50 protein-coding genes and 1 pseudogene (2 of these 51 cut by a window edge) are annotated in these 57671 nt (G+C 68.7%); 24 read left to right on the top strand and 27 right to left on the bottom strand.

The window, feature by feature from the left end; all coding sequences use genetic code 11:
* From IFT71_RS16600 to IFT71_RS16580, 5 genes are all read left to right on the top strand, one after another.
* Positions 1-695 carry the final stretch of a TonB-dependent receptor gene (locus IFT71_RS16600; protein ID WP_192142261.1) on the top strand. 1870 nt of this gene lie to the left of the window's left edge, so only the last 695 of its 2565 coding nucleotides appear in the window; its start codon lies off the left edge, out of view; its stop codon occupies positions 693-695.
* Complete coding sequence (locus IFT71_RS16595; RefSeq protein ID WP_192142259.1) at positions 692-1921, top strand: ElyC/SanA/YdcF family protein; 1230 nt, start codon at positions 692-694, stop codon at positions 1919-1921. The genes IFT71_RS16600 and IFT71_RS16595 overlap by 4 nt, the downstream gene beginning before the upstream one ends.
* Positions 1918-4194, top strand: a complete 2277-nt coding sequence (locus tag IFT71_RS16590) for a glycoside hydrolase domain-containing protein (protein WP_192142257.1) — start codon at positions 1918-1920, stop codon at positions 4192-4194. The genes IFT71_RS16595 and IFT71_RS16590 overlap by 4 nt, the downstream gene beginning before the upstream one ends.
* Positions 4172-5542, top strand: coding sequence for an MFS transporter (locus IFT71_RS16585; protein ID WP_192142255.1), 1371 nt, complete (start codon positions 4172-4174; stop codon positions 5540-5542). Before IFT71_RS16590 ends, IFT71_RS16585 begins: the two co-directional genes overlap by 23 nt.
* 226 nt (positions 5543-5768) lie before the next feature.
* Complete coding sequence (locus tag IFT71_RS16580; RefSeq protein ID WP_192142253.1) at positions 5769-6329, top strand: c-type cytochrome; 561 nt, start codon at positions 5769-5771, stop codon at positions 6327-6329.
* Positions 6330-6487: 158 nt separating this feature from the next.
* Here IFT71_RS16580 and IFT71_RS16575 read toward each other — a convergent pair whose 3' ends face one another.
* From IFT71_RS16575 to IFT71_RS16545, 7 genes are all read right to left on the bottom strand, one after another.
* On the bottom strand, positions 6488-6643 hold the full coding sequence (locus IFT71_RS16575; protein WP_192142251.1) for a hypothetical protein: 156 nt from the start codon (positions 6641-6643) through the stop codon (positions 6488-6490).
* Between the two features lie 89 nt (positions 6644-6732).
* Complete coding sequence (locus IFT71_RS16570; RefSeq protein WP_192142249.1) at positions 6733-7215, bottom strand: TspO/MBR family protein; 483 nt, start codon at positions 7213-7215, stop codon at positions 6733-6735.
* Positions 7216-7221: 6 nt separating this feature from the next.
* Positions 7222-8343, bottom strand: a complete 1122-nt coding sequence (locus tag IFT71_RS16565) for a geranylgeranyl diphosphate reductase (RefSeq protein ID WP_197976210.1) — start codon at positions 8341-8343, stop codon at positions 7222-7224.
* A gap of 11 nt (positions 8344-8354) precedes the next feature.
* Positions 8355-9727: BCD family MFS transporter (locus IFT71_RS16560; RefSeq protein WP_446740770.1), on the bottom strand; the 1373-nt coding region annotated here is incomplete at its 3' end.
* On the bottom strand, positions 9724-10632 hold the full coding sequence (gene chlG / locus IFT71_RS16555) for a chlorophyll synthase ChlG (protein WP_192142247.1): 909 nt from the start codon (positions 10630-10632) through the stop codon (positions 9724-9726). The genes chlG and IFT71_RS16560, both read right to left, overlap by 4 nt.
* Before the next feature lie 72 nt (positions 10633-10704).
* Entirely contained in the window at positions 10705-12135 is a 1431-nt protein-coding gene (gene ppsR, locus IFT71_RS16550; protein ID WP_192142245.1) for a transcriptional regulator PpsR, read from the bottom strand.
* Between the two features lie 30 nt (positions 12136-12165).
* Complete coding sequence (locus tag IFT71_RS16545; protein ID WP_206757455.1) at positions 12166-12939, bottom strand: cobalamin B12-binding domain-containing protein; 774 nt, start codon at positions 12937-12939, stop codon at positions 12166-12168.
* A gap of 355 nt (positions 12940-13294) precedes the next feature.
* Between IFT71_RS16545 and bchF the strand changes: the two genes are divergently transcribed.
* The 15 genes and pseudogenes from bchF (at position 13295) to hemA (ending at position 28629) form a co-directional block, all read left to right on the top strand.
* On the top strand, positions 13295-13834 hold the full coding sequence (gene bchF, locus IFT71_RS16540) for a 2-vinyl bacteriochlorophyllide hydratase (RefSeq protein WP_192142242.1): 540 nt from the start codon (positions 13295-13297) through the stop codon (positions 13832-13834).
* Complete coding sequence (locus IFT71_RS16535) at positions 13831-15132, top strand: ferredoxin:protochlorophyllide reductase (ATP-dependent) subunit N (protein ID WP_192142240.1); 1302 nt, start codon at positions 13831-13833, stop codon at positions 15130-15132. The genes bchF and IFT71_RS16535 overlap by 4 nt, the downstream gene beginning before the upstream one ends.
* Positions 15132-16685, top strand: a complete 1554-nt coding sequence (bchB, locus tag IFT71_RS16530) for a ferredoxin:protochlorophyllide reductase (ATP-dependent) subunit B (protein ID WP_192142238.1) — start codon at positions 15132-15134, stop codon at positions 16683-16685. Before IFT71_RS16535 ends, bchB begins: the two co-directional genes overlap by 1 nt.
* Positions 16675-20223: a magnesium chelatase subunit H gene (locus IFT71_RS16525; RefSeq protein WP_192142236.1), complete on the top strand. Its 3549-nt coding sequence runs from the start codon at positions 16675-16677 to the stop codon at positions 20221-20223. The genes bchB and IFT71_RS16525 overlap by 11 nt, the downstream gene beginning before the upstream one ends.
* 10 nt (positions 20224-20233) lie before the next feature.
* A complete protein-coding gene (gene bchL, locus IFT71_RS16520; RefSeq protein WP_031439826.1) occupies positions 20234-21136 on the top strand; it encodes a ferredoxin:protochlorophyllide reductase (ATP-dependent) iron-sulfur ATP-binding protein in 903 nt (300 codons plus the stop codon).
* 255 nt (positions 21137-21391) lie between these two features.
* Positions 21392-21535 (top strand): annotated as a pseudogene (locus IFT71_RS21895) (magnesium protoporphyrin IX methyltransferase); the annotation flags it as partial.
* Positions 21509-21829: a hypothetical protein gene (locus IFT71_RS21890; RefSeq protein ID WP_342212685.1), complete on the top strand. Its 321-nt coding sequence runs from the start codon at positions 21509-21511 to the stop codon at positions 21827-21829. The pseudogene IFT71_RS21895 and the gene IFT71_RS21890, both read left to right, overlap by 27 nt.
* Positions 21826-23286 carry a BCD family MFS transporter gene (locus IFT71_RS16510; protein WP_192142235.1) on the top strand — a complete coding sequence of 487 codons (1461 nt, stop codon included), beginning with the start codon at positions 21826-21828 and terminating at the stop codon, positions 23284-23286. Before IFT71_RS21890 ends, IFT71_RS16510 begins: the two co-directional genes overlap by 4 nt.
* Before the next feature lie 10 nt (positions 23287-23296).
* Entirely contained in the window at positions 23297-24064 is a 768-nt protein-coding gene (puhA, locus tag IFT71_RS16505) for a photosynthetic reaction center subunit H (protein ID WP_192142234.1), read from the top strand.
* Positions 24061-24717 (top strand): photosynthetic complex putative assembly protein PuhB, encoded by a 657-nt coding sequence (gene puhB / locus IFT71_RS21755; protein ID WP_192142232.1) that lies wholly within the window; start codon positions 24061-24063, stop codon positions 24715-24717. Before puhA ends, puhB begins: the two co-directional genes overlap by 4 nt.
* Positions 24714-25196 (top strand): photosynthetic complex assembly protein PuhC, encoded by a 483-nt coding sequence (puhC, locus tag IFT71_RS16495; RefSeq protein ID WP_192142229.1) that lies wholly within the window; start codon positions 24714-24716, stop codon positions 25194-25196. The genes puhB and puhC overlap by 4 nt, the downstream gene beginning before the upstream one ends.
* Positions 25193-25489: a hypothetical protein gene (locus IFT71_RS16490; protein WP_031439820.1), complete on the top strand. Its 297-nt coding sequence runs from the start codon at positions 25193-25195 to the stop codon at positions 25487-25489. Before puhC ends, IFT71_RS16490 begins: the two co-directional genes overlap by 4 nt.
* The gene (gene acsF, locus IFT71_RS16485) at positions 25486-26619 is read left to right on the top strand and encodes a magnesium-protoporphyrin IX monomethyl ester (oxidative) cyclase (RefSeq protein ID WP_192142227.1); all 1134 of its coding nucleotides are present in this window, start codon (positions 25486-25488) and stop codon (positions 26617-26619) included. The genes IFT71_RS16490 and acsF overlap by 4 nt, the downstream gene beginning before the upstream one ends.
* On the top strand, positions 26613-27419 hold the full coding sequence (gene puhE, locus IFT71_RS16480) for a putative photosynthetic complex assembly protein PuhE (protein ID WP_342212681.1): 807 nt from the start codon (positions 26613-26615) through the stop codon (positions 27417-27419). Before acsF ends, puhE begins: the two co-directional genes overlap by 7 nt.
* On the top strand, positions 27409-28629 hold the full coding sequence (gene hemA, locus IFT71_RS16475) for a 5-aminolevulinate synthase (RefSeq protein WP_192142225.1): 1221 nt from the start codon (positions 27409-27411) through the stop codon (positions 28627-28629). The genes puhE and hemA overlap by 11 nt, the downstream gene beginning before the upstream one ends.
* A 57-nt stretch (positions 28630-28686) precedes the next feature.
* Here hemA and IFT71_RS16470 read toward each other — a convergent pair whose 3' ends face one another.
* From IFT71_RS16470 to IFT71_RS16420, 11 genes are all read right to left on the bottom strand, one after another.
* Entirely contained in the window at positions 28687-29997 is a 1311-nt protein-coding gene (locus IFT71_RS16470) for a DUF3422 domain-containing protein (RefSeq protein WP_192142223.1), read from the bottom strand.
* Between the two features lie 58 nt (positions 29998-30055).
* The gene (gene pufC / locus IFT71_RS16465) at positions 30056-31174 is read right to left on the bottom strand and encodes a photosynthetic reaction center cytochrome PufC (protein WP_244655004.1); all 1119 of its coding nucleotides are present in this window, start codon (positions 31172-31174) and stop codon (positions 30056-30058) included.
* Entirely contained in the window at positions 31171-32145 is a 975-nt protein-coding gene (gene pufM / locus IFT71_RS16460; protein WP_031439814.1) for a photosynthetic reaction center subunit M, read from the bottom strand. Before pufM ends, pufC begins: the two co-directional genes overlap by 4 nt.
* Before the next feature lie 13 nt (positions 32146-32158).
* Positions 32159-32983 carry a photosynthetic reaction center subunit L gene (pufL, locus tag IFT71_RS16455; RefSeq protein WP_031439813.1) on the bottom strand — a complete coding sequence of 275 codons (825 nt, stop codon included), beginning with the start codon at positions 32981-32983 and terminating at the stop codon, positions 32159-32161.
* A 153-nt stretch (positions 32984-33136) separates the two neighbouring features.
* A complete protein-coding gene (gene pufA, locus IFT71_RS16450; RefSeq protein WP_081874173.1) occupies positions 33137-33307 on the bottom strand; it encodes a light-harvesting antenna LH1, alpha subunit in 171 nt (56 codons plus the stop codon).
* Positions 33308-33348: 41 nt separating this feature from the next.
* Positions 33349-33513 (bottom strand): light-harvesting antenna LH1, beta subunit, encoded by a 165-nt coding sequence (gene pufB, locus IFT71_RS16445; RefSeq protein ID WP_081874172.1) that lies wholly within the window; start codon positions 33511-33513, stop codon positions 33349-33351.
* Positions 33514-33649: 136 nt separating this feature from the next.
* Positions 33650-35095, bottom strand: a complete 1446-nt coding sequence (bchZ, locus tag IFT71_RS16440; RefSeq protein ID WP_192142221.1) for a chlorophyllide a reductase subunit Z — start codon at positions 35093-35095, stop codon at positions 33650-33652.
* On the bottom strand, positions 35092-36492 hold the full coding sequence (gene bchY / locus IFT71_RS16435; RefSeq protein WP_192142419.1) for a chlorophyllide a reductase subunit Y: 1401 nt from the start codon (positions 36490-36492) through the stop codon (positions 35092-35094). Before bchY ends, bchZ begins: the two co-directional genes overlap by 4 nt.
* A gap of 283 nt (positions 36493-36775) precedes the next feature.
* Complete coding sequence (locus IFT71_RS16430) at positions 36776-37759, bottom strand: chlorophyllide a reductase iron protein subunit X (RefSeq protein WP_192142220.1); 984 nt, start codon at positions 37757-37759, stop codon at positions 36776-36778.
* Entirely contained in the window at positions 37756-38682 is a 927-nt protein-coding gene (bchC, locus tag IFT71_RS16425) for a chlorophyll synthesis pathway protein BchC (RefSeq protein WP_192142417.1), read from the bottom strand. Before bchC ends, IFT71_RS16430 begins: the two co-directional genes overlap by 4 nt.
* An 87-nt stretch (positions 38683-38769) precedes the next feature.
* On the bottom strand, positions 38770-39894 hold the full coding sequence (locus IFT71_RS16420) for a methyltransferase (protein ID WP_192142219.1): 1125 nt from the start codon (positions 39892-39894) through the stop codon (positions 38770-38772).
* Between the two features lie 51 nt (positions 39895-39945).
* On the opposite strand from IFT71_RS16420, the gene crtD reads away from it, so the two are divergent.
* On the top strand, positions 39946-41520 hold the full coding sequence (gene crtD / locus IFT71_RS16415) for a 1-hydroxycarotenoid 3,4-desaturase CrtD (RefSeq protein ID WP_342212680.1): 1575 nt from the start codon (positions 39946-39948) through the stop codon (positions 41518-41520).
* Positions 41421-42353 carry a hydratase gene (locus IFT71_RS16410; protein ID WP_342212684.1) on the top strand — a complete coding sequence of 311 codons (933 nt, stop codon included), beginning with the start codon at positions 41421-41423 and terminating at the stop codon, positions 42351-42353. Before crtD ends, IFT71_RS16410 begins: the two co-directional genes overlap by 100 nt.
* Here IFT71_RS16410 and IFT71_RS16405 read toward each other — a convergent pair.
* Genes IFT71_RS16405 through IFT71_RS16390 form a run of 4 tightly spaced genes read right to left on the bottom strand, consistent with a single transcriptional unit; the run spans position 42300 to position 46049 of the window.
* Positions 42300-42497: a hypothetical protein gene (locus IFT71_RS16405; protein WP_192099006.1), complete on the bottom strand. Its 198-nt coding sequence runs from the start codon at positions 42495-42497 to the stop codon at positions 42300-42302. The two genes, IFT71_RS16410 and IFT71_RS16405, sit on opposite strands and share 54 nt — an antisense overlap.
* Complete coding sequence (bchO, locus tag IFT71_RS16400; RefSeq protein WP_192142216.1) at positions 42494-43393, bottom strand: alpha/beta fold hydrolase BchO; 900 nt, start codon at positions 43391-43393, stop codon at positions 42494-42496. The genes IFT71_RS16405 and bchO overlap by 4 nt, the downstream gene beginning before the upstream one ends.
* Entirely contained in the window at positions 43390-45087 is a 1698-nt protein-coding gene (locus IFT71_RS16395; RefSeq protein ID WP_342212679.1) for a magnesium chelatase subunit D, read from the bottom strand. The genes bchO and IFT71_RS16395 overlap by 4 nt, the downstream gene beginning before the upstream one ends.
* Positions 45084-46049 carry an ATP-binding protein gene (locus tag IFT71_RS16390; protein ID WP_192142215.1) on the bottom strand — a complete coding sequence of 322 codons (966 nt, stop codon included), beginning with the start codon at positions 46047-46049 and terminating at the stop codon, positions 45084-45086. The genes IFT71_RS16395 and IFT71_RS16390 overlap by 4 nt, the downstream gene beginning before the upstream one ends.
* A gap of 47 nt (positions 46050-46096) precedes the next feature.
* Between IFT71_RS16390 and IFT71_RS16385 the strand changes: the two genes are divergently transcribed.
* Positions 46097-46591, top strand: a complete 495-nt coding sequence (locus tag IFT71_RS16385; protein ID WP_192142214.1) for a TspO/MBR family protein — start codon at positions 46097-46099, stop codon at positions 46589-46591.
* Between the two features lie 37 nt (positions 46592-46628).
* The gene (locus IFT71_RS16380) at positions 46629-47420 is read left to right on the top strand and encodes a DUF2189 domain-containing protein (RefSeq protein WP_107934391.1); all 792 of its coding nucleotides are present in this window, start codon (positions 46629-46631) and stop codon (positions 47418-47420) included.
* Between the two features lie 53 nt (positions 47421-47473).
* Here the strand turns inward: IFT71_RS16380 and IFT71_RS16375 are convergent, their stop codons facing one another.
* The 5 genes from IFT71_RS16375 to IFT71_RS16355 all read right to left on the bottom strand — a co-directional run.
* Positions 47474-49816, bottom strand: a complete 2343-nt coding sequence (locus tag IFT71_RS16375; RefSeq protein WP_192142213.1) for a GH92 family glycosyl hydrolase — start codon at positions 49814-49816, stop codon at positions 47474-47476.
* A 22-nt stretch (positions 49817-49838) separates the two neighbouring features.
* A complete protein-coding gene (locus IFT71_RS16370) occupies positions 49839-51284 on the bottom strand; it encodes a glycoside hydrolase family 125 protein (RefSeq protein ID WP_244655002.1) in 1446 nt (481 codons plus the stop codon).
* A complete protein-coding gene (locus tag IFT71_RS16365; protein ID WP_192142413.1) occupies positions 51281-53566 on the bottom strand; it encodes a GH92 family glycosyl hydrolase in 2286 nt (761 codons plus the stop codon). The genes IFT71_RS16370 and IFT71_RS16365 overlap by 4 nt, the downstream gene beginning before the upstream one ends.
* A 68-nt stretch (positions 53567-53634) precedes the next feature.
* A complete protein-coding gene (locus IFT71_RS16360; protein ID WP_342212677.1) occupies positions 53635-54777 on the bottom strand; it encodes a glycoside hydrolase family 43 protein in 1143 nt (380 codons plus the stop codon).
* A 29-nt stretch (positions 54778-54806) separates the two neighbouring features.
* Positions 54807-57671, bottom strand: partial view of a TonB-dependent receptor gene (locus IFT71_RS16355; RefSeq protein WP_192142207.1) — the 3' portion only. The gene runs 219 nt beyond the window's last position; 2865 of the gene's 3084 nt are visible here — the last part of the coding sequence; its start codon lies off the right edge, out of view; the stop codon is at positions 54807-54809.

Genomic DNA, 57671 nt, shown 5'->3' with positions numbered 1-57671 from the left:
CCCAGGTCACCTATCAGATCAACCCGACGATCCTGACGCCCAAGGCCAACCAGTATGAGGTCGGGCTGAAGGCCGCGTTCGGCCGGTCCTATCTCTATGTCATCGGCTTCTACACGCGCTACGACCCGCTCAACGCCTCGTTCGTTGCGCTCGACCCGGTCACCGGCCGCAACGACCAGTCGGTGCCGTTCGTCGGCAAGGCGGACATCAAGGGGATCGAGATCGACGGCAATCTCGCGCTGCCCTACGGCTTTGCGATCACCGGCGCGGTCACGGTCAGCGATCCCAAGTACAAGAGCCTCGTCAACGCCAACGGCGCCAGCGCAGGCGATGTGGAGGGCAACCAGCTCGTCCGTGAGCCCAAGGTCTACGGCAATATCCGCCCCTCGGTCGATTTCGACATCGCCGGCAATGCGGTCCAGCTCTATGGTCGCTACGAATATGTCGGGAAACGCTATGTCGATTTCTTCAACAACACCGCGCTGCCCGCCTATGGGACGGTCGGCGCGGGCATCACGCTGACGCGCGACACGTGGCAGATGCAGGTCGTCGGCGACAACATCTTCAACGCCAAGGGCCTGACCGAGGGCAATACGCGCACCGACCAGTTCAGCGGCCAGGGCACCGCGGACGCAATCTACGGACGTCCGATCTTCGGCCGCAACGTCCGCCTCGTGGTCAGCAAGTCCTGGTGACCGGCCTGCGAATGATCCTCGCGGTGGCGCTGGCGGGCAGCGCCACGGTGCCGCTCGGCGCGCAGGGACCGGCGCCGGCGGCAACCGGGCAGGTCGGGGCGGTCGGGCGATCCCCCGACGCCCCGATCGACGTGCTGTCGCAGCGCCTGTTTCCCCGCTTCGTCGCGTTGCGCACGACGCCGGGCTGGGCACAGGCGCTCGACCGCGACCCGGCGATGCGCACGCTGCAGGCTGCGCGCACCGCGCGGCGCGCGGCATGCGGTACCACCGCCGCCTGCACGATCGAGGCGACGATCTGGACGACCGAGGACCGCGCCGCATTCGTCGCGATCCTCGACCGGCTCGCGGGCAAGCGCGGGCTGCCGCCGCTCGCACCGAACGCGGATCTCGCACCGGTCGCGGCGATCGATGCCGAGCTTGACGGGCTGAACGCGGTGCTGCGCGTCTATGGGCTCGGCCATCCGTCACGCTATCCCGCGATCGACGGCCCCGTCTTCACCCCCGCGGTGCCGTATTTCGCCGACGGCGTCGCGGTCGGGATCGAGTTCGCCCGCGCCGCCTCAGGTGCTGCGCCCGACACGCTCGACGGCAGCGTCGCGCTCGCGCTCGCGCTGCTCGATGGCAACGACGCGACCGCGGCGACATTGTTCGAACCGCTCGACGACCGCGAGAATGCCGGCGCCCGCGCCGCGGCCGCACGCACCGACTGGGCCGCCTTCCGCTATACCGCGCTGATCGTCCCCGGCGTCGGGCCGGAGGACAGCGCCACACGGCTCAGCCCGCGCAGCAAGCTCCACGCACTGCTCGCCGCGCAACGCTATCGCCAGGGGCTCGCCCCGTTCATCCTCGTCTCGGGCAGCGCGGTCCACCCGCGCGGCACCCGCTTCGTCGAAGCCGTCGAGATCCGCCGCGCGCTGATCGAGCGCTACGCAATTCCCGCCGATCGCATCATCCTCGAACCCTATGCGCGGCACACGACGACCAATCTGCGCAACGCCACGCGGCGGATGGCCGCGCTCGGCATCCCGCTCGACCGGCCGACGCTGATCGTCACCGACGCGCAGCAGAGCGCCTATATCGAAAGCCCGACCTTCACCACGCGCAACACCGCCGAACTCGGCTACATGCCCGGCGCGATCGGCCGGCGGCTGTCCGTCTACGACCTCGAATTCCGCCCGTCGCGCCAGTCGCTCCGCCAGGATCCCCGCGATCCGCTCGACCCATGACCGGCCCCTCCCGGCGGCACGCCCCCGCAAACACAAATCCCCCAACCCCCACCCTAACCGCCACCCCGGCGAAGGCCGGGGCCCAGTCGGGGAACGACACTGATCGGGGACAACGCACGTGCCTCCCCGCCATCCCGACCCCGTTCCGGCCGTCACCGTCGAGACGCATCCTCACCCATCCGCTCCTCCTCACCCTGCTCCTAACCCCCGCCACCGCCGCATCCGCCCAGGACACCCCCGCCGATCTCGTCGACCCCTTCGTCGGAACACTTGCCGATTTCGGCCAGCTCACCCCCGCCGCGGTCGCACCGTTCGGCATGGTCCAGCTCGGCCCCGACACCAGCCCCGCCAACCACGCCGGCTATGATCACGCGGCCACCACGTTGCTCGGCTTCTCGCATACCCGCGGCGTCGGCGTCGGCTGCGGCGGTGCGGGCGGCGACCTGATGATCGCGCTACGCTATGCCGGCAGCGATGCTGCTCCCGCACAGATCGACAAGACCAGCGAACGCGCCCGCGCCGGCACCTACAGCGTCCGCTACGACGGCGGCATCCTTGCCAAGACGACCGCGACGCGCGGCGGCGGCGTGCTGCGTTTCACCGTACCGCGTGCAGGCACACTCGACCTGCGGATCGACCCCCGACGCAGCTATGCCAAACGGCTCTCGGCCGACTGGTCGCGCCTCGACAGCGACGACCTGCGTGCCGATCTCGTCGCGGGCACCGTCTGCGACCAGGGCGCCTATCGGCTCCACACCGCCAGCCGGATCCGGGTCAACGGCCACCTCGTGCATCGCCGGCTAAGTGTCGGCGCCGGCGATCTGGCGACGCTCCGCCTCGTCGCCCGGGCGGGGGACCGGATCGAGATTCGCACCGGGCTGTCGAGCGTCGACGGCGGCGGCGCGGCGCTGACCCGCGACACCGAACTCGGCGACCGGTCGTTCGCGACCATCGCCGCGGCGACCCGGTCCGACTGGAACCGCGTGCTCGGACGGGTCATGCCGACCGGTCCGCGCGACCGCCGCGCGCTGTTCTACACCTCGCTCTACCGCGTCATGCAGACCCCGGTCGCGATCGACGATCCGGACGGCCGGCACCGCGACAAGACCGGCCGCATCACCGTCTCCCCCAAGGGCACGACGCGCTATGCGAGCTGGTCGCTCTGGGACAATTACCGCACGCAGATGCCGCTGCTGGCGCTTCTCCAGCCCGACCGCAGCGCCGACATCGCCGCCTCGCTGGTCGCGCTATACGCCGGCGGCAAGCCGCAATGGTCGACCCGCAACGAACCGTTCCTGACGGTGCGCACCGAACATGCCGGGATCGCGCTGCTCGATATGCACCGCAAGGGGATCGCGTTCGACACGGACGCGGCGCTCGCCGGCATGGTCGCGGACAGCGCCACGCTCAAGCGCGGCACCCCCGACGAACAGATCGAGGCCGCCTATGACGACTGGGCGACCGCCGAACTCGCACGCGATCTCGGCCGCACCGATCTCGCGGCGCGCTTCACCGCAAAGGCGCTGTCCTACCGCCCAATGTGGCGATCGGTGTTCCAGTCGCCCGGCGCGGACGGCGACGTCGTCAAGGCGCGCGGTCTCTACCAAGGCACGCTGTGGCAATATCGCTGGGCGCCGGTCTTCGATCTTGGCTGGATCACCAAGACGGTCGGGCGCGCGCGGCTGCTGGGCGAACTCCAGACCTTCTTCGGGCAGGGCCTGTTCAACATGACGAACGAGCCCGACATCCACGTCCCTTGGATGTTCGCCGCGCTGGGCGAGCCCCGGCCGACCGCGGATCTCGTCCGGACGATCCTGACCCGGCCGATCGCGCATCCCTATACCAACAGCGGCAAGCTCGCGGTGCCGTTTATCGGTCGCAGCTTCGCGCTGGCGCCGCAGGGATTCGCCGACGGGATGGACGATGACGCGGGCGGCCTGACCGCCTGGTACGTCTTCGCGGCGCTCGGGCTCTATCCGCTCGTGCCGGGAGAGCCCTGGTACGTCCCGACGACGCCCGCGTTCGAACGGGTCCGTCTCGATCTCGGCAAGGGGCGCGTGCTGCTGATCCGCCGCGACGGCCCAGCGGATGGCGTGGTGCAACGGGTGACCCTGGACGGACGCGCGCTGTCCACGACGCGGATCGACCATGCCGATCTGATGCGCGGCGGTACGCTGGTCGTCACCACACAGACGCCGCCCACGCAAAATGTCCCGCAACTGCAAGACAGCCGCGCTAGGGTCGCGGTCGATGGCATGCTCCACCCCCGATAACGCTGCCGCCGCGCCGACCGCTACGGCGCGGATGCTCGGCTATGCGAGCGGCAATTTCGGCAAGAACCTGCTCGCGTCGACGATGGACGTCTTCCTGATGTTCACGCTGACCGAATATTGGGGGATATCGCCGCTCGCCGCCGGGCTGATCGTGATGCTCGGGCTGGTCTGGGACGGGCTGTGCAACCCGCTGCTCGGTCGCCTGCTCGACCGCGCCACCGACCGCGCGGGGCTCTACCGCCGCCTCCTCGTCATCGCCGCCCCTGTCGTCACCATCCCCTTCACCATCCTCTTCCTCCTGCCCACCCCCCAACCGCCCTTCGTAATTCCCTGGGCGATCAGCCTCGTACTGGTCTTCCGCACCGCCTATGCGACCTGCGATGTCGCGCATAATGCGCTGATGATGCGGATGACCGGACCGCAAGGTGCCGCGACGACGCTGTCGGCCTTGCGGTACATGTTCAGCTGCCTCGGCGCGCTGGCGGTCGCCGGGTCCGCCCCCGCCTTTGTCGACCCCGCGCTTGCAGGCGGTTATCGCCTTATCGTCACCACGGCCTGTGCCGCCCTCGCCTATGTCGCGACTTTGTGGCTGGCCGCCGCATCAGGGCCCGCCGCCACCCCACCGCCGCTGCGAACACCGGCCAAGCCGCAAACGCCGCTCCGGGTCTGGATCCTCGGCAATCGTCCGTTCTATGCGCTGCTGGTGTTCGGCTTCGCACAGGCGCTGACGCTGCCGGTCTTTGCGCGATCCTTCGCCTATATCGGCAAGGGCGTGATCCACGACCCAGACTGGACCGCACGCGCGCTCACGACGCTCGCGCTGTCGCAACTCGTCATGCTGCCGGTCTGGGTCGGGGCGAGCCGACGTGCCAGCCAGCACGGCATGCTTGCGGTTGCGCTGATCCTCGTCGCGGTCGGATCGGCGGTGTTCGCGACAGGACCGCGCAGCATGATGGCGGGGATCGCGCTGTTCGGTGCGGGCAATGGCGGCGTGCAAATGATGATCTGGGCGTTGCTCGCCGACGCGATCGATCACGGCGAGCGCCGGACCGGCGTCCGGCTCGAGGCGGTGCCGGTCGCGTTGCTGCTCCTGACGCTGAAGCTGGGTGGCGGGATCGGCGGTGCGCTGTTCGGTCAGGGCCTCGCCCTGGCCGGCTGGACCGGCACCGCCCCGCTCGGCGAGACCGGCGGTGGGCAGCTCCTGGCCATGGCGTGGGCGATGCCGGTGGCGGGGGCGGTCATCGGCATCGCGATGCTTGTCTTGCAGACCCACACCGGTGCGGGACGTTCCACGGTCCCCGCCGCGCGCAGCCTGGCCAACAGCGTGAGCAGATCCCGCGCCGGATAGCGCCCGGCCGCGTTGTCGTGCATCGCCCGGCACGTCGCGATATCGAACCATGCCGCGCATTTCGCGGTCGCTATCTCCGGCGCATTCCCGCGCCCTCCAACGCCTTTCCGGGGGCCGCTCCTTACAGTTGCTGAAACAAAGTGTTGGACGGCAGATACTGTGAAGAATAATAGACAGTGCACAGCCTGGCATGCGGACCCGGCGCTTGGTCGAGAGGAGCAGGATTATGAAATCAGCATCCACGATTCGGTTTGGACATCTGACACTTTGCGTCGCGCTCTCGGCGACGGCGCTCAGCGCCTGCTCGAAAAAGGCGGCTGAGGAGCCCACCGCGGGCGAAACCGCTGCCGCCGCGCCGGAGGCCGCGACCACAAACGCTGCGGCTCCGGCTGAGACTGCCGCGCCGGCGGCGACCGCATCCGCCGCCGCTCCGGCTCCTGATAATGTCGATACGCTCAGCGGCGTCAAATTCGCCGGCTATACGGGCGATGCCGCCAAGGGGAAGACCGCCTTCATCACCTGCCAGACCTGTCACGCGGTCGAGGCCGGCGTGAACAAGATCGGCCCGTCGTTGCACGAAGTGGTCGGCCGCGCCGCGGGAACGGTCGCCGGCTACACCTATTCCGCCGCCAACAAGAATAGCGGGATCACCTGGACCCCCGAAAAGCTGTTCCAGTATCTCGAAAAGCCGCAGCGCGTCGTCCCGGGTACCAAGATGGCGTTCCCGGGCATCCCCGATCCGCAGAAACGCGCCGACGTGATCGCCTATCTGCAAGCCGGCGGCTGAGCAGAACCGCCGCCCCTGCCCCACCGGTCCCGCTCCTGCCTGTTGCGGGACCGAGCGGGATCGGTCGCAGTTTCGCTTGACCGCGTGACCATGGCCCGGTCGCCGCAGAGCAGGGTGTGAAACGCCAGGCCCGGTCCTGCACACTGGCTAACCGACATTCAGCGTCGTGCCGTCCGCGCCAGATCGGCGAGATGGACCGGGAGCGAGACGATGAGCGGCACCGCGATCCAAGGCCAGTCGAGCCCGGTCAGCGCGGCGCGCAGCGCGACCAGCATCAGCATGCCCGGCGTCAGCCGGAGTGCCGCGGTCGCCATGCTCCACCCCTGCCGTCGCAGCCAGAGAAGTTCGAGGGCGATGACCCCCAGCACGATATCGACCGCGTGCCCGCTGGCGAATAGCCAGGTCAGGAAAAGGGTCCGTTGAGCTGGACGATCGCCAGATTGAGGTAACCCGCGAACCCCACCCACAGCAGATAGGGCAGCAACAGCGCTGCCGCAGACCGCGAATGCCGGGCCAGGACGACGATCAGCACCAGGATCGACAGCCAGAGCACGACCATCTCCGCGAACGCCCAGTCGGGCCGCTGCAGGCGGAAGAAGACCAGGCTCCACAGGATGTTGAGAAACCCGTTGCCCGCAAACAGGCCGAGCAGCCATTCGCGCTCGCGCCACCCCGCAATCGCCCGCCACCCCGTCACGCCCGCCAGCGCCGTGCAGCTGTAGATCGCGGTCCAAACCAGCCCATAGGCGGCGTCGGGCGGTGCCCAATGGGGCTTGAGCAAGCTGCCATACCAAGAACCGGTATCGATGATCGTCGCGCCCACCAGCGCCACCAATGTCGCGAGCAATGCCGCGATGCACACCGGAAAGATCCAGACCCTATCCATCGCACATCAGCTCGCGGTCTGCAGCAGATGCCGCATGTCCTTGGCGAAGATCCGCGCATAGGCGAGCGGCCGTGCATAGATCAGCCGCTTGTTCATATAGGCGTGCCAGGTCAGATGCTGGACGTCGCGGTCGGCGCACATCGCCACGAACCGCTCGCGGCGGCGATCGTCGCGGTACCAGAAATGCTGCATGATCGCGAGGATGCGGAACACCAGCCCGTGTGCGCGCATGAACCGCCGCCGCGCCGCGCCGAGCGCCCTGGGGTCTCCGCTGGCGAGGAAGGTATCGACCGCCTCGGCAGCGAACCGCGCGGACAGCATCGCGTAATAGAGCCCCTCGCCCGAGGCCGGCGCGACCGCCCCCGCGGCATCGCCGATCACCAGCACGTCGCGGCCATTATCCCATCGCCGCAACGGACGCAGCGGGATCGGCGCGCCCTCGCGACGCAGCGTCACGCACGAATCGAGCCCGAGCCGCACGCGCAACCGGCTGGTCGCGTCACGCAAACCATGCCCTTTGTGCGCGCTGCCGACGCCGATGCTCGCGGTGTCGCCGTGCGGGAACAGCCAGCCGTAGAAATCGGGCGAAAATTCGGCCTGATAGAAGACGTCGCACCGGGTGCGGTCGAACGCCGCGGTGCCGGGTTGCGGTGTACGGATCACCTCGTGATAGGCGAAGACGCACAGGTTGCGCACCGCATCGTCGAACACCGCCTCGGCGACGCGCGACCGGGCGCCGTCCGCACCGATCACGCACCGCGCGCGGACGCGATGATCGCCCTCGCCATCCGTATAGCGGACCTGTGCGCCACCATCGCCGTCGCGGACGATCGCCTCGAACCGCCCGGTGCGCCGCTCCGCGCCCTGTTTGGCAGCACGGTCGCGCAGCCACTCGTCGAACGTGTCGCGGTCGACCATGCCGACATAGCCGCCCGCGCCGCTCGGATCGACCGGCATGTCGACCGCACGCCGCGACGGCGCGATCATCCGCGCAGTTCGCGCCCGCCCGACGATCAGATGATCGGGAATCGCGAAATCACGGATCAGCCGCGGCGGGATCGCGCCGCCGCACGGCTTGATCCTGCCCGCGCGATCGAGCAGCAGCACCGATCGCCCCGCCTGCGCCAGCTCGGCAGCGNTAGGTCGTCATGCCGCCGCCGCGCGCGCGCGCGACTGGCGTCATGTCCTGCTGGCGACCCGGCCTGCGCATCGCCAGCGCTGCGGCAACGACGAAGACCAGCGCTTCGGCCAGGAAGACCAGGGTGAAGACGGTCGCGGGAGAGTCGATCCAGCTCCGCCCGAGATCGACGCCCGTCGCGCCGAGCAACCCGCCAAGCCCGAAGGCGATCGCCTGCGCTGCGCCCCACACGCCCATGCGGAGTCCCGCCTGCTCCCGCCCCTCTGCCTGCCCGCTTCCCGCGAGCGCGATCATCGCGCCGATCGCCGCGACCGCAAAGACGCCATTGGCCAGGCCGAGCAGCGCGACATTGGCTGTCAGCGGCCAGCCCGGCCCGATCCGCGCCGCCAGCGCGAGCCCCGCCAGCGCCGCCGCCGACCCGAGACACCCGCCACCGATCCACCAGCGCAGCCCGCGCGTCTCCCCGCCTTCACCCCGCCCGCCGCCAAACGCCCCGCCGCCGACCCCCGCGACGATCATCCCGACGAGCACACCCCCGTGCTGCACCCCCGACAACTGCGTCGAGGCCCCTGGCGCGAGCCCGAACACCAGCCCGGCGAACGGCTCGAGGATCAGATCCTGCATGGCGTAGGCGAGCATCGAGACGAAGACGAAGAGCGTGAAGCGGCGCGCCTCGCTATCGGCCCAGATCGTCCGCAACGCCGTCGTCAGTGTAGCCGATCGCTCCCCTCGCCGCGACGTTTCAACCGACGTGGCGAGCGCCCTGGACGGTGCAGCCCCCTCGACACCGAGAAGGGCCACCACCGCGAGCGCGAACGCGCACCCCGCGACGCCAGCCGCGACCCGGGTCAGCCGCGCTGCGGAAAAGGGTTCGAGCAGCGCACCGGCCACTCCCGCCGTCGACGCGATCCCCGCGACCATCATGATCCAGGTGATCGCCGCCGCCGCCGCGCGCCGCTCGGGCGCGACCCGGGTCGCGAGCAATGCCAGCAGCGACGTACCCGCCGCGCCGACGCCCATGCCGATCATCGCAAACGCGGCAATCGCGAGCGCCAGCCCCCCGGGCGCGCGTGCGGCGAGCAGCGGCAGCGCACCGGCCGCGAGCAAGGCGCCGAGCGCGAGCACCGCCATGCCCCCTATGATCCAGGGTGTCCGCCGCGCGCCGCGATCCGAACCATGCCCCCAGACCGGTCGCGACAGCTGGACCGCATAATGCCAGGCGACCAGACCGGCGGGGAGCGCCGCGGGCAGCGCATATTCGACCACCATAACGCGGTTCAGCAGCGAGGTCGCCAGCATCACGATCGCGCCGATCGCGCTCTGCACCAGCCCGAGCCGCACGATCCCGAGCCAGCCGAGCGGGACCACGCTCACAACCCCGCCACCCCGCCGAGCCCGAACGCCGACGCCAGCATCCCGAGGACATAGAGCGTCGTGCCGGTCGCGTTATACCACGGCGTGTTCTTGAGCGGATCGCGCAGCAGCCGCACCATCAGCGCCAATTGCCCCGCCAGCAACGTCGCAACCAGCAGCGCGACAAGCCCGTGCCCCCATAGCGCCAGCAGGCCGATCACCGCGACCTGCGGGACCGCCATGACGATACAGGCCAGCCGGGCGGCGCGATCCACCCCTAGCACGACCGGCAGCGAGCGCAGCCCCATCATCCGGTCGCCCTCGACCGCCTTGAAGTCGTTGAGCGTCATGATACCGTGCGCGCCGGCGATGTAGAGGCCGAGTATGACCAGCACCGCAACGTCGGGCCAGCCGCCCGTCATCGCCGCCGCGCCCGTGAACCAGGTCAGCCCCTCATAGGTCAGCGCGACCACCGCGGGCCCCCAGATCCCGCTTGCCTTGAACCGGAATGGCGGCGCGCTATAGGCCCAGGCGCAGGCCAGCGCGACGCCGGTCGCCGCGAACACCAGCGGCCCCATCGCAGCCCCGACCACCGCCGAGATCAGGCTGCCCGCGATCGCGATCCACAAGCCCCAGCTGCCGGCGATCCGCCCCGACGGGATCGGCCGCAGCGGCTCGTTGATCGCGTCGACATGGCGGTCGAACCAGTCATTGGCCGCCTGGCTCGTCCCGCAGACCAGCGGCCCCGTCAGCAGGATACCCCCGACAAGAAACGGCCAGCGATCGCCCAGCGGAACGCCCGACGATACGACCCCGCACAGGAACGCCCAGATCGGTGGAAACCAGGTGACCGGCTTGAGCAGTTCCAGCACGTCGCGGGCCGCGGGCGGCGGCATCGCGACACGGGAAGCGGACAGGCGATCCATGTCGCGAAACTAGGATCAGACACCCTTATCTGTCAACATATGTTGACACCAATGCCGATGACACTCGCGCGTTCAGCCGTCGCCCGACACGAGATTGCCGAGGCCGTGGCGATGAAGCTTCGAATAGAGACTTTGCCGACTCACGCCGAGCACCTCCGCCGCGGACGCACGGTTGTCCGACGTATAGGCCAGCGCCGCCTCGATGCAGAGCCGTTCGATCAGATCGGTACTCTCGCGCACGATCTCTTTCAGCGACATGCGTCCGACCAGCTCGGTCAGCTGCTCGACCGATCGCGGCGTGTCGTGTGCGACCAGCGGCACTTGGCGAAGGCGACGTCCGACATGGCGGATCGTGAAGCCGAAACACTCGCTGCCACCCATTGGCGCGACCACGCCGGACACCTCGATCTCGGCCTGCGCACCCGCCGCGCCGCGCAGGATCGTCGCGACGTTGCGGACCGAGCCATGTTCACGCAGCTGCGCGACGATCAGCTCGAGATCGATGCCCGGCCGACCCAGCCACGCGCCCAGCCGCGCGCCGATCAGCCGCTCGATCGACGGCATTTCGGTCAGCTCGACAAAGGCGGCATTCGCGGTCAGCACCACCAAGTCGCGATCGACCAGCACGAACGAATCGGGCATGCGCTCGACCACGTCGCCGAGCGTCGCCTCGTGCCGCCGCGCACCGACGACCGATTCGACCGCCTCGATCCGGACGATCAGCGACGGGCTGCGCGCCTGACGGAACAGCTTCGCGTCGATCCGCACGTCGATCGCGCGATCGTTCAGGCGCACCGCAACCGGTGCGACATCGTCCGCCGCCTCCGCCGCACCGAGATGCGCGACCAGGTCGTCGCGATCATGCGGGTCGACGATCGTGCTGACCGGCGCACCGACCAGCGTATCGGCGGCGGCATCGAGCAGCCGCAGCGCCGCCGGGTTCGCCTCGCGGATACGGCGCGAGCCCGCGTCGACGACCAGGATCGCATCGGACGCCATGTCGAACAACATCCGGTACCGCGTCTCGGCCTGGCGCAGGCGGATATAGTCGCGCTCCAGCGCCTGTTGGGTCTGCAGCAGCCGTTGCTGCGTCGCCGCCGCACCGCGCAGGTCGCGACCGATCGCGACGAGCCGATCGGGAGTGCCGAGCGACATCACCAGATAGCGGACCGGCACATCGCCACCCGCCGCGGGATGCGTCACCTGTCGCCAGCGCGCGGGTTCGGGGCTGCCCGCCGCCGCGAGCATCTCGGCCGCCTTGGGACGGCTTTCGACCGTCATCGTGTCCATCCAGCGTTCGCCGACCCAGCCGGCAAAGCCGTGATTGGCAAGATCACCCTGCGACACCGCAACGTCGAGGATCCGCCCATCGGCGGCAAGGATGAAGGCGACGTCGCCGACGGCCGCGAGCAGTGACGCGGCCACGCGCGCGCTCAGGGCCCCGGGCGCGGCGTCGGGGCGGGCGAAGGCCAGATGCGGGGAAGAGGCGATAGTCTTGTCCATCGACGAGCGTCGCGCTCCAATCTGCAGCAATCAATTACACGCCGTGGTCCCCCATGCGCTTTCGCGGAGAAGATCGCCGGCCAGTTTCAGCGCGAGTTTCGCATCGGACGCGGTACCATCGGCGCCGACTTTGGTGGCGAGATCCGGGTCTGCATTGAAAATCGCGCCGCCGACCATGATGCAGACACGAGGATTTCGCGAAACCCTTCGCAACGCAGCAATGATCGAAGCAAGTCCGGCGATATGGCAGTCGCAACTGATCGTCAATCCGATCATATCGAACCAGTCCGCCGTCGCGGCATCCAGCAACACGGGCGTTTCCGCGTCGTTGATCCGGTCCGTCAGCCAGCCGCCATGCCGAAAGACCTCGTCGAGGACGATCGTCCCGAAACTGTGATGATCGCCCTGTAACGACGCGAATAATGCCCGATGCCGGTCGCCCGGATCTGTCCGGATGCTGGGCATGCGACCGGCAATCTCGTGCACGACTTCCTGCAGCCGCCACAACCCCATCGTGACATCGACGAAATCGCAGCGATCATCATCCCAATATTCGCCGAGCAGACGCGCGGCAGGCGCGAGCAGATCGACCATGACCGTCTCGACCGAAACACCGCGGTCGAGGATCGTCTCGATATGCGCAAGCAGGCGGTCGGCATCGACCTGCATCACCAGCGGCGCGAAGATGCCCACCTCGACGCTGTCGATCGGGCCATCCGTCCCGATCTCGGCGGAGGGCATCGCCGCACTGGCATGCGCAGCCATCAGCCGCGGAATGATCTCGCATTCGATCAGCGCCGACAAAGGGCGATCATAGTCCCCGTCATCGCGACGCGGCCCCGGACCAAGATCTCGGCGGCCATCGCTCCAGTCCCGACGTGCAAACGACCCGGTGCTCCACCGGAAACCGCGCGAATAGTGAGTAACCGCTGCCATTACCGGCTCTCCCCAGCCTGGTCGACACGCCAACAACTACAGACCGGGACCTGCATTTGGCAGATTAGCGGCGACTCGCAGCATATCCCACTTGCAATTGACTGACAACCGGACGGTTTTGCTGCACCGCACAACCTGTTCCGGATTATGGACGTCCAAATAACTTGACACTTTTTGAGGGGCGGGCGTAAGGTCCGATCGGAACTTGGGCAGGCGGGGCGCGATGCGAGCGAACGACCTTTCTCCGGCAGATCGGCAGGGCGGCGCGGCCGTCCCGGGCTCCGGCCGGGCAGCCGCCCCGCTCTACACGCCGGACCAGCGCGAGCGCCGCGACTCGTCGGCCTGGACGCTGGTCCAGGGGGTGCTCGCACCGATCCAGTTCCTGATCTTCCTCGTCAGTCTCACGCTGGTCCTGCGCTATCTCGCGACGGGCGACGGCGTGGTTGCCGCGACGATATCGGTCGTGGTCAAGACGGGCGCGCTCTACGCGATCATGATCACCGGCGCGATCTGGGAGAAGCAGGTGTTCGGCCAATGGCTGTTCGCCCCCGCCTTCTTCTGGGAGGACGTGGTGAGCATGCTCGTGCTCGCGCTGCACACCGCCTATCTCGTCGCGCTCGCCCGCGACTTCGGCAGCGAGGCGGGACGTATGTGGCTCGCGCTCGCGGCCTATGCGAGCTACGTGATCAATGCCGCGCAGTTCCTGATCAAGCTGCGGGCCGCGCGGTTGCAGCGCGCACCGGCGGGCATGGTCGCGTCATGACCGCCCCGCTTTCCACCCCCCTGCCCACCGCCCCGCAGCTTGGCCGGACCGAATGCGACGCCGCGCCCGTGCTGCGCGAACGCGGCCAGCGCGAGGTGTTCTGCGGGCTCACCGGGATCATCTGGCTGCACCGCAAGATCCAGGACGCGTTCTTCCTCGTCGTCGGCTCGCGGACCTGCGCGCATCTGCTGCAATCGGCGGCAGGCGTGATGGTGTTTGCCGAGCCGCGCTTCGCCACCGCGATCATCGAGGAGCGCGATCTCGCGGGGATGGCGGACTGCAATGACGAACTCGACCGCATCGTCGACCAGATGCTGCTGCGCCGGCCCGACATCAAGCTGCTGTTCCTCGTCGGCTCCTGCCCGTCGGAAGTGATCAAGCTCGACCTCTCGCGCGCCGCGGCCCGGCTGTCGGTCAAGCATGGCGGCACGACCCGGATCCTCAATTATTCGGGCAGCGGGATCGAGACGACCTTCACCGAGGGCGAGGATGCGTGCCTCGCGGCGATGGTGCCCGGCCTCGCCGCCGACGCATCGGCGAAACCGAGCCTGATGATCGTCGGCGCGCTGCCCGATGTCGTCGAGGACCAGTTCCTCCGGCTGTTCGACGCGCTCGGCATCGGCCCCGTCCATACGCTGCCCGCGCGCCGCGCCGGCGCGATGCCGCCGGTCGGGCCCAACAGGCGCTTCCTGCTCGCCCAGCCGTTTCTCGGGGAGACGGCGCGCGCGCTCGAGGATCGCGGCGCGACCCGGCTGGACGCGCTGTTTCCGTTCGGGGCCGAGGGCACGACCGACTGGCTGCACGCCGCCGCCCAGGCGTTCGGCGTCGATGCGATGCAGTTCCGACGCACGATCGCGCCCGGCCGCGAACGCGCCAAGCGCGCGCTCGCGCATGTACGTCCGGTGCTCGAGGGCCGGCGGATCAGCTTCCTCCCCGATTCCCAGCTCGAAATCCCGCTCGCGCGCTTTCTCGCGACCGAGCTCGGCATGATCCCGGTCGAGGTCGGCACGCCCTATCTTCACCGCCGCCACCTCGCGCGCGAACTCGCGCTGCTCCCGGCGGCGACCCGGCTGAGCGAGGGGCAGGATGTCGATCGCCAGCTCGATCGCGTCCGTGCGGACCGCCCCGACCTTACCGTCTGCGGCCTCGGTCTCGCCAACCCGCTCGAGGCCGAGGGGCTGACGACGAAATGGGCGATCGAGCTGGTCTTCTCGCCCGTCCATGGCTTCGACCAGGCGGGCGACCTCGCCGACCTCTTCGCGCGACCGCTGCGGCGGCGCGACCTGCTGAGGGTGTGATGCAGCTGACCGTCTGGACCTATGAGGGACCACCCCATGTCGGCGCGATGCGGATCGCGACCGCGATGGAGGACGTGCATTATGTCCTCCATGCGCCGCAGGGCGACACCTATGCCGACCTGCTGTTCACGATGATCGAGCGGCGCGGCAAGCGCCCGCCGGTCACCTACACGACCTTCCAGGCGCGCGATCTCGGCAAGGATACCGCGGCCTTGTTCCAGACCGCGGCGCGCGATGCCTATGCGCGCTTCACGCCGGGCGCGATGCTCGTCGGCGCCTCGTGCACCGCCGAACTGATCCAGGACGACCCGGCCGGGCTGGTCGCGGCGATGGACCTGCCCTGCCCGGTCGTGGCGCTCGAGCTCCCCAGCTATCAGCGCAAGGAGAATTGGGGCGCAGCCGAGACCTTCTACCAGCTCGTCCGGACCCTCGCGGCCAGCCCCGCGCCCAACCGGGCGAACGCGCGCCCGACCGCCAACATCCTCGGCCCGACCGCGCTCGGCTTCCGCCACCGCGACGATGTGATCGAAGTCCGCCGCATCCTCGATGCGCTGGGAATCGCGGTGAACGTCGTGGCGCCGCTCGGCGCGACCACCGCGGACATTGCCCGGCTGCCCGACGCCGATTTCAACATCTGCCTCTATCCCGAGATCGCCGACACCGCCTGCCGCTGGCTCGCACGCGAACACGGCCAGCCCGTCGTCACCACCGTGCCGATCGGCCACGGCGCGACGCGTGACTTCATCGCCGAGCTGGCGGCGCTGACCGGGATTGATCCGACGGGCGCATGCGATCCCGGCCATCTGCCCTGGTGGAGCCGCTCGGTCGACTCGACCTATCTGACGGGCAAGCGCGTCTTCATCTTCGGCGATGCGACGCATGCGATCGCCGCCGCCCGCGTCGCGCGCGACGAACTGGGGTTCGAGGTCGTCGGGCTCGGCTGCTACAACCGCGAATTCGCGCGTGACCTGCGCACCGCCGCGGCGCTCTACGGCGTCACGCCGCTGATCACCGACGATTATCTGGTCGTCGAGGAGGCGATCCAGGCGCTGCAGCCCGAATTGGTGCTCGGCACGCAGATGGAACGGCATATCGCCAAGCGGCTCCGAATCCCGTGCGCGGTGATCTCGGCCCCCGTCCATGTCCAGGATTTCCCCGCGCGCTATTCGCCGCAAATGGGGTTCGAGGGCGCGAACGTGCTGTTCGACACCTGGGTCCATCCGCTCGTCATGGGGCTGGAGGAACATCTGCTGACGATGTTCCGCGACGATTTCGAGTTCAGCGACATGGCCGGCGCGAGCCATCTCGCGCCTCTCCCGGTGGCGCCCGAGACAGCGCCGCAGCCGGCATTTCCCGAGGTCGCGTCCCACCCCGCCCCCGACGCCAGCGCCGCACGCGTCTGGTCCGCCGATGCCGAGCGCGAGCTGCTCAAGATCCCCTTCTTCGTCCGCGGGAAGGCGCGTCGCAACACCGAACGGTTCGCCGCCGAGCGCGACGTCGCAACGATCACGATCGACACGCTCTATGATGCGAAGGCCCATTATGCCCGATAGCGCCATCCGCCGCCCGGTCCCGCTGCATGTCGTGATCGTCACGCTCGACAACCATCTGTCGGGCGCCGCCGAACGCGCCGCCGCACGGTTCGCCGCGGACGATAGCGGGATCACGATCGGCTTCCACGCCGCGGCCGACTGGGATCGCGGCACCGGGTCGCTCGATCGCTGCATCGCCGATATCGGCCGCGCCGACATCGTCATCGCGACGATGCTGTTCCTCGACGACCATATCCGCGCGGTCCTCCCCGCGCTGACCGCGCGCCGCGAGGCCTGCGCCGCGATGGTCGGGCTGATGTCGGGCAGCGAGATCGTCCGGCTGACCAGGCTCGGCGACTATCGCATGGACAAGCCGGCAAGCGGTCCGCTCGCGCTGCTCAAGCGGCTGCGCGGATCCGCCAAGCCCGGCGCCTCGTCGGGCGCGGGACAGATGCGGATGCTGCGCCGGCTGCCCAAGATCCTGCGGTTCATCCCGGGCACCGCGCAGGACGTCCGCGCCTATTTCCTGACGCTGCAATATTGGCTGGCGGGCAGCGACGACAATGTCGTCGGCATGATCCAGGCGCTCGCCGGCCGTTATGCGGGCCATGCGGTCCGCGCCGCCGCGCCGCACGACTATCCCGAAGTCGGCGTCTATCATCCGGCGATACCGGGCCGGATCGCCGACCGGGCGGACGCGCTGCCCGGGGTGGGGGGCTCGCGCGGCACGGTCGGCGTGCTGATGCTGCGCTCCTATCTGCTCGGCCGCGACACTGGTCATTATGACGGCACGATCGCCGCATTCGAGGCGCGCGGGCTGCGCGTGATCCCCGCCTTTGCCAGCGGGCTCGACTCGCGCCCCGCGATCGAGCGCTTCTTCATGCGCGACGGCGTGCCGATCGTCGATGCGGTCGTCTCGCTCACCGGGTTCAGCCTGGTCGGCGGCCCCGCCTATAACGACGCCGAGGCGGCGGAGGCGATCCTCGCCACGCTCGACGTGCCCTATGTCGCGGCGCATCCGCTCGAATTCCAGTCGATCCAGCAATGGGGCGCGGGGCGTCAGGGGCTGTTGCCGCTCGAGGCGACGATGATGGTGGCGATCCCCGAACTCGACGGTGCGGTCGTCCCCAGCGTGTTCGGCGGTCGTGCCGACGGATCGGGCGCGTGCAGCGGGTGCGCACGCCGCTGCACCTTTACCGAATCCGGGCTGACGCGCGAGATGCGCTCCTGCCCCGACCGCGCCGAGGCGCTGGCGGGCAAGGTCGCGCGGCTGGTCGACCTGCGCCGGTCCGAACGACGCGCGCGCAGGCTCGCGGTCGTGCTCTTCAACTTCCCGCCCAATGCCGGGGCGACGGGCACCGCGGCGCATCTCGCCGTCTGGGAGTCGCTCCACGCCACGCTCACGGCGCTCGCGGCCGCGGGCTATGCGGTGGAGGTTCCTGCCGATGTCGACGCGCTGCGCGAGGCGGTGCTCCACGGCAATGCCGCCCGCTACGGTGCCGATGCCAATGTCCATGCGCGCATCCCCGCCGACGACCATGTCCGGCGCGAGCCGCATCTGGCCGCGATCGAGGCGCAATGGGGCCCCGCCCCCGGCCGCCAACAGAGCGACGGCGCGTCGATCCACGTCCTGGGCGCGCAGTTCGGGCAGGTGTTCGTCGGGATCCAGCCCGCTTTCGGCTATGAAGGCGACCCGATGCGGCTGCTGTTCGAGGGCCGCTTCACCCCCACCCATGCGTTCAGCGCCTTCTACCGCTGGCTGCGCGAAGATTTCGCAGCCGATGCGGTCCTGCATTTCGGCACGCACGGCGCGCTCGAATTCATGCCGGGCAAGCAGGCGGGGCTGAGCGGCGACTGCTGGCCCGAACGGCTGATCGGCGACCTGCCCAACCTCTATCTCTATGCCGCGAACAATCCGTCCCAAGGGCTGATCGCCAAGCGCCGCTCGGGTGCGACCCTGATCAGCTATCTGACGCCGCCGCTCGCGGAAGCGGGGCTTTACAAGGGGATGACCGAACTCAAGGCGTTGCTCGAGCGGTGGCGCTCGTCGCCATCGCAGGCGGAGCGCGACCTGCTCGATCCGATGATCGTCGCTTCGGCGGCCGCGCTCGATCTCGACGCGCGCGATCTCGATGCCTTGTCGGCCAATCTCTACGAAGTCGAACGCGAGCTGATCCCCTACGGCCTGCATGTGCTCGGCCAGCCGCTGCCCGAGGCGATGCGCGCGCAGATGATCGCCGCGGGTGCCGATCCGTCGCTCTCGTCCGACAATCCCGAACTCGGTGCACTGATCCATGCGCTCGATGCGGGGTTCGTCCGCCCGGCGCCCGGCGGCGACGTGCTGCGCAACCCCAAGGCCCTGCCGACCGGGCGCAATATCCACGGCTTCGATCCGTTCCGGATCCCCGGCAGCTTCGCGATGGCGCAGGGCCTTGCACAGGCCGACGAGGTGATCGCGCGCCACACCGCGAGCGGCGCGGCCTTCCCCGAGACGCTCGCCATGGTGCTCTGGGGAACGGACAATCTCAAATCGGAGGGGACTCAGATCGCGCAGGTGCTCGCGCTGATCGGCGCACGCCCGCGGTTCGACGGCTATGGCCGGCTCGCGGGCGCCGAACTGATCGCGCTCGACGAGCTCGGTCGCCCCAGGATCGACGTGATCGTCACGCTGTCGGGGATCTTCCGCGACCTGCTGCCGCTCCAGACGCGGATGATCGCGGAGGCCGCATGGCTCGCCGCGACCGCGGACGAACCGCTCGACCGCAACGCGGTGCGCCGGCACGCGCTGGCCTACGCCGAGCGGACCGGCTGCGACCTCGAAACCGCGGCGCTGCGTGTCTTCTCCAATGCCGAGGGCGCCTATGGCGCGAACGTCAACCTGCTGATCGACGATGGTGCGTGGAGCGATCCCGACGAGATTGCCGAGGTGTTCGAACGGCAAAAGGGCTATGCCTATGGCCGCACCGGCACCCCCGCGCGCCAGGCCGATCTGTTCAAGGCCGCGCTCGCGGGTGTCGACCTCGCCTATCAGAATCTCGACTCGGTCGAACTCGGCGTCACCGATATCGACCATTATGTCGATGCGCTCGGCGGGATCAGCCGCTCGATCACGCGCGCACGTGGCAGCGCGGCCCCGGTCTATATCGTCGATGCCACGCAGGGCGCGACCAAGGTCCGGACGCTGTCCGAACAGGTCGAGCTCGAGACGCGCACCCGGATGCTCAATCCGCTCTGGTATGAAGCGATGCTCAAGCATGGCTTCGAAGGCGTCCGCAATATCGAGGCGCACGTCACCAACACGCTCGGCTGGTCGGCTACGACCGGAGACGTCAGCCCTTGGGTCTATCAGCGGATCAGCGAGACCTATGTGCTCGACGACGCGATGCGCGAACGGCTGGCGACGCTGAACCCCAAGGCGTCGGCGCGCGTCGCCAACCGCCTGATCGAAGCGAGCGACCGGCATTTCTGGTCGCCCGACGCAGCAACACTGGCCGCACTCCACGCGGCAAGCGACGACCTCGAGGATCGCCTCGAGGGTATCACCGCGGTCGCGGCATAAGGACGATATCATGGCCCTGCTCGATCCCCCTACCCGCCCCGTTGCATCCCGCCCCGATGGCGCGGGCAGCGTCCAGGTCCGGCTCGACCCCGCCGACCGGATCGGCTCCGCGAAAGTGTTCGCGATCTACGGCAAGGGCGGGATCGGCAAATCGACGACCTCGTCCAACCTGTCCGCGGCGTTTTCGCTGCTGGGCAAGCGCGTGCTGCAGATCGGCTGCGATCCCAAGCACGACAGCACCTTCACGCTGACCAAGAAGCTCATGCCGACGGTGATCGACGTGCTCGAGACGGTCGAGTTCCACGCCGAGGAACTCCGCCCCGAGGATTACATGTTCGAAGGCTATAACGGCGTGATGTGCGTCGAGGCCGGGGGCCCGCCCGCGGGCACCGGATGCGGCGGCTATGTCGTCGGCCAGACCGTCAAGCTGCTGAAACAGCATCATCTGCTCGAGGAGACCGATGTCGTGCTGTTCGACGTGCTCGGCGACGTCGTGTGCGGCGGGTTCGCCGCCCCGCTGCAGCATGCCGAGCGCGCGGTGGTGGTCGCGTCGAACGACTTCGACAGCATCTTCGCGATGAACCGCATCGCCGCCGCGATCCAGGCCAAGGCAAAGAATTACGAGGTGCGGATGGCGGGCGTGATCGCCAACCGGTCCGCCGCGACCGACGAGATCGACCGCTACAATGCCGCGACCGGGCTGAAGCGTCTCGCGCATTTCCCCGATCTCGATGCGATCCGGCGCAGCCGCCTCAAGAAATGCACGCTGTTCGAAATGGAGCAGACGCCCGAGGTCGCGGCCGCGTGCGACGAATATAAGCGCCTCGCCGCGCTGCTCTGGTCGGGTTGCGATGCGCTCGACGCAATGCCGATGAAGGATCGCGACATCTTCGAATTCCTGGGATTCGAATGATGGCCAGCCTGGTTCCCTCCACCGGCTATGCCGCGCGCCGCAACCGGCTCGAAACCTATTTCGACCGCACCGCGTCGCAAACCTGGGCGCGACTGACGTCCGATGCGCCGGTCAGCGGCATTCGCGCCACGGTCCGCGCCGGCCGCAACCGGATGCGCGAGACCTTGCTGTCCTGGCTGCCCGCGGACATGACCGGACTGCGGCTGCTCGACGCGGGCTGCGGCACGGGCGCGCTGGCGGTCGAGGCGGCACGGCGCGGCGGTCGTCGCGATCGATCTCGCCGCCAGCCTTGTCGAGGTCGCGCGCGAGCGGTCGCCGGCCGGGCTCGCGATCGACTGGCGCGTCGGCGACATGCGCGACTCTGCGCTCGGCATGTTCGATCATGTCGTCGCGATGGATTCGCTGATCCATTACCGCAGCACCGACCTCGTCGAGCTGGTGGAGACGCTGACCCGACGCACGCGCGGTTCGATGCTGTTCACCTTCGCGCCGTCGACCCGGCCGCTGGTCGTGATGCACGCGATCGGCACGCTCTTTCCCCGCGGGGACCGTGCGCCGGCGATCGAGCCGGTTCGCGAACGCGTCCTGCGCGCGCAGCTGCACGCGAGTGTCGGCCATGCGCGGATCGGGCGCGACGCGCGCGTCGCCAGCGGTTTCTACACCAGCCACGCGCTGGAGATGGTCGCCGCATGAACCGGCTGGTCGCCTTGAAGACCGGCGCGTTCTGGGCGCGGCTCGGCACCCGGTTCCTGCCGTTCGCCGACGCCGCGACCGACGATCTGCCGCTCGGCCGCCTGCTGCGGCTGTCGCTGTTCCAGCTGTCGGTCGGGATGACCGCGGTGCTGCTGACGGGCACGCTCAACCGGGTCATGATCGTCGAGCTCGGCATGTCGACCAGCCTCGTCGCGGCGATGGTCTCGCTGCCGCTGCTGTTCGCGCCGCTGCGCGCGCTGATCGGGTTCCGGTCGGATCACCATGCCTCGCTGCTCGGATGGAAGCGCGTGCCCTATCTGTGGTTCGGAACGCTGCTCCAGTTCGGCGGCCTGGCGATCCTGCCCTTCGCGCTGCTGGTCATGACCGGCGGCGGCACGGGCCCCGCGATCTTCGGACAGATCGGCGCGGCGCTCGGCTTCCTGATGGTCGGCGCGGGGATGCACACCACGCAGACCGCGGGGCTTGCGCTCGCGACCGATCTCGCCCCCGACGATGCGCGGCCGCGTGTCGTTGCGCTGCTCTATGTCATGCTGGTCCTCGGCATGATGGTCAGCGCGATCGTGATCGGCCGGCTGCTTGCCGATTTCACCCCGACCAAGCTGGTCCAGCTGATCCAGGGCGCAGCGGTGCTGACCGTCGTCCTCAATCTGGTCGCGATGTGGAAACAGGAAGCGCGGGGGCCTCGCCCGGTCGTGCCCCGGCCCGATCGCCCGAACTTCGGCGCGATCTGGGCGATCTTCATCGCTCGCCCGCGCACGCTGCGGCTGCTCGTCGCGGTCGGTCTGGGCGCGGCGGCGTTCAGCATGCAGGACGTGCTGCTCGAACCCTATGGCGGGCAGGTGCTCGGCATGACGGTCGGTGCGACCACCGCGCTGACCGCGCTCTGGGCGCTCGGCATGCTGGGCGGGTTCGCACTCGCCGCCAGACGGCTCGGCGAGGGTGACGATCCGCATCAGCTGGCGGGCTTTGGCGGCGTTCTCGGCGTCACCGCGTTCCTGTGCGTGATCTTCGCCGGCGCGCTGTCGTCGGTCGCGTTGCTCGGCACCGGCGCGGCGCTGATCGGCTTTGGCGGCGGACTGTTCTCGGTGGGCACGCTGACCGCCGCGATGGCGATCGCCGACGCGGGGCCGCTCGACGGACGCACCGGGCTCGCGCTGGGGGCCTGGGGCGCGGTGCAGGCGAGCAGCGCCGGCGTCGCGATCGCACTCGGTGCAGTCCTGCGCGACCTCGTCTCGGCAGCAGCGATGGCGGGGGCGTATGGCCCGACGCTGGCGACCCGGGTCACCGGCTATGCCGCTGTCTACGGCGTCGAGATTCTCCTGTTGCTCGGCACGCTCGTCGCGCTCGGCCCGCTCGTGCGCGGTCGGGGCGCGATCGTCGATGCGGTTGGCGAGCGGCCGGTGCCGCGTTTCGGTCTCAGCGAATTTCCGGTCTGAAGGGACGATCATGAACCCGCATCTGACATCCGGCATCGACGTCGCGCTCCTGGTCCTCTGGGCGTTCGCCTTGTTCTTCCTCGTGCTCGTCTTCTACCTGCGCCGCGAGGACCGTCGCGAGGGCTATCCCCTCGAGGACGAACTGACCGGCCGGCTCGATACGGTCGGTGGCCCGCTGCACACCGCCTCGACCAAGTCGTTCCTGCTGCCCTTCGGTCGCGGCCGCGTCACGGCGCCGACCCAGGGTCGCGAGCCCGTCGACATCGCCGCGAGGCGCACCGACCGGTTTGCGGGCGCGCCCTATGCACCGACCGGCAACCCGCTCGTCGACGGCATCGGTCCCGCCGCCTGGGCCGAGCGCGCGCGGCATCCCGATCTCGACATGGAGGGGCATCCGCGGATCGTCCCGCTCAGCGTGGCGTCGGACTATGCGGTCGCGGTCGGCGATCCCGACCTGCTGGGATGGCCGATGCTGGGCGCGGATGGCGTGGTTGCGGGGACGATCGACGATCTGTGGATCGACCGCGCCGACCGGTTGATCCGCTACATGCAGGTGTCGGTCGGCGACCGCGCGGTGCTCGCGCCGATGATGATGGCCAAGGTCGATCGCCGCCGCCGCCGCGTCGTCATCGACGCGCTGCTCGCCAGCCAGTTCGCCGACGTGCCGCCGATCGAGGCCGCCGACCGGATCACGCTCTACGAGGAGGAACGGGTCCAGGCCTATTTCGGCGGCGGCTATCTCTATGCCACGCCCGCACGTCAGGAGCCGCTGCTGTGACCGAGCATGACGTCGAACCGATCCCCGGCCTTCCCGGGGTGCCACCGCCGGGTGAGCGGATCCTGTGGCAGGGATCACCCGACTGGCGGGTGCTCGCGCGCACCGCCTTCCACACGCGGCTGGTCGCGGCCTATTTCGCGGTGCTGACGCTGTGGGCGCTCGCGGAGGCCGGACGGCAGGGGATCGACGGTCCGCGGGACCTCGTCGGAGCGGCGATGACCGCGATCGTGGGGGTGCTGGGGGTCGCGCTGCTCCACCTGCTCGCCTGGGGCGCGGCGCGGACGACGCTCTATACGCTGACCACCCGCCGCGTGGTGCTGCGGATCGGCATGGCGCTGCCCAAATGCATCAACCTGCCGCTGACGCTGATCGGCGCGGTCGATCTCGCGGAGCGCGCCGACGGGACGGGTGACATGCCGCTGACGGTCACCGGCCGCTACAAGCTCGGCTATCTCGCCTTGTGGCCGCACGCCCGGCCCTGGCGGGTCGTCACGCCCCGGCCGATGCTCCGCGCCGTGCCCGAGGCGGCGACCGTCGCCGCGCTGATCGCCCGGACCTGCCTGACGGTGCACCCGACAGGGCAGTTGGCGGCATCCGATCCTGCGCAGCATGCGCCCGTCGACAGCGTCTTCGCCAAGGCGCAGGCGGCATGAGTGGCACGCATCGCCATCCGGACCTCGTCCCGCGCACCACGCTCATCGGCGCCGGCGCGTTGCTGGCCTTCACGCTCGCGGCGACGAGCATCGTCCGGATCGCGAACATCGCCCCGGCGGCCTCGCCCGTCCTGATGCGCGAACAGGCGAAGATCACGCCCCTCGCGTCGCGCGAGCTGCGCTTCGTCGACCGCGCCGATGGGTCGGTGGTGATCGGCAATGCGCGCGGCGGGACCGTGGCGGTCATCGCGGCGGGGCAGAAGACGGGATTCGTCCGCGGCGTGATGCGCGGGTTGGCGCGCGACCGGCGCGCGCGCGGAATCGACAACCGCCCGCCCTTCACGCTGACGCTCTGGCGTGACGGCGAATTGTCGCTGACCGACACCGCGACGGGCCGGACGATCGAGCTCAGCGCCTTCGGCCCGACCAACCGCGCGACCTTTGCCGCGCTGCTCCCCGCACAGGCGCCCGGGACATGACGCTGCTGCGGTCCACCCGGTTCGACACGCCCTGCCGCGTCGAGATCGAACATAGCGACGCGTTCCTCTGCGCGCATGTCGTGCTGGCGGGCGATGTCGCGATCGGGCCCGGCGACCGGGTCCGGGTGCACGGCGCACCGATCCGGGTCGGTTTCGGCGAGCGCTGCGTCGTCGACCGGATCGCGACGGTCGAACGCGCGGGTCTGGCCGGGCGGCTCTGGACGCAGTTCGCCGGCCATTTCGCGATGACGGAATTATACGAGGTCAGCTTTTCGGATCGGACGATAGCATGAACAGGATCACCACCCTCGCCCCCGCGCCACTCGCCGCCCCTCTCGCCGCGTCGCCCCCGCCCCTGCCCGATACCCCCCTGCCCGACACCCCCCTGCCCGATACACTCGCGATCGCCCGCGCCGACACCGTCCTGTCACCCCGCTTCTACACCACCAATTTCGCGGCGATGGACCGGATCGACGTCTCGGCGGTGCGCGGCGAATGGGATGCGCTGATCGGCGAGATGGCGAGCGATCCCAACCGCCTGCATTTCAAGCGCACCGCCGCATTCGACGGCGTGATCGAAAGCCTCCCCGACGGCCTGCGCGAGGAATTCACCGATTTCCTCGTCAGTTCGCTGACCGCCGAGTTCTCCGGCTGCATCCTCTATGCCGAGATCGCCAAGCGCGTGACCAACCCCGACGTCAAACAGCTGTTCAAGTTGATGAGCCGCGACGAGAGCCGCCATGCCGGCTTCATCAACGACACGCTCAAGGATGCAGGCATCGGCGTCGATCTCGGCTTCCTCACGCGGACGAAGAAATACACCCATTTCCGGCCGAAATTCATCTTCTACGCGACCTATCTCAGCGAGAAGATCGGCTATGCGCGCTACATCACCATCTACCGGCACCTCGCCCAACATCCCGAGCTGCGCTTCCACCCGATCTTCGACTGGTTCGAACTTTGGTGCAATGACGAGTTCCGCCACGGCGATGCCTTTGCGATCCTGATGCGCACCGACCCGAAGCTGCTGCGCGGGGTCAACCAATGGTGGATCCGCTTCTTCCTCGTCGCGGTCTATGCGACGATGTACGTGCGCGACCACAACCGGCCCGCCTTCCACAAGGCGCTGGGGATCGACCCGACCGACTATGACATGCGCGTCTTTTCAATCTGTTCGGCGATCACGCGGCAGGTGTTCCCGGTCGTGCTCGACACCGACAGCCCGCGCTTTCGCGCCGGGCTTGAGCGGATGCGGCGGATCGCGGGGGCGATCGACGCGGCCAAGGCGCGCGGCGGGATGCTCGGGGGGATCCAGCGCCTCGGCCTGACCGCCGCCGCCGCCGTCAGCTTTGCCTGGCTGTACCTCACGCCGGTCAAGCGCAACACCGCGCCCGCGACGGTGCGGCTGGTCCCGGCGTGGTGAGCATCCCCCCGCTGCTTTTCGCGCTGCTGATGTGGTTTATCGGGACCGCCGCCGTGGTCTGGCTCGACAGCCGTCCGGCGGCGACCTTCCGCACCAGCCTGACGCTGGCCGGGCTGGTCGCGATCGCCGCGGTCGCGCTGGTCGGGTCGATCGCCGACGATGCGAGCGCCGGCGCCGCCTATACCGGGTTCGCCGCGGCGATCCTGATCTGGGGGTGGCACGAAATGAGCTTTCTCATGGGGGCGGTCGCGGGCCCGCGCCGGACGGAATGTCCCCCCGACGCGACCGGCTGGCCCCGCTTCCGCGCCGCGACCGCCACCGTGATCCATCACGAGCTCGCGATCGCCGCGACCGCGATCCTGCTCTTCGCGGTCAGCTGGGGCGGGCCGAACCAGGCCGCGCCGCTCACCTTCCTGCTGCTGTTCGTGTTGCGGCTGTCGGCCAAGTTCAACCTCTACTTGGGCGTGCCCAATCTCAGCGACGAGGTGTTTCCCGCGCATCTGGCTTATCTCAAAAGCTATTTTCGCAAGCGCCGGCTGAACGCGCTGTTCCCGGTCTCGATCCTGGCCAGTGGCGCAACCGCCGCCTGGGCATGGACGGTGGCGGAGGCCGCCCCCACCGGCAGCGGCGCTGCGGCCGCGGGTACGCTGCTCGCGGGGCTGGCGGTTCTCGGGCTCGTCGAGCATCTGTTTCTGGTCCTGCCGATGCGCGATGCGCGCCTCTGGCGCTGGGCCGCTTCCTCCACACGAGCGGCACAGGCCGCCATCACCGACGGACGGGGACGATCGCATGGACTATGAGGCATTTTTCGAAGGTGAACTCGCGGCGCTCCGCGACGATGGGCGCTACCGGGTGTTTGCCGAGCTCGAGCGGACCGCCGGTGCCTTTCCCGCCGCCGAACAGGTCATCCGCCGGACCCGGCGACCGGTGACGGTGTGGTGCTCGAACGATTATCTCGGCATGGGCCAGCATCCCGCGGTGCTTGAGGCGATGCATGCGACGATCGACCGGTGCGGGGCGGGCGCGGGCGGGACGCGCAACATCTCGGGGACGACCCACAGTCATGTGCTGCTCGAGGCCGAACTGGCGGATCTCCACGCCAAGGAGGCGGCGTTGCTCTTCACCTCGGGCTATGTCTCGAACTGGGCGGCACTGGGTACTCTCGGCGCGCGGCTGCCCGGCTGTGTCATCCTGTCCGACGCACTCAACCATGCGTCGATGATCGAGGGCATCCGGCACAGCCGCGCCGAGGTGCAGGTCTTCACGCACAACGACCCTGCGGATCTCGATCGCCGGCTGTCGCAACTCGATCCGTCGCGGCCCAAGATCGTCGCCTTTGAAAGCGTCTATTCGATGGACGGCGACATCGCGCCGATCGCCGAGCTGCTCGACGTCTGCGAGGCGCATGGCGCATTGTCCTATCTCGACGAAGTCCACGGCGTCGGCCTCTATGGTCCGCGCGGCGGCGGCATAGCCGAGCGCGAGGGGCTGATGGACCGCGTCACGGTGATCGAGGGCACGCTCGGCAAGGCCTTTGGCGTGATGGGCGGCTATATCGCGGCGTCGGCGGCGCTGTGCGATTTCGTCCGCAGCTTCGCTAGCGGCTTCATCTTCACCACCGCCCTCCCCCCCGCGCTCGCCGCGGGCGCGACGGCGAGCATCCGCCACCTCAAGGTGAGCCAGGTCGAGCGTGCGCGGCACCGCGATCGCGTCGCGACCGTCCGCCGCAGGCTCGATGCGGCCGGCATTCCCACGGTCGACAATCCAAGCCACATCATCCCGGTGATGGTCGGCGATGCGCACAAGTGCAAACGGATCAGCGACTGGCTGCTCGAACATCACGGCATCTATGTCCAGCCGATCAATTATCCGACCGTCCCCGTCGGCACGGAACGGCTCAGGCTGACACCGTCGCCGGTGCATAGCGATGCCGATATCGACACGCTGGTGACCGCGCTCAGCGAGATATGGTCGCAATGCGCGCTGGCGCGGCGGGCGATGGCGGCCTGACCGGGTGCCGTCGGCGTCTAAGGGGCGCCGACGGCTCTGGACCGGCGCCGCCGGGCGTCACGCCGCCAGGTGTTTGTGCATCCGCCAGCGCCCCAGCGCGACAAGCGCGATCACCACCGGTACCGCCGCCGCCGTGGCGACGTCATGATGGACGCCCGGAATGGCGGTCAGCAGATAGCCGATGAGCGACACCAGATAATAGCTGATCGCAACGACGGAGAGGCCCTCGACCGTCTGCTGCAGCCGCAGCTGCACCGTCGCGCGACGGTCCATCGACAAGAGGAGGTCGCGATTCTGCTTGCTGAGCGCGATGTCGATCCGCGTCCGCAGCAACTCGCTCGTCCAGGCCGCGCGCTGCGACAGATCCTCGAGCCGGGCCGAGAAGGAATCGCAGGTCCGGACCGCAGGCACCAGCCGCCGCTCGGTAAAGTCGCCCAGTGTCTGATAGCCGCGCACCCCGCCGATCCGCAGGCTGGCGAGACGGTCGGTGCTCAACTGCGCATAGGCGCGCGTCGCGCTCATCCGGTAGCGCGTCTCGGCGACGAGGCGGGCGAGCCGTGCGGACAGGTAGGTCAGCTCGTCGAGCAGCCGGTCGTCTTCGGATGTCCGTTCGGAGACCGCCTGGGTCAGATGCGCCAGACGCGATTCCAGGTCCGAGACGCTCGGCGTCAGGCGCTGCGCCAGCGGCAGGCCTAGCAGCGCCATGTTCCGGTAATTGCCCAGTTCCTGAAGGCGCATGACGAGCTGCGCCGGTTCGTCACGCTCAAGGCCCCGGTCGAGCACGAGCAGCCGGCCATAGCCGTCGGGGTTGAGCCGGAAATCCGACACGATCCGCCCTGCGCCGTCCGCGACATCGCACAGGATCGTCGCTTCGGATGAGAACCAGCGTTCGAGATCGTCGGGTGTCGGATCGCCCGCCGCGCGCGGCACCAGCGCGATCTGCGTCGCCCGGATGATCGCACCGGGCAGGTCCTTGAATATGGCCGACAGCGCGGGCTCGAACGGGCCGGGATCGAACAGCGACGGCGCGTATCGCGACGGCGTGCCGGCGGCGGCCCCCGCCCCGGCTTCTGCCCCAGCCTCGGCTTCGCCCGCACCACCGCGCAACAGCGTATAGGTCGCGAATTCGGTATGGCGCTCCCACACCAGCGTCACCGGCCCCAGGCCCAGCACGCCGTATTTTCCCGCCACGGGGACGATCTCGCGGCTCTGCTCGGCCAGCGTCGCGATATGCGCGCGGGCCGCGTCCGCTGCAGCCTCCTCGAGCACGGTCACGATCTGCACCAGCCGGCACGGCGCGGCGAAGCGCGGCAGTCGCCGAAGATGCATTTCCTCGGCCAGCGCGGCGCGCAGCGGGTGATTGTGCATCGTCAGGCCCGCCCGGCCGATAGCGGTGGGATCCGCGCCCCCGGCGGCGCGGACCGCATCACTTTGCGTCCGTCATCGCCGCCGGCCGGGAAAAGGCGGCCGGCACCGCGACGCCGGCGCCCGGTCCACCCTCGGGCACCGCGCGGGCGATCGACGCGCCCCGCAGGATCGGCGCCTGGTCGATCATGCTCACCCCGCCCAGCGGCTTGTTGATGCCCTGGTGACAGGTGGTGCAGTTGACCTTGTAGGGATCGCCATGTGGCCCCTTGCGATTGGCCGGGAAGATCGGTTGCAGCGGTGTGATGTAGGTCTGGTTGATGTCGCGGACCATGCGGATACCGTAATAGGCCGTGCCCCGCTGCGCGCTGCTGAGGTTCCAGGAGCGGAACGACTGGCTGTTGTGGCAATAGGTGCAATTGACCCCCAGCGCGCCGCTGACATGCATCATCAGCCCATAGGATTTCTCCGCCGCCTTGATCGAGACGATGTGGTTGGCGTTCGGGAACGCGCTGCTGCTGGCGACCCGGATCTGCGCCCGTCCGCCGAGATATTCGGCAAACGGATCATAGGGCAGCGACGCATAGCCGACATTCGGGTTCGGCGCGTTCTGGCCATGCCGGTTGCCCAGCACCTTGCTGGGCTCGGGCGTCCCCTCGGCGATCGCCCATTTATACGCGGGCACCGCATTGCCGCGATGGCAGGTGTAACAGGTCACCCCAGTCTGCTTGACATGGCTCGCCCAGCGACCGTTGATCGCCTGAGTCATCTGCAGCATCCGGCGCGCGACGATCTTGGTGTATTTCTCGTCCGACGCCATGTTTTCCGGGTTGTGGCAGTAATTGCACCCCTGTTCGGGCGGCGCGACCCACTGGGTCATCTCGGCCATCAGATGATCGAACCGTTCGCGGCCCAGCCCGGCGAGCACCTTCACATTCTCATAGCTCTCGCCCGCCGTGGGACCGCCCTCGGGCGGCAACGGATAGGGCGCTTCGGGTATCGCACTGGCCGCCGCGATCAGCTTGGGGTTGATGATCTGGTTCAGTCCGGCGCCGCGATAGCCCGTCTGCGTGGCTGTCTTGGGGCCGATCTCGCACCCCCCGAGCAGGACGAGCGCCACGCCGAGTACCATTGTCTTGGTGGGCGCCTTGGTGGGCGTCTTGGTGGGTAATGCGGTCATCGTACACCTCCCGGGAGCAAGGCGGGATCGACGACGCCGGTGTCCGGATAGCCCGGCGCATAACCGTGCAGCACCGCCCAGAGATACCAGTTGTCGACCACGGTCCCGGTCAGCAGGATCCCGATCGCGCCCGTCAGCGGGGTCAGCACCGCGAACCACCAGGCCCAGCGATGGATCGACTCGGCGGTTGCGTTGAACCCCATCGTCCACCGCCAGAACAGCGCGCCGCGCTCGAACGCGGTGCCGCGGTCGGTGATCTGCTCGATCTCGCGTTCGCCGCCATAGCGGCCGATCGCCAGCACCGTCGCGCCGTGCATCGCGAACAGCATCGTCGAGCCATAGAGGAACGCGATCGAGAGGCAGTGGAACGGGTTGTAGAACAGATTGCCGTAGCGGATCGAGAAAGCAGCGGTCCAATCGAGATGCGGGAAGATGCCGAATGGCACCGCCTCCGCCCAGCTGCCCATCAGCATCGGCCGGATGAAGCCGAGTGTCAGGATCAGCAGGATCCCCGCCGCGAACGCCCAGGCGACATGCGTCCCCATGCCGAGCGCACGCGCGCGTAGGTACGTCCGCACGAACCACAGGATCAGCGACGCGCTCATGAAGAAGCCGGCCATCTGCCACCAGCCGCCTTCGGCAAGCGGCATCAGCAGCTTGAACCCCCATTGCGGACCGGGCGGCTCGAGCGCGAGCCAAGGCAGCTGGCGCGCGAACTGGACCGGGTCCCAGTTGACGCTGGCGGCCATGTTCAGCCCAATGATCTCGAACGACAGGAACGCACAGATCAGCGAGGCGAGGCCCAGCCTGCCGAGATAGATCGGACCGATCTGGGCCGCACCGAGCTTGCCCATCCAGTAATTATAGGTCCCCGTGCCGACCCGCGGGAAGCTGCCCGGGGGAAGCCGCGGTCCCGCCTCGAGCGGACCGCGCAGCTGCACCTGGGTGAACATGTTCTGATAGCGCGCCATCGCCATACCCCCTTCAGGACCAGATCGGCAGGTTGAGCCACCACGTCCACCATTCGGGCCAGCCGCGCGTCCAGAGCGGCCCCGAGATGATGATGCAGATCGCGCTCCAGAACCCCGCTGACAGCGCAAGGAACAGGCCCAGCCGGTGGATGCCGAGCGTCCCGATTGAATAACCGATCGTGTCGCGGAAGAACGCGTCCTCATATTCCGGCGACTTGACCGGCTCGCCCTCCGCCGGGTTGACCGCGGACAGCACGAGCGCGCCGTGGAACGCCAGCGCGCCCCCGGTCGTGAAGAAGAAGCTCACCGCGAGCATGTGCGCGGGATTGTAGTGGAAATGGAGATATTGGTAGCCGGTGTTCGACACCCAATCGAGATGGCTGAAGATCCCGTACGGAAAGCCGAAGCCCCATGCGCCGAGCAGCCACGGTCGGACGACGACCAGCGAGACGTAGGCGAAGATCGCAAAGCCATAGGCAAAGGGCACGTGATAGCCCATGCCGAGCTTGTTGCAGATCTCGACCTCGCGCAGTGCCCAGGACACGAAGGCCACGATCGCGCAGATCGTGATGACCTGCCAGAACCCGCCCTCTCGCAACGGCGCCAGCCCCAGGCCATAGGCGATGTCGGGCGGCGCGATGCTGATCAGCCAGGGATTCCAGCTCGGCCCGAGCGAGGCGGCGTAGAAGATCAGCAACGTGCCGAGCAGCGCGGAGATCGCGGTCGTGACGCCGAAGAAGCCCACGTAAAAGGGCCCGACCCAGAAGTCGAACAGGTCGCCGCCAAGCAGCGTCCCGCCGCGCACCCGGTATTTTCGCTCGAAGCTCAACAGCGCCATGGCACGTCTCCGTTTCCCCGTTTCGTCACGGCATCCCGTCACGCCGTCCCATCACCCCGTGCCGATCGGCCGGGGTCGGGACTGCGGTGGAGCCAGGGGGTATGGGAGGACGGGTTCGGTTTGCCCCGTCCTCCGCAACCGCCGATCGTCGCATCAACTGCCCGCGGGCGCGGTGACGGCGGGCGCTTTGTGCGGGCCATCGAGCCAGTTGAAGCGATCGGTACTGAGCAGGATGAAGTGGATCAGCAATGCCAGCACCAGCAGGAACGTGAACAGAGCGACGAGCGAACGCCGCGGATCGAAGATCAGCCAGATTCTCCACATGACGTGGTTCCTCTCATTGGTTTGCGATTAGGGCGTGCGGCTCAAAACCAGGGGCGCCAGTTCCACACCAGGAAATGCGCGATGACCGCGACGACGGTGAAGATCAGGAAGCTGGTGATGAACAGCTTGTGAAATTCCTTGGCCTCTTCGGGCGTGAGGTAGGTGCCAAGCCCCATCCTCTCGTCCTTGTCTCTCAGGTCGCTCATGATGACGTCTCCGTTGTTCCCGAGGAGAAGGGGAGCGTGAATCGCGCTCCCTGGATCCAGGCGGACCGGATGCCCGCGAGGAAGGGGTCACCCGCATCGGCACCGGTCGGGCCGGACGGGAAAGGCAGTGCCGGGGTCATCGCCCGCGGCTTTCGGTGATTGCGTGCGCGAGGCGGTCCGTGCCGATCGACGCTTCGCCCGCGCGGCGCGCGCCGCGTTCGGCCGCGTCGCGGATGCGCTTGGCGGCGGAGATCCGCACCAGCACCGGTTCGCGCTCGATCACCGCGTCGAGCGCGGCCTTGGCATCGTCGTCCCAGGCCACGTCGCGCTCGATCCGCGCCGGCGTCGCCTCGACCTGATCGAGCTGCCCCGCGAGCGGAAGGATGTGGAAAAGCGCGTCGAACAGCGCGTTGCACACTTCCTGGATCAGATAGGTCGCGCCGGCATAGCCCATGAACGGCGTACCGGTGTGCCGGCGGATCACCGCGCCGGGGAAGCTCGCCGGGATATAGACGCCCCGCGCGCCGGCCTCGGCCATGTACATCCGCTCGTTGAAGCTGCCGAACACGATCAGCGGCGGATTCGTGCGGATCGCGTCGATCACCGCCTGATTGTCGGGCTTGCCCCCCGCCGAGCGCGCGAACGCGAAATGGCACGGCAGTCCCATGTCGGTTTCGAGGAAGTTGCGAATACCCCGCGCATAGGTTTCGGTCGCGACGATGCCGAAGCTCGCGGTGCCGAAGAAATCCTGCGTGACCGAGCGCCAGAGATCCCAGAGCGGCTTGATCGTCGTGTGCTTCTCGCGCGCGATGAACGGCTCGGGATCGAGCCCGAGCAACTCGCCGAGTTTGCGGAGGAACAGCGTCGTGCTCTCCAGCCCGATCGGCGCCTGCAGATACGGGCGCTCGAGCATCTCGCACAGCCCGCGTCCGAACTCGCGGTACAGGCAGACATTGACCTGTGCGTCGGCGAGCTTGCGGACATCGGCGAGATGGCTGCCGAGCGGGAAGACCATGCCCACAGTCGCGCCGATCCCCTCGATCAGGCGGCGGATCTCGGCGAGATCGGAGGGCATGTTGAAGCTGCCGTACATCGGCCCGATGATGTTGACCCTGGGGCGCTCGCCGTCTTTGAGCGGACGCGGCGCGGGCACTTTCTTCGGGCCGAACTGCGTCCACAGCCAGGTCAACGCGCGGTCGCCCGACTGCCATTGATCCTCGTCGATCGTGCGCGGCAGGAAGCGCGGGATGTTGGTGCCCTCGGGCGTGACGCCGCCGCCGATCATCTCGGCGATCGACCCTGTCACCACCACCGCGGGCAGGTCCGGGTCGAGCGTCGCCCAGGCACGCTTCATCGCGCCTTCGGTGCCATCGCGCCCGAGCTCCTGTTCGCCAAGGCCCGTGACGACGATCGGCAGTTCGTGCGGCGGCAGCGCGTCGGTATAATGGAGCACCGAGGTGACCGGGAGATTCTCGCACCCCACCGGCCCGTCGATGATCACCTGCAATCCCTTGATCGCGGTGAAGGCATAGACCGCCCCCCAGTAACCGCCCGCGCGGTCGTGATCGAGGATCAGGGTCATACCCCGACGCTTTCTTCGGCCTTCGCCGCAGCGATGCGTTTGGCGGCGTATTTCGCCTTGAACTCGGGCCGGTCGACCGGGGTGTCTTCCCACACACCTGCGGTCACGCCCGTGCCGACACCGTCGAAGAACGCGGTCATCCGGTCGAACCGCGCCTGGTTGGCAAGCGCCGCGTTGACGACCAGCGCAAGGCTCCCCGCCCCCGCCGGCCCCATCAGCGGCCGCGCCGAGATGAGGTTGGTGAAATACAGCGCCGGGATCGCCTTCTGCTTGGCGTGCTGGACCACCGGCGTGGTGCCGATCGCGAGATCGGGGCCGAACGCGTCGACCGCGGCGAGATCCTGTTCGAGGCTCGCGCGATACTGGACCTGCACGCCGCGGCTCACCAGCCAGTCGCGATCGGGTTCCGACCAGGGCGTGCGCGGGCAGGCGGTGCCGACATAGGGCACGTCCGCACCGCTCTCGATCAGCAGCCGCGCGACGAGCAGTTCGGAGCCTTCATAGCCCGACACGGTGATCCGCCCCTTGATCGGCCGTGCCGCAAGCGCGCCGCGGATCGCCGGGAGGACACGGTTCTTCGCCGCATCGACCCTGTCCTGCGCGATCCCGCATGCCGCGCCGATCGCGTCGAGCCACGCCGCGGTGCCGTCCGCGCCGACCGGGGCCGACCCGACGACCGTGCGCCCGGCTGCCTCGAATTCGCGCACGCTGGCGGTGTAGAAGGGGTGGATCGCCGCCACCACCGCGCAGTCGAGCGCCGCATAAAGCTCGCGCCATTCGCGGGTCGGAACGACCGGGCCGGCCGCAAGGCCCAACGGTTCGAGCAACAGCCCGATTCCTGGCGGGTCAGCCGGGAACATCTCGCCAAGGAGAGTCACGCTCGGCCGGTCCGGTCGTTGCTTGGGCGCGGCGACGGGGCCGCTCTCGGCCTCCTTGCGTGCATAGGCGAGCATCGCGCCCGCCAGCACGTCCTTCGCCTCGGCATGCGTCGGCACGCCGAAACCGGGAACGTCGATGCCGATGATGCGGACGCCGTTGATCTGGTCGGGTAGCAGTTGCAGCGGCACTCCGCTCGCGGTCGGCACGCACAGATTGGTCACGATGATCGTGTCGTACAAAGCCGGATCGGCGAGCTGGTGGACCGCGTCGCGGATGTCCTCGAACAATTTGCCCGTTACCAGCGTCTCGGACGAGAAGGGCACATAGCCGACGCTGCGTTTCGCACCGTAGAAATGCGAGGTGAAGGTCAGGCCGTAGACGCAGCAGGCGGAGCCCGAGAGGACGGTCGCGGTGCGGCGCATGCGAAGCCCCACGCGGAGCGATCCGAAGGCGGGGCACATCGATTGCGGCTGGTCGTGCGGGCCTTTGGGGTAGTCGGCATCGTAGCGGGCTAGGATGTCGGACTTTCCCGCGAGTTGAGCTGCTTCGCGGAGGGTGCCGGCGCTCGAACAGCTTAGCCCCTCCCCTTCAGGAGTGGCGGGTGAACCGCGCCCCGCGCGGTTCAGATCAGGCTGGGAGCCTGATCGACCTGCCACTGGATTTGGGGTGGGGACGTTCGAAATCACGTCCCGAACGCGGTCGGACGTCCCCACCCCAACCCAGTGAGGCGGCTCTTGGCCCTGTCCGGGGGACAGGGCTGCCGCCTCACTCCTAAAGGGGAGGGGCTCAGAAAGGCCAGCCTCAGACGGCATCGTACACCACCTCGAGCGTCGGCTTCGCCACATAGGCCACCCCGCGCATGTCCGCCTGGCTCGCAGGCTTCAGCGCATAATCCGCGCCCGTTACGTCCGCCGAGAACAGCCCGAGCAACCCGTCCTGGTCGAGCGGCGTCGGCCGCAGCGGCGGGGCTTCCGCGACATTGACCGCAAGCTCCTCGAACAGGCTCGCCCATTGCCCGCCGGGCTTGCCGATGATCTGGTAGTTCGCGCTCTTCTTGCGGATGTCCTCGTTCGCGGGGATCGCGGTCAGCACCGGGATGCCGACCGCGGCGGCGAACGCCTGCGCCTCGCCGGTGCCGTCGTCCTTGTTGAGGATCATCCCCGCGACGCCGACATTGCCGCCCATCTTGCGGAAATATTCGACCGCCTTGCAGACGTTGTTCGCGACATAGAGCGACTGCAGGTCGTTCGACCCGACGACGATCACCTTCTGGCACATGTCCCGCGCGATCGGCAGGCCGAACCCGCCGCATACTACGTCGCCCAGGAAGTCGAGCAGGACATAGTCGAAGCCCCATTCGTGGAACCCCAGTTTCTCGAGCGTCTCGAACCCGTGGATGATCCCGCGCCCGCCGCAGCCGCGCCCGACCTCCGGCCCGCCCAGCTCCATCGCGAACACCCCGTCGCGCTGGAAACAGACGTCCTCAATCCCGATCTCCTCGCCCGCGAGCTTCTTGCGTGAGCTGGTCTCGATGATCGTCGGCGTCGACTTGCCGCCGAACAGCAGCGAGGTGGTATCGCTCTTGGGATCGCAGCCGATCAGCAGCACGCGCTTGCCCTGCTGCGCCATCATGTAGCTGAGGTTCGCCAGCGCGAACGACTTGCCGCTGCCGCCCTTGCCGTAGATCGCGATGATCTGCGTCTCCTTTGTGACCGGGCCGGTCGGGACCGGATCCGGCTCCTGTTCGGCCTCGCGCCGCAGGGGTCCGGGATCGAACATGCTCATAGCGCTCTCCAGTCGAGGACCATCTTGACGCAATCGGGGTCGGTGAAGGCCTGCGGATAGGCGTCCATCGCCTCCCCCGCTGGGCGGGTGTGGCTGATCAGGCCGTCGAGCTCGAGCAGCCCGGTCTCGATCAGCGCAAGCACCGCGGCGATGTCCGCAGGGGTGAATTCGGCCGCGACCCGCATCCGCGCCTCGCGCAGGAATGCCGGCGGGAAGGCGAAGGACAGCCGGTCGTAGAAGCCGGCCAGCACCACCTCGCCGCCCTTGCCGAGCCGCGCGAAGGCGAGGTCGAGGATATCAGCGGTCCCGCTCGCGTCGCAGATCGTGCGATAGTCGGAGCGATCATCGTCGGCCGGGTCGATCACGCGGTAGCCGGATCCGATCCGACGCGCCGGCTGGACCTCCCACACCGTCGGCGCGCCCGCCCCCGAGGCGACCGCGATCCGCGCGATCAGCTGCCCCAATATGCCATGTCCGACGATCAGGTCGGGCGCGCCGCCGACCGCGATCGCGTGATGCGCGGTGGCGGCGAGTGCGAGCAGCACGCCGTTGCGCCCGAGCGCCGCGTCGATCGGCACCGCGCGCGCACCGGGCAGGATCACCCGCCGGGCCGCCCCCCCGAACAGGCCGCGCGCCTGGCGATAGCAATTGGCGCCGGGGACGAAGACATATTCGCCGATCCGCGCGCGCGCCTCGACGCCGGCATCGACGATCCGCCCGACCGACTCATATCCCGGGACCAGCGGATAGCCCATGCCGGGAAATTCGGGCATCCGACCGCTCCACAGCAGCCTTTCGGTACCGGTGCTGATCCCGCGCCAGTCGATCTCGACGCACAGATCGGCATCGCCCATCGGGGTGAGCGACAGCGTGCGGAGCGCAAGCCTTTCCGGCGCTTCCAGTATGACCGCCAGTGCGTCCATACGTCCGTTGCCCACCGCCCCGTCCTCCATCAGATCATGGTCGTAATCTGCTCTAGACAAATCATGTTGTCAACTTGGTTGGACACATTATCGTGTTGCGGTGATCACACAGGTGATGAGCGGCAGCGCCGTGCGCCGGGTGCGGACCTGGCCAAAGCCCACAGCGTGCAGCATCGCGCGAATCTCCGCGACACTCCGCGGTCGACCGGTGCCCATGGCGAGCAGGTAGAAGCCGAAATACGCATCGCCGGACCGCTCCGCACCCGGCGTCTGCGCCATCGGTTCGGCGATCAACAGCGTGCCGCCGGGGGGCAGTGCGGCATGGATACGACGCAGCAACGTCAGCGCCACCGCGTCGTCATGATCATGCAGGACGCGCACCAGCGTGATCAGATCATAGCCCTCGGGCAGCGGATCCGCGAGGAAATCGCCCCCGTGCAGCGTTGCGCGCGTCCCCAGCCCCGCCGAGTCGAGCCGCCCACGCGCGCGCTCGGTCACCGCGGGCAGATCGAACAGCCCGAGACCGGGCGTCGCGAACCGCGCCCCCAGCGCGCAGAGAAACGCCCCCTCGCCACCGCCGACGTCGAGCACGCGGCGATGCCGGTCGAACCGATAGGCCGCGAGTGTCTGGCCTGCGACCATCGGTTGCGACGCCGCCATCAGCGTCGAATAGGCCGAGACTGCGGCGGCATCGCCCTGCCCCGCCGACTCGGCATAATGCCAGTGATCCGACACCGCCCCGCCCCCACCCCCGCGGCGCAGCATCGCCACGGGATCGGCGAGATCGGCATAGAGCAGACGGTGATGCGCGATCATCGCGGTGATGCCGGGATTGCCGAGCAACGCCGCGCCGTCGCTGCCAAGCGCCCAGTCCGCCCCGCACGGCTCGACGAGCCGCAACGCCGCCGCACCGCGCAACAGCCGTTCGGCGCCCGCCACCGGCAGGTCGAGCTGTTCCGCGATCGTCCGCGCGTCCGCCGGGCGGCGGGTCAGCAGCGCGAGCAGCCCGGTTTCGACACAGGCCGCAAGGATCTGCGAGTAAGTGAACCCTGCGACCAGATCGAACAGTGCGCCCGCCCGACGACGCGCGATCGGCCGGCTGAGCGGAAAGCGCTGCGCCACGTGCTGGACACGCGGATCGGCGAGCAGGCGGTTGCGACAGTCCAGCCACCGCTCCCGCACATGGGCGAAAAGATGATGATACGTTTTCATGTGTCCATATTTGTGGACAGGTGTTAGCATCGCGTCAATTGGAGGATGCCGGTGTCGGATGCGGGCGTGGTGGTGATCGGGGCGGGGGTCGGTGGGCTGGTCAGCGCCGCGCTGCTCGCCGCGCAGGGCCGCACGGTAACGGTCGTCGAGGCGCAACCCGAGCCGGGGGGCAAGCTGCGCACGATCGCGGTCGACGGCGACGCGATCGACGCGGGCCCGACGGTGTTCACGCTGCGATCGGTCATGGAGGATGTCTTCGCGGCATGCGGCGACACGCTCGACCGGCACGTGACGATGCGCCCCGCCGGGCTGCTCGCCCGTCATGCCTGGGGTCCCGCCCGCCTCGACCTGTTCGCCGATCCCGCCGCGAGCGAGGACGCGATCGGCGCCTTTGCCGGCGCGGCCGATGCCCGCGGCTATCGCGCGTTCCGGGCCGAGGCGAAACGGCTGTTCACCGCGCTCGACCGGCCCTTTCTCCACGCGACACGCCCGGGGCCGCTGACGCTGGGCTGGCGGATGGGTCTGCACGGCCTTGGCGATTATTGCACGCTGCGCCCCTATACATCGCTGTGGCACGCGCTCGGCGGCTATTTCGCGGATCCGCGGCTGCGCCAGCTGTTCGCGCGCTATGCGACCTATTGCGGGGCGTCGCCGATGCAGTGCCCGGCGACGCTGATGCTGGTCGCGCATGTCGAGGCGAGCGGCGTGTGGCTGATCGACGGCGGCATGTATCGGCTCGCGCTCGCATTGGAGGCGCTTGGCCGGCAGAACGGCGTCCGCTTCCGCTACCGCGCGCCGGTCCGCGCGATCCTCTTGGAGCACGGCCGCGCCGCCGGGGTCATGTTCGAGGACGGCGAGCGCATCGCCGCGTCGGCGGTGATCTGCAACGCCGATCCCGCCGCGATCGCCGTCGGCCGGTTCGGCGCCGCGGTCCGTCACGCGGTCGCCCCCGTCCCAGCCGCGCACCGATCGCTCAGCGCGATGGTGTGGACCGGACACGTGCAGGCCGAGGGCTTTCCGCTCGCCCGCCACACCGTCTTCTTCTCGGACGACTATCCGGCAGAATTCGCCGCGCTGTCGGCGGGTCGCGCCGCCGCCCGGCCGAGCGTCTATGTCTGCGCGCAGGATCGCAGCGACAGCGGCGACGACGACCGCCGCGGCGCGCGCGCCCCGGCCCGCCCCGAACGCGTGCAGATCATCGTCAACGCGCCGCCCACCGGCGACGGACCGGACACCAGCCAGGAGGAGATCGCGACATGGACGAGGCGCATGCTCGAGGGCGTTTCGCAGGCGGGACTTTCGCTCGATCTGGCGCCCTCGACCGTCATGACGACGCCGCACGCGTTCGAGGCACTGTGTCCCTCGACGGGTGGAGCCCTTTATGGACGGGCCTCGCACGGGTGGGCGGCGTCCTTCCGCCGGCAGGGCAGCCGGACTCGGATCCCTGGGCTCTATTGCGCGGGCGGGAGCACCCACCCCGGCGCGGGCGTCCCGATGGCGGCGCTTTCCGGCCGGCTAGCCGTCGACTGCCTGCTCAGGGACCACGCTTCGACGTTCGTGTCGATGCCCAGGGCTATGCCTGGTGGTATGTCGACGCGACCAGCGCGGACGGCGCCCATGGGCTGACGATCATCGCCTTCATCGGCAGCGTCTTCTCGCCCTATTACAAGCTCAGCGGGCGCAAGACCCCCGAAAACCACTGTGCGATCAACGTCGCGCTGACCGGCCCGCGCGGCAGCGCCTGGGCGATGACCGAACGTCCCGCGCACCGTGTCGACCGGGGCACCGATCATTTCGTGGTGGGCCCGAGCAGCCTCAGCTGGGACGGCGACACGCTGGTGATCGAGATCCGCGAGCGATCCGCGCCGCTGCCCTACCCTGTGCGCGGCACGATCCGCGTCAGCCCCGCGATGATCGGCACCACCGCCTTCGCGCTCGATCCGGGCGGGCGGCATCGCTGGCATCCGGTGGCACCGCGCGCGCAGGTCGAGGTCGCGATGACGCATCCCGGCGTCCGCTGGTCGGGCCCCGGCTATTTCGATTCGAACTTCGGCGACGAACCGCTCGAGGCGGGGTTCGACGACTGGCACTGGTCGCGCGCGCATCTGAAAAGCGACGTCGCGGTGCTGTACGAGGGGCGACGCCGCGACGGCACGCCGTTCGACCTCGCGCTCAAATTCGATGCGCAGGGCCGGTGGCACGACGTCGTCCAGCCCGCCCCGGCGGCCCTGCCGCGGACCGGCTGGCTCATAAAGCGCGCGACGCGGGCCGATGCGGGACATCGCGCGCGCGTGGTGAAGACGTGGATCGACGCCCCCTTCTATGCCCGTTCCGCGCTCGCCACGCGACTGTTCGGCGAGGAGGTACGCGCGGTGCATGAAAGCCTCGCGCTCGGTCGCTTCCGGTCACCGATCGTCCAGTCGATGCTCCCCTACCGGATGCCCCGCGCCTTCTGGTGAAGCGGCGTCGGGCGGTGTCAGGGAGTCTCTGGCGACCTTGTCCTTCGCGATCGCCCGATTGACCGAGACGAGCTGCCACACGCAGAAGATGATGACCGGCGCGCCCGCGATCATCAGGTCGAGCAGGCCGAGAACACCGGTCATATATGGGCCTCCATGTATTGCCGGACGATCGCCGCGACCTCTTCGGGGCGTTCCTCATGCGCGAGATGGCCGAGCCCGTGCAGCGTCTCGAGCCGCCCGTCACCGACCGCCGCCGCCGCCTCGCGCGCATTCGACAGCGGGATCGCCCGGTCGGCGTCGCCATGCACAAGCAGCACCGGCGTCTTCAACCGCGCCAGATCCCGCCGCAATCCGACCAGATCCCAGGCCGCCATCATGCCGATCGCGCCCGCGCACTGCGCCGACGTGCCGAGCAATGCCGCATAACAGGCCACGCCCGCATCATCGATCCGCGATCCGGTCGACCGGTACAGGAACCGACCCGTCTCGCCCGGGGTGCGGGCGATCCGCGCGAAGAGATGCGGCGCGATCGGATTGACGAACAGCGCGCGCGCCATCGTCGGGAACAGTGTCGCGGCCAACCCCGGAAAGGGCAACAGCGCGGCGCTCAAGCCGATGATCGCCGCGGGGGACGCCCTGCCGTCGATCGCCAGCCGCGCCGCGATCGCCGCCCCCGCCGAATGACCGATGATCACCTGCGGCGCGACCTCCACCGCACCGAGCAACGTCGCGACCGCGCCCGCCATGCCCGCGATCGACAGGCCGCCGACCGGGCGGCCGGTGGTGAAGCCATGCCCGGGCAGGTCGACGGCGACGACGTGGTAGTGCTGGCCGAGCAACGGTGCGAGCGTCCGCCAGCTATGCGTCGCCGCGCCGGTACCGTGGAGCAGCAGGATCGTCGCGGGCACGCCCTGGTCCGCAGACGCATCGGGCGCAAAGGTCTGGACATGCCAGCGCAGGCCACCGGCCGTGACAAAGCGGCTGGCGGCGCGATTTGGCCAGTCGCGACCCTCGACGCTCCAGCGCGGCGCGCTCATGCGGGCTGCACCGCGCGGACCGCCGCGTGCATCCGCGCCGCATCCGCGCGCGGCAGCGGCAGATAGCGCGCCTGCATCGCCGCGGCGAGCGCCGCGCCCTCGGGTCCCGGCCGCGCGGAGATGTCGAGGAATGCCGCGGCGATTCCTGCACGGCCGAGCGCGGTGGCGGCGGCGCTCGCGTCCGCGGCGGCGACGCTGCGCACCGCCCGGCCATCCGCGGCGATGTTCGCGCGCCCGTCGGTCAGCAGGACGACGAACGGCGTCTGGCCGCGCGCGCGTGCCGCATCGGCGACGTCGATCGCGGCGCGCAGTCCGGCCGCAAGTGGCGTGCCACCCCCGCCCGGCAGCTCGGCGAGCGACCGCCGCGCGCGTGCCAGCGACCGGGTCGGCGGGAGCAGCACGGTCGCGCCGCTGCCCCGGAACGCGATAAGTGCGACCTGCGCGCGCTGCACATAGGAGTCGGCCAGCAGCAGCTCGACTGCGCCCTTCGCCTCCGCGAGTCGTGACAGCGCGGCGGATCCCGACGCGTCGACGACGAAGATCGTGACCGATTCCGCGCGCGTCTCGAACCGGCGGATCCGCAGGTCGTCGCGGCGGACCAGCACCCGCGACAGGCTGTCCGCCGTGCGCCGCAGCCGCTGCCAAGGCGCGGCCGCGCGCAGCGTGTCGATCAGGCTCAGGCGCTGCCCCCCGCCCGGCACACCCGGGCGCACCCCGACGGGCCGACCGCGCGCCGGCGATCGACGCCGCTCGCCCGCGCCGCGTGAAGCGCGCGTCCTGCCGCGCCGGACGCCACCCGCCGCGATCTGCGCCAGCACATCCTTCGGCAGCGCCGCGAGCGCGGCCTCCAGCACGACGTCGTCGAGCGGCCGGGTTTCTCCGTCCGGCTGGTCGCGATCCCCCGCGTCCGGCGGCGGCGCGTCAGGCGGCTGCGGCTCGGGCGGCGGCGAGTCGTCGGGTTGCTCGGCCGGCAGCCGCGTCGCGCGCGGCGCGAGCACCAGCCGCGCGGCGAGCATCAGATCCTCGTCGCCGATCGCATCGCGCCCCGCACACCGCGCCGCGGCCCGCGCCGCGCGCAACGCGAACAGCGGCGCACGCGCGGTCTCGATGCCCAGCGCCGCCGCGGTCGCGACCAGCGTTGCAAGGACCGCGTCGGGCGTCTGCGGCGTGCCCGCGTCCCCGAAATCTTCCCCGCCCTGCATCGCCGCCACGGGCTTCGCGTCGTGCAGGTCGATGCGAAACGCGAGCCGTTCGAGCAGCGCCGCCGGCGGGCACTCGTCGGGACCGTCCCCGTCGTCGAGCGCCACGACAAGGGCTCGCCCGACGCCACCGCCGTCCATCGCCGCGACGATCCGCCCCGCCACCGCATCGGACAGCCGGTCCGCCATCGCCAGCACCAGCACCCCGCCCGCCGCCTCGACGAACAGCCCCGCGCGCTGCACCGCCCGCCCCTGAGCCAGCGTCGCAACCAGATCCAGCCCGCCGAACAGCCGGTCGTCATCGACATGGACCGGCACCCGCCGCAGCGGCGCATCGGCCGGCAGATGCGACCGCAGCGCCGCGATCACCGCATCGCGCAGCTCGCCGCCGCCGCGCAGCGCGATGCCGCCAAGCCCGGGATCGACAGCACAGAGCCGCGCCGCGATCAGCGCATCGGCCAGCGGATCCGGCGCCCCCGCTGCCCGCCCGGTCACCCCGCCACCTCCTCCAGCGCACGCAGGATCCGCGCGGTCGACCCGGTCTCGTCGAGCACGTTGCGCCGCAACCGGTGGCGCAGCGCCATCGGCGCGATCGTCGCGACATGCGCCTGTGTCACCTCCGACACCGCCTCGAGCGCCGCGAGCGCCCGCGCCGCCCGCATCAGCGTCAGTTCGCCGCGCAACCCGTCAGCCCCGACCGCGATACACAGCCGCGACGCGAAGGCGAGCACCGCATCGGGCAGCACGACCATCGGCAACCCCGCCCGCCCGCGCGCGATCGCCGCCAGCGTCGCACGCTCGTCCGCCGCCCAGTGCTCGACGAACGCCGCCGGCGACCGCTCGAACGCATCGCAGCGCCGGAGGATCTCGACGCGCTGGTCCAGATCCTGCGGCGTGCGGACCTCGACCGACAGCCCGAACCGGTCGAGCAGCTGCGGCCGCAATTCGCCCTCTTCGGGATTGCCGCTGCCGACCAGCACGAACCGCGCCGGGTGGCGGACGCTCAGCCCCTCGCGCTCGACGACATTCTCGCCCGAGGCGGCGACGTCGAGCAGCAGGTCGACGATATGATCCTCGAGCAGATTGACCTCGTCGATATACAGGAAACCGCCATTGGCGCGCGCGAGCAGCCCCGGCTCGAACGCCTTGACCCCTGCCCCCAGCGCGCGTTCGAGATCGAGCGCGCCGACCACCCGGTCCTCGGTCGCGCCGAGCGGCAGGTCGACGAACGGCACCGGCACCTGCCCGCTGCGCGGCGTTCCGTCCTGATACCCCGCCTGGTCGGCGCGCACCGGCGGCAGCAGCGCGGCGAGCGCGCGCACCGCGGTCGACTTGCCCGTGCCGCGATCGCCGAACACCATCACCCCGCCGATCCGCGCATCGACCGCCGCGATCAGCAGTGCGCGTTTCATCTCGTCCTGACCGACGATCGCCGAAAAGGGGAAAGACACGCGCATGCCAAAGGTGTAACACGCATTGGACACTCGGCAAGATGGACAATGTGATGCTTAACCCGATTGTCGTGAGCGGCAGTGCCGCCATCGCGCTTTGCGTCGTCGGCGGACTGATGACGCCGATCGGCCCCTGGTACCGCACGCTGCGCAAGCCGCGGTTGCAGCCGCCGAACTGGCTGTTCGGTCCCGCCTGGACGATCATCCTCGGCCTGGCCGCCTGGTCCGCGTCGATCGCCTGGACCGCCGCGCCCGACGCCGCGACCCGCGCGGAGGTGGTCACGCTGTTTGCGGTCAACGCGGTCTTCCACCTGCTGTGGAGCCCGCTCTTCTTCCGCGCCCGGCGCCCCGACTGGGCGCTGATCGAGGTCGTGTTTCTCTGGGCGTCGCTGGTCGCGCTGGTCGTCGGGCTGTGGCCGATCGACCGCTTCGCGAGCCTGTTGATCGCGCCCTATCTCTTGTGGGTCAGCTTTGCGGCCTGGCTCAACTGGGCGATCGTGCGGCTGAACCGGCCGTTCGGACTCGCCGCCCAACGATACCCCGCATGACGAGGATATACGCCACCCCCTGAACGGAGAGCAGATCATGGCCACCCATCCGCACAGCTTCATCGCGCCAGCACCCGCCATCCCCGAGATCCGCGAGATCGGCACCGCCGACCTTCGCTGGGCCCTCGCCGAGGGGTGGAAGGACTTTCTCGCCAAGCGCGGCGACCTGATCGTGATCGGCCTGCTCTACCCGATCGTCTGCTTGGTCGCCGCGGTGGTGACGTACAACGCGCCACTGCTCCCGCTGTTCTTCCCGCTGGTCGCCGGGCTCTCGATCCTCGGCCCCGCCGCCGCCTCGGGCTTCTACGAACTCGCGCGCCGCCGTGAAGAGGGGCGCGACTCGAGCTGGTGGCATTTCCTCGATCCGCTCAACGGGCGCAGCCGCCTGCCGCTCGCGATCCTCACCGCCGGCCTCGCCGCCCTCATGGTCGGATGGCTGGCGACGGCCTATGCGGTCTATGACCTGACCTTCGGTGCGACCGCGCCGCTGCGGATCGGCGACGTCGCGGGCCGCCTGTTCACCACGCAGGAGGGGTGGACGCTGATCCTGCTCGGCAATCTGGCGGGCGCACCCTTCGCGATCGCCACGCTGGTCTTCGCGCTGGTCGCGTTCCCGATGGTGGTCGATCAGCCGGTCGATGCAGGCCTTGCGCTGCGCACCTCGCTCGCGGCGGCGCGACGAAACCCGCGTGCGGTGTTCGGCTGGGGTGCGCGCGTCGCCGGGCTGCTGGTCCTCGGGCTGATCCCGCTCGCGATCGGGCTGGCGGTCGTGCTGCCCTGGCTCGGCTATGCGACCTGGCACCTCTATACGCGTCTGGTCGTCCGCTGACGCACCCCCGCGCCGCGCCCGGTGCAGCAGCACCCGGCGCGGCGCGGTCGCCCTCAAGCCCGCGTCGGGCGCGGTCCGGGGTGGTACGATGGCGGACGATCCGCCTTCGCCGTGCCGAAGCGTGACGGCTTTTCCCCCATCACGAAGGCGAGCTCGCCACCCCGGGCGAGGTCCGCGTGCCCGATCCAGTTCTTCGTCCAGGGCTTGCCGTTCCACCGCACCGACTGGACATAGGGCGCCTGTGGACCATTGCCCGACGCGGTGATCCTGAGCGTCTTGCCGCCGCCGAGCGCGACCTCCGCGGCGTCGAACAGCGGCGAGCCGAACACATAGACTGCGCTGACCGGATCGACCGGGTAGAGGCCGAGCGCGGAGAAGATGAACCACGCGCTCGTCTGCCCGCAATCGTCGTTGCCGATGACCCCATCGGGATCCGCCTTGTACATCTCGGTGCACAGCCGCCGGACCATCGCCTGCGTCTTCCACGGCGCACCGGCATAGGCATACATGTACGCGGCATGCTGGTCGGGTTCGTTGCCATGCGCATATTGGCCGACCAGCCCCGAAATGTCGGGCGGCGCATTCTTGGGCAATGTCGACGGCGCGACGAACAGCGCGTCGAGCTTCTTCACGAACCCGGCATCGCCGCCGAACAGGTCGATCAGTCCGTAGATATCGTGCTGGTTGAGGAACGTCGCCTGCCAGCCATTCGCCTCGGTATAATCGCGGTGCTTGTCCGGGTTGTGGCCAAGCTGGATCGGATCATAGTCCGCCCACCAGGTCCCGTCGGCGAAGCGCGGCCGTGCAAAGCCGATCTTCGGATCGATGACGTTGCGGTAGTTGAGGCTGCGCTTGCGCAACGCCTGCGCGTCGGCGGAGGCGCCCGCTGCGTCCGCGAGCACCGCCATCGCCCAGTCGTCATACGCATATTCCTGCGTCCGGCTGACCGACTCCCAGACCTTGTCGGCGGGGATGTAGCCGAGGTCGTAATAATAGCCGCGGCCGAGCGTGCTTTCGAGATCGCGGAAGGTGCGGTCGAACGCGCGGCGGCGGATCTGCGGCCACGCGGCGGCATAATCGGCCTTAACGCCCTTCACGCACGCCTCGGCCAGCACCGACACCGAATGCCAGCCGATCATGCAGGCGGTTTCGACACCCTGGAGCGGCCAGACCGGCGAACCCGCCGGGCTCTGGATCGTCTGGCGGACCAGATCGCGCGTGAACTGCGCGGCCTTGTCGGGCTGGACCAGATTGAGCAGCGGGTGCAGCGCGCGGTACGTGTCCCACAGGGAATAGGTGCTGTACGCGGTGTCGCCCGCCGCCGCTGTGTGCACCTTGCGGTCGAGCCCGACATAGCGGCCATCGCGGTCGGTGAAGAGCGTCGGCGACAGGAACGTATGGTACAGCGCGCTCGCCATGATCGTGCGCTGATCGGCCGTACCGCCCTCGACGCGGATACAGTCGAGCTGCGTCTGCCAGGTCCGCGCCGCCGCGCGCCGGACGCTGTCGAACCGCCAGCCCGGGGCCTCGCCCGCCAGCGCGGCCTTGGCGCCCGCGACGTCGACCGCGGAGATGCCCGTCTTGATCAGGATCGGTTCGCCGCCCGCCTGGTCGAAGAACAGCGCGACCTTCAGCCGGTTGCCGGTGATCGCCTTCGCGCCCGCGGGTGCCGGTTTGTCGTCGTCGCCGAAGAACTCGACACGGTCGGGGCGGCGCGACAGCTGCATCGCGAAATGGATCCGCCGACCCTTCGCCCAGCGGTGGACGCGGCGGCTGCCGGTCAGCATGCCGTCGGGCGACAGCGCCAGCGACGCCTCGTCGATCAGCACACCCTTGTCCCAGACGTCGAGGATCATGTGCGCGAAGTCGATCAGGATGTGCCCCGCGCCCTGCGGGAAGGTATAGCGGTGATGCCCCGTCCGCTCGGTCACGGTCAGCTCGGCGAGCACGCCCGATTCGAGCTTCACGCGGTAATAGCCGGGCTCGGCCAGCTCATCGGAGAAGCGCTGGCGATAGCCGTCCTGCGGCTTGTCGAGCGCACCGGGTTTCAGCTTCAGCGGCCCGCGCGTCGGGACGACGAGGACGTCGAGCATGTCGCCGATTCCCGTCCCCGACAGATGCGTGTGGCTGAACCCCATGATCGAGCCGTCATCCTGGTGATAGCCCGAGCACGCGTCCCAGCGGCTGTTGTCGGTATCGGGGCCGAGCTGGACCATCCCGAACGGCAGCGACGGCCCGGGATAGGTGTGGCCGTGCCCGCCCGTGCCGATGAACAGATCGGGCTTGCCCGCGGTCGGGCGCTTGCCCTGCGCGGTGGCAGCGGCGGCGGGCAGCACGCCCGCAAGGCCGGCAAGCCCGGTGGTGGCGAGCACCTGGCGGCGGTTGGCGGTGGTCATGTGTCTCTCCCGTGGGTCCATGTCAGTAGCGCGCGGCGAGCAAGCCGGGCTTGCGGCGCTCGAGGTCGAGGATCAGCTCGCCGAACAGCCCGTTGGCCCAGGCGAACCAGCTGCGCGTGAATTTCGTCGGATCATCCTTGTGAAAGGATTCGTGCATGAAGCCCGTGCCGCCATGCGTCGTCTTCAGCCAGGTCAGGCACTGGCGGATCACGGCGTCGTCATCGCTGTTCATCGCATGCGTGACGATCGACATCGGCCAGATCATGTCGAGGCCGATATGCGGCCCGCCGATCCCCTGCGCGGCCTTGCCGGCAAAGAAATAGGGGTTGCGATCGCTCCAGGCGAGCGCGGCGGTGCGGCGGAACAGCGGGTCGGCGCGGTCCGCCGCGCCGAGCAGCGGCAGGCCCGACAGGCTCGGCACGTTGGCGTCGTCCATGAAGATCGCATTGCCGAAGCCGTCGACCTCATAGGCCCAGACCTCGCCGCCCTGCCCGTCGGGCATCCGGCCATGCGCGCGCAGCGCCGCCTCGACCTCGGTCGCCAGCGCCTCGCTGTCCGCCGCGCCCGCGGTATCGCCGCGCGCCTCGCGCTGGACCGTCGCCAGCATGCGCAGCGCCGAAATCGCGAACAGGTTGGACGGGATCAGGAAGGGGTAGAGGCACGCATCGTCCGACGGGCGGAACATCGAATGGATCAGCCCGACCTTGCGCGTCGGTGCGCCGTATCCCTCGAACATCAGCGTCTCGGTCGGCGAGACGTTCAGCCGCTGGAAATGATACGGGCCCTTGCCGTCCTTGCGCTGCTGTTCGCGGAAGGTCGCGACCGCACGGACCATCGCCTGCGCCCACAGGTCGTCGAACGGCGTCTTGTCGCGCGTCGCGGTCCAGTAGCCGTGCGCGAGCCGCATCGGGTAGCAGAGCGAGTCGATCTCCCATTTCCGCTCGGCGACGCCCGGCTTCATCTCGGTCTGGTCGGTCCGCGCGCCCAGGTTCGATTTCGCGGTCGGGTCGTCCATGAACGCGTTGGCGTACGGGTCGATCAGGATACAGCGCGCCTGCCGAGCGATCAGCCCGACAAAGACCCGGCGCAGGCCCGCATCCTTGGGTGCGAGATGGACATAGGTCTGCATCTGCGCCGAGCTGTCGCGCAGCCACAGCGCCTCGATATCGCCGGTGATGACGAACGCGTCGGGCTTGCCGTCGACCATGCCCAGCCGGACCGTGGTGTCGAGCGTGTTGGGGTAGCAATTCTCGAACAGCCAGGCGAGCTCGGGGTCGGCGATCTTCGCCTTCACGCGGGCGATCTCGGCCTCGACCGCAGCGCTGACGAAGCGACGCTCGCCACGCGGCGGGCGCTTGCTCGCCAGCGGCGCGGCGACCGCCCCACCGGGCAGCGCGGTGGCCAGCGCGAACGCCGCCGCACCCGTCATCACGTCGCGGCGGCGGGGGGTGAAGCGCGCGCCGCTCATGGCTTGGCCACCGGTGCGCTCATCGAGAAGGGCGCCGCACTGCTGGCCGCCCCCCATTTGCGGTTCGGCGTTGCCCCCATGACGAAGCGCAGCGTACCCCCCTTCTGCAGCGCCTCGCGCGTCAGCCAGGGCTTGTCGTGCGGCGTGCCGTTGAAGCTCGCCGACTGGATATAGATATTGCCCGGCCCGTTGTTCGCCGCCTCGATCGTCAGCCTCTTGCCGCCCGGCATCGTCAGTTTGACGGTGCGGAACAGCGGGCTGCCGATCGCATATTGGCCGACCGCGGGCGTGACCGGATAAAAGCCGAGCGCGGAGAACACGTACCAGGCCGAGGTCTGGCCGTTATCCTCGTCGCCCGGATAGCCGTCGGGCGTCGGCGCGTAGAGCTTCCTCATCACGTCGCGGACATGATATTGCGTCTTCCACGGCGCCCCCGCCCAGTCATAGAGATAGGGCATGTGCTGGATCGGCTGGTTGCCATGCGCATATTGGCCCATGTCGACGATCTGCATCTCGCGGATTTCGTGGATCGTCTGCCCGTAATAGCTGTCGTCGAAGATCGGCGGCGTGGTGAAGACCGAATCGAGCCGCTTCACGAACGCCTCCTTGCCCCCCATCAGGTCGGCGAGCCCCTGTACGTCCTGCATCACCGACCAGCTGTAATGCAGCGCATTGCCCTCGGTGAACGCGTCGCCCCATTTATACGGGTTGAAGGGGGTCGACCAACTGCCGTCCTGGTTGCGCCCGCGCATCCACCCGCTCTGCGTGTCGTAGAGCTTGCGGTAATTCTGCGCCCGCGCGGCATAGAGCTTGGCATCCTCGGTCTTGCCGAGCGCACTCGCCAGCCGCGAGATCGAGAAGTCGGCGGTCGCATATTCGAGGCTGCGCGCGGCATTCTCGTTGATGCCGACGTCATAGGGCACATAGCCCAGCCGGTTGTAATATTCGACGCCCTCGCGCCCGACCGCGCCGACGACCTCGCCCTTCTTGTCGACCGGACGCCCTTGGGAGGTGGTCGCGTTCTTGACCATCGCCTCGTACAACGTCTCGACGTCGAACCCGCGCACGCCGTTCAGATACGCGTCGGCGATCAGGTTCGCCGAGTTCGACCCGATCATCACGTCGCGGTGGCCGGGGCTCGCCCATTCGGGCAGCCAGCCGGACTCCTTGTAGGTGTTGACCAGCCCCTGCATGATCTCGCTGTCGCGCTCGGGATACATCAGCGCGAAGAACGGGAAGACCGCGCGCCACGTGTCCCAGAAGCCGTTGTCGGTATAGAGAAAGCCCGGATGCACCTTGCCGTCATAGGGGCTGTAATGGACCGTTTGGCCCTTGGCATCGACCTCGTGGAACATGCGCGGGAACTGCAGCATGCGGTACAGCGCGGAGTAGAAGGTGCGCCGGTTGTCGATGTCGGGATCGCTCACCTCGATCCGGTCGAACTCGCGTTGCCAGACCGCCTTCGCCTTGGCCTTGGTCTGCTCGAAGCCATCGCCGCCGATCTCGCCGCGCAAATTGCGCTCGGCCTGGTCGAGGCTGATGAACGACGACGCGACCTTGACGCCGACCTGCTCGCCCTTGCGCGTCTTGAAGCTGACGACCGCGCCGACATGATCGCCCTCGCGCACCGGCGTCGCGGCGATCTGGCCGTTATCGTCCCAGGTTCGGCTGACGGTGAAGGCGTGGTCGAATTCGGCGACGAAGTAATTGTGGAAATTGCCGGGCACGCCGCCGTGATTGTTGCGGACATAGCCGGTGATCCGACGCTTGACCGGGTCGACCGACACCATCGATCCGCCCGCATAGCCGTCGAGGATGATGTGCGCGTCGTCGCTTTCGGGGAAGGTGAAGCGGAACTGCGCGGCGCGGTTGGTCGGTGCGACCTCCGCGGTCACGTCGTAATCGGCGAGATAGACCTTGTAGCTATAGGGCCGGCTCTCCTCCGCCTTGTGGCTGTACCACGAGGCGCGTTCGTCCGCCTTGACCTTCAGCGCGCCGGTCGTCGCCATCAGCGCGAACGCGGCATAATCGTTCATCCACGGGCTGGGCTGGTGCGTCTGCTTGATGCCGTTGATCTTGTTGCCGTCATAGGTGTAGCCCCAGCCGCTGCCGGGCTTGCCCGTCACCGGCGTCCAGAAGTTCATCCCCCACGGTACCGCGACCGCGGGATAGGTGTTGCCGTAGGACAGCGTATAGTCGGAATCGGTGCCCATCAGCGGGTTGACGAGGTCGACCGACGGCTGCGCGTCGGCGCTGGCCGCAGCCTGTGCCGACAGCGGCATCGGTGCGACGAGCGCGATCGACGCGACCGCCGCCACCGTGCCGCGCAATGCGGCGATTACCCTGTGTCTCACATCGCTCTCCCAGATAAATGTTGGTCGCGCCCTGCAGCGTTAGGCCCGGCGGTTGACCCGGCACGGATCGGCCGCGGCGCGACGCCGGTATCGGTCATGACGACGGGCTCGATCGTCCCGTCGGCGGCAAAGACCATGCGGTCGACCGCGATCTGCCGGTGCTCGCCGCGATCGGTGTCGAGCGGCCGGCGGTGATAGGCGATGTACCAGTCGTCGGTGCCGGGCACGTTGACGACCGAATGATGCCCCGCGCCGCGCGCGATGCGCAGGTCCTGCGACAGGATCTTGCCCTTCGGCGTGAACGGCCCGGTCGGGCTCGGCGCGGTCGCATAGGCGACGCTATAGTCCGGCCCGGTCCAGCCGCCCTCCGACCACATCAGATAATAGACGCCGCGACGTTCGATCATGAACGACCCCTCGACATAGCCGGGCGGCGTGATCTCCTTGAACATCGTCCCGTCGGGAAACGGCAGGACGCGTTTCAAGTCGGGGCTCAGCCGCACGACGTTGCAATGCTGCCAGCCGCCATAGAAGAGATAGACCTGCCCGTCGCGATCCCGGAACGCGAACGGGTCGATCGGCTGCGCACCGTTATGGAACGCGCCGACCAGCGGCTTGCCGAGTGCATCCCTGAACGGACCGCCCGGCGTCGTGCTGACCGCAAGCCCGATCCCGCCGAGCTCGCTATCGCTCTGGATGTCGTTCGCGCTGAAGAACATGTAATAGCGCCCGTTCGCCTGGAGCACCGACGGCGCCCAGATAGCATAGGCGGCCCAGCCCGCGTCCTGCACGTCGAACACGCGGCGATGCTTTGTCCAGTGCACCAGGTCCGGCGAGGAAAATGCGTCGAAGAAGGTCTGCATGCCATAGGACGGGCGGACCGTCTTGCGCAGTCGGGCGGCCTTTTGCGCGGGCGTGAACCGGCTCGGCGCGACCGGCTTTCCGGCATGGTCGGAATAGGTCGGGTAGATCCAGTATTGCCCCGCGAACACGCGGATCTCGGGATCGGCATACCAGCCCGGCACGATCGGGTTGGACGCGGTCGCCGCTCCGCAGGCGAGCAGCCCCGCCAGCGTCAGGGCCCGGCGCAGGACGCGGGGATATCTATCAAAAAAACGGTGGCTCCGCGAAGGAGCCACCAGGGGAGAGGAAGGTTTTGGACCCGCCATCAGAAGTTGAACGACACGCCGACATAGGCACGGCGCCCGAAGTAATTCCGATAGACGAAGCGATCCTTGGTATCGTTGCCGAGATGCTGGCTCTCTTCCGACTTGGTCAGGTTGATGATCGAGGCGGTGATGTTGAGCCGGTCGGTCAGCGCGTAGGCGGCGTTGAGATCGACCTGTTCATAGGGGCTGGTATAGACGTTCAGCCCCGACTGGAGCCCGCCGACGACCTCGCCGCGGCGGTTGTACGACGCGCGGACCAGCACCTTGCCATGCTCGTAGAAGACCGAGGCGTTCATCTGCGTCTTCGCGCTCCCGACCAGCGCGGACGAGCCGACCGACTGGCCGTCGAGCGTCACGTCGGCGACCGACGTGTCGTTATAGGTGAAGTTGACCTGCGCACCCAGCCCGAAGGACAGCGTGTGCTGCGCATAGAGCTCGACACCCTGCGACCGCGCATTCGATCCGTTCGCGACCGTCGAATAGGGCTGGATCAGCACCTGTTCGCCCGCAACTTCGCGCGTGACGTTCAGCACCAGCGGCACGACGAAATCGGACACGTCCTTGCGGAACAGCGTCGCGCCCAGCACCGAGCCGCGATGGAAATACCATTCGATGCCGGCGTCATACTGCCATGCCGAGAACGGGTTGAGCTCCGAATTGCCGCCGCTGCCCGACCAGCCCTCGAACTCGCCGAACTGGCCGCGGTCGAACGCATATTCGGGCGAGCGATAGGTCAGCGACCGTTCGGAGCCGAGATTGGCGAAGGACGGCCGTGAAATGACCTTGGCGACCGCACCGCGGACCAGCAGGTCCGGGGTGATCTCGTACGAGATGTTGAAGCTCGGCAGCCAGTCCGTGTAGGTCTTGGTCTGGTCGGCCCGCGTGTTGACGATCGTCTCGCGGACGCTCAGCGGCAGGACCTGGCAATTGCCGTCCGCGCCCAGCGGGCGGTTCGGATCGAACGAACCGTTCGGCCCGTTGACGCAATAGTCGTTCAGATACTGGAGCCGGTCGGACGTGTTGCCCGACTGACGCGTATTGGCCATGCGCACACCGATATTGCCGCGCAGACCGCCAGTGCCAAAGTTCGCCTGCGCGTAACCGGCGAACACGCGCTCGCCCAGATCATAGACAAAGTCGCGCTCGTTGACTCGGACCGCGTCGCCATAGGTCGCGTTCAGATAGCTCAGATATTTGTCGAAATTGATCCCCGGCACGACGTTGGCGTTGAACCCGCCCTTGATGTTGCCGATCGGATTTTCATAAAAGAATTCCGGCCGCGCGACCGCGCCGGCCGCGGTATCCTGATAGCGGATCTCGTTGGCCGCATCCGCATACCATTCATTGCGCCCGGTCTCGCGGTGGATGCTCAGGTCACGCCATTTGCCGCCGATCTGCACCGACTTCAGGAACCCGTCGAACCGGCGCGTCAGGTCGAGCTGGAGATACCGCTGCGCCAGGTCGCTGTTCGTGAAGCTCGAATTGGTCGATCCGACGTCGATCTGCGCGATGCCGTTGCGGATGTTCTGCTGCAATTCGGGCGAGAAGGTGAAATCGGCGATGCCGTTCGAAATGTCCCAGTTGCTGACCAGATTGCCGTTCTGCTCCTGGCCGGGGATCGTCAGCCGCGGCTTGGAGGCGACGCTGAACCGCGTCGACGGGCCGCCGCTTGACTTGGTCTTGCCGAGTTTCAGCACCGCGTCGAACCGGTCCTGGCTGTACTTCACTTCGGTTTCGAACGTGTTCGAGACCTGCTTTTCGCGGCTGTACGTGCCGCCGATCTGCGGCGTCTCCATCGTGCACGGGGTCGCACGCGCGAGACAGCCCGTCCCCGCCGCCGGGACCGCGAAATTGGCCGACTGGAAGATCGTCCCGCTCTTGTCGAGCGTCGCGCCGGTGAAGAAGTCGTTATAGCCCCATTCGGGGATCTTCAGATTATTCGCGGTATAGTCGCTGCTATAGCCGAAGCGGAAATAGTTCGAGGTGACCGTGACATTCTCGAACGGACGAAACTGCGCGGTCGCCTGGATGCCATAGCGTTCGCGTTCCTGGTCGAACACCTGCGCATTCACCGACTGCGGCGCCCAATAGCCCGAATAATGCGTGCCGTCGCGCGCGGTCGTGCCCTGCCCCGGCCAATAGGAGATCGCGTCGTCATTGGCGAAGGGCTTGCCGTTGACGTCGGTCGCGGGCGTCAGGACATTGCCCTGCGCGTCGCGGTCGCTCCACCACAGCCAGCTTTCCGAGCTGCTGCGCAGTTCGCGGTTGGTCCGCTTCTGCCACACGCCGCCGACCAGCAGGCCGAACGTCTCGTCCTCGTTCTTCCACGACAGCTGTCCGCCGAGCTGCGGCTCGAACTTCTCGGTGGTGTCCGAATAGGTGCCCTCGGTCGAGACGAAGCCCGACCAGGCCGGGACGTCGAACGGCTTGCGCGTGTTGAGGATGATCGTGCCGCCGACACCGCCTTCTTCCAGCCGTGCCTCGGGCGACTTGTAGACCTCGGTGCTGGCGATAAAGCTCGACGGCAGCAGGACATAGTTGAACGACCGTTGCGGATCGCCGCTGTCCGCGCCGGCCAGGAAGTTGCCGTTGAGCAGCGTCAGCGTCAGGTCGGACTGGAGCCCGCGGATGCTGACCCGCGCGCCTTCGCCGCCGTCGCGCGTGATGACCACGCCCGGCACGCGCTGCAGCGCGTCGGCGACGTTCTTGTCGGGGAACTTGCCGATATCCTCGGCGGTGATGACGTCGACGAACGCGTTGGCTTCGCGCTTCTGGTTCAGGCTCTTCTCGATCGAGCGGCGATAGCCGGTGACGACGATATCCTGCTCACCCGCAACGGCCGACGCGGTGTCCGCCGTCTGGCC

This window comes from Sphingomonas sp. CFBP 13733 (assembly GCF_014841795.1).
GTDB classification, from domain to species: domain Bacteria; phylum Pseudomonadota; class Alphaproteobacteria; order Sphingomonadales; family Sphingomonadaceae; genus Sphingomonas; species Sphingomonas aerolata.
This window is presented reverse-complemented; position numbering and strand designations above follow the sequence as displayed.

Coding starts and splice junctions, on each gene's coding strand:
- IFT71_RS16590 (WP_192142257.1), top strand. CDS start 1,918: ATGACCGGCCCCTCCCGGCGGCACGCCCCCGCAAACACAAATCCCCCA.
- IFT71_RS16585 (WP_192142255.1), top strand. CDS start 4,172: ATGGCATGCTCCACCCCCGATAACGCTGCCGCCGCGCCGACCGCTACG.
- IFT71_RS16580 (WP_192142253.1), top strand. CDS start 5,769: ATGAAATCAGCATCCACGATTCGGTTTGGACATCTGACACTTTGCGTC.
- IFT71_RS16575 (WP_192142251.1), bottom strand. CDS start 6,643: ATGGCGACCGCGGCACTCCGGCTGACGCCGGGCATGCTGATGCTGGTC.
- IFT71_RS16570 (WP_192142249.1), bottom strand. CDS start 7,215: ATGGATAGGGTCTGGATCTTTCCGGTGTGCATCGCGGCATTGCTCGCG.
- chlG (WP_192142247.1), bottom strand. CDS start 10,632: ATGGATCGCCTGTCCGCTTCCCGTGTCGCGATGCCGCCGCCCGCGGCC.
- ppsR (WP_192142245.1), bottom strand. CDS start 12,135: ATGGACAAGACTATCGCCTCTTCCCCGCATCTGGCCTTCGCCCGCCCC.
- bchF (WP_192142242.1), top strand. CDS start 13,295: ATGCGAGCGAACGACCTTTCTCCGGCAGATCGGCAGGGCGGCGCGGCC.
- IFT71_RS16535 (WP_192142240.1), top strand. CDS start 13,831: ATGACCGCCCCGCTTTCCACCCCCCTGCCCACCGCCCCGCAGCTTGGC.
- bchB (WP_192142238.1), top strand. CDS start 15,132: ATGCAGCTGACCGTCTGGACCTATGAGGGACCACCCCATGTCGGCGCG.
- IFT71_RS16525 (WP_192142236.1), top strand. CDS start 16,675: ATGCCCGATAGCGCCATCCGCCGCCCGGTCCCGCTGCATGTCGTGATC.
- bchL (WP_031439826.1), top strand. CDS start 20,234: ATGGCCCTGCTCGATCCCCCTACCCGCCCCGTTGCATCCCGCCCCGAT.
- IFT71_RS21890 (WP_342212685.1), top strand. CDS start 21,509: ATGTTCGATCATGTCGTCGCGATGGATTCGCTGATCCATTACCGCAGC.
- IFT71_RS16510 (WP_192142235.1), top strand. CDS start 21,826: ATGAACCGGCTGGTCGCCTTGAAGACCGGCGCGTTCTGGGCGCGGCTC.
- puhA (WP_192142234.1), top strand. CDS start 23,297: ATGAACCCGCATCTGACATCCGGCATCGACGTCGCGCTCCTGGTCCTC.
- puhC (WP_192142229.1), top strand. CDS start 24,714: ATGAGTGGCACGCATCGCCATCCGGACCTCGTCCCGCGCACCACGCTC.
- IFT71_RS16490 (WP_031439820.1), top strand. CDS start 25,193: ATGACGCTGCTGCGGTCCACCCGGTTCGACACGCCCTGCCGCGTCGAG.
- acsF (WP_192142227.1), top strand. CDS start 25,486: ATGAACAGGATCACCACCCTCGCCCCCGCGCCACTCGCCGCCCCTCTC.
- hemA (WP_192142225.1), top strand. CDS start 27,409: ATGGACTATGAGGCATTTTTCGAAGGTGAACTCGCGGCGCTCCGCGAC.
- IFT71_RS16470 (WP_192142223.1), bottom strand. CDS start 29,997: ATGCACAATCACCCGCTGCGCGCCGCGCTGGCCGAGGAAATGCATCTT.
- pufC (WP_244655004.1), bottom strand. CDS start 31,174: ATGACCGCATTACCCACCAAGACGCCCACCAAGGCGCCCACCAAGACA.
- pufM (WP_031439814.1), bottom strand. CDS start 32,145: ATGGCGCGCTATCAGAACATGTTCACCCAGGTGCAGCTGCGCGGTCCG.
- pufL (WP_031439813.1), bottom strand. CDS start 32,983: ATGGCGCTGTTGAGCTTCGAGCGAAAATACCGGGTGCGCGGCGGGACG.
- pufA (WP_081874173.1), bottom strand. CDS start 33,307: ATGTGGAGAATCTGGCTGATCTTCGATCCGCGGCGTTCGCTCGTCGCT.
- pufB (WP_081874172.1), bottom strand. CDS start 33,513: ATGAGCGACCTGAGAGACAAGGACGAGAGGATGGGGCTTGGCACCTAC.
- bchZ (WP_192142221.1), bottom strand. CDS start 35,095: ATGACCCTGATCCTCGATCACGACCGCGCGGGCGGTTACTGGGGGGCG.
- IFT71_RS16430 (WP_192142220.1), bottom strand. CDS start 37,759: ATGAGCATGTTCGATCCCGGACCCCTGCGGCGCGAGGCCGAACAGGAG.
- bchC (WP_192142417.1), bottom strand. CDS start 38,682: ATGGACGCACTGGCGGTCATACTGGAAGCGCCGGAAAGGCTTGCGCTC.
- IFT71_RS16420 (WP_192142219.1), bottom strand. CDS start 39,894: ATGAAAACGTATCATCATCTTTTCGCCCATGTGCGGGAGCGGTGGCTG.
- IFT71_RS16405 (WP_192099006.1), bottom strand. CDS start 42,497: ATGACCGGTGTTCTCGGCCTGCTCGACCTGATGATCGCGGGCGCGCCG.
- bchO (WP_192142216.1), bottom strand. CDS start 43,393: ATGAGCGCGCCGCGCTGGAGCGTCGAGGGTCGCGACTGGCCAAATCGC.
- IFT71_RS16390 (WP_192142215.1), bottom strand. CDS start 46,049: ATGCGCGTGTCTTTCCCCTTTTCGGCGATCGTCGGTCAGGACGAGATG.
- IFT71_RS16385 (WP_192142214.1), top strand. CDS start 46,097: ATGCTTAACCCGATTGTCGTGAGCGGCAGTGCCGCCATCGCGCTTTGC.
- IFT71_RS16380 (WP_107934391.1), top strand. CDS start 46,629: ATGGCCACCCATCCGCACAGCTTCATCGCGCCAGCACCCGCCATCCCC.
- IFT71_RS16375 (WP_192142213.1), bottom strand. CDS start 49,816: ATGACCACCGCCAACCGCCGCCAGGTGCTCGCCACCACCGGGCTTGCC.
- IFT71_RS16370 (WP_244655002.1), bottom strand. CDS start 51,284: ATGAGCGGCGCGCGCTTCACCCCCCGCCGCCGCGACGTGATGACGGGT.
- IFT71_RS16365 (WP_192142413.1), bottom strand. CDS start 53,566: ATGCCGCTGTCGGCACAGGCTGCGGCCAGCGCCGACGCGCAGCCGTCG.